The organism is Flagellimonas beolgyonensis, from assembly GCF_003992615.1.
GTDB lineage: Bacteria > Bacteroidota > Bacteroidia > Flavobacteriales > Flavobacteriaceae > Flagellimonas > Flagellimonas beolgyonensis.
The window spans coordinates 171048-225918 of record NZ_RZMY01000018.1; the positions used below are offsets into that span (position 1 = coordinate 171048).

Consider the following 54871-nt stretch of genomic DNA (forward strand, 5'->3'; position numbering starts at 1 on the left):
TCGACTACGCTCAGTATGAACTCTGTCGAAGTGTGGGCGTTCCCTCGAATACTCGAGGGTCGGGCTATCGGCTGTACAGGGTACTTGCCTCTATCCCTAACGCGGTCGGCAAAGGTAACCATATCGATCAAAAGATAAAAAGTTTGTTTACCCTTTGCAAACCTCTTATTTTGGTCAACAATTATACCAAAACCATTTATGAAATTCGGAATCATACGCGAACGCAAGAATCCCCCCGATCGCAGGGTAGTGCTGTCTCCACAAGCCTGTCAAAATGTCCTTTCAAAATTTCCTAAAGCTGAAATTTACGTGGAGTCTTCCCCGATAAGGGTCTTTACCGATACCGAATACCACAATGTAGGACTGCCGGTGGTCGATTCCATGGAGGATTGTGAAGTGCTTCTAGGTGTTAAGGAGGTACCTATCGAAGCTTTGATTCCCAACAAAAAGTATTTCTTTTTTTCCCATACCATTAAAAAACAGCCCTACAATCGGGAGCTGCTCCGTGCCATTTTGGAAAAGAACATCGAACTGTACGATCATGAGGTGATCACCAACCAAAAAGGACAACGTTTGGTCGCTTTTGGCCGTTACGCGGGTATAGTTGGCGCTTACAATGGGTTTAGGGCGTACGGCTTAAAGTTTGACCTGTACCAAATGCCGAAGGCGGAAACCTTGAAGGACCAACAAGCACTGATTGCCGAACTCCGAAAATTGCAATTGCCCAACATTAAAATTTTATTGACGGGTAGGGGACGGGTCGGTATGGGCGCCAAAGAAATGCTCGATGGCATGGGCATGAAACGGGTAGGGGTCGACGATTATTTGAAGAAGACCTTTAACGAGCCTGTCTATTGCCAAATCGATGCCTCCGAATACAACAAACGAAAAGATGGGGTGCGAGGCAGCAAAGAAGATTTTTTCAAGAATCCCCAAGAGTACCGGTCCAATTTTTTCCGTTTTGCGCGGGTGACCGATCTCTATATTGCGGGCCATTTTTATGGGGATGGTGCACCCTATCTATACACCAGGGAAGATGCCAAACAACCCGATTTCAAGATCAAGGTGGTTGCCGATGTGAGCTGCGATATCGATGGTCCGGTGGCTTCGACCATTAGACCTTCCACCATTGCCGATCCCATTTATGGGTATGATCCCCAAACCGAATCTGAAACCGATTTTAAAGAGTCGAACGCTATCGCTGTAATGGCGGTGGACAATTTGCCCTGCGAATTGCCACGGGATGCCAGCAACGGTTTCGGCGAGGCGTTTTCCAAGTATGTAATCCCTGCTTTTTTCAATAACGATGAGGATGGAATTTTGGAACGCGCCCGAATGACCCAAAATGGTCTGTTGACAACACGTTATGCCTATCTACAGGATTACGTTGATGGGAAGGATTGAAACATTCAACGATTGAAAGATAAAATAGGTTGGACGAAGATCGTTTTTTAGTATATTGTTCGTCCTAGTTCAATAAAGTGCATTTTAATTGGTTGATTTCCGGGGATGAAAATCCATCTACAAAAAGAGCCTGTATCGATATGGAATACAGCCTCAGGCCAAAAATCACGAAGTTTTTGCTCAAAAAAATTGATGGCGACAGCCTAGGGGATTTTTCCAGCTTTCATTTTGATGTGGACCTTCAGAAAAAATGGGTCTGGATTTCCGAAAAAACGCCCATGGACATTATCCAAAAAATCTTGCCCGATTTCGATATTGAAATCAATGGATCAAGCTTTAATCCCGTAGGCTAGATCAATCCTCTACGGTAATATCCCAACTGATTTCCGGTTGTACCTTCGGTGCCGTGTAAGCGCCCAACGCTTTTAACTTCAATAGGATGGAGGTTTTCTTTTCCAATGTTTTAATGTTCAATGTTTTGCTTCCTCCCGCAGGAATTGTAAAAACGGGTGAACTGGAATAGAATGTGTACGGCATACGGTTTTCAAAGATAAAGTCACTGCTGGTTATGTTCTTTAAAGTAACTTTCAAAATGGAGGTGCTACCGATGTATTTTGCATTTTCCACCACTACGGAGGCTTTGAGCAAGGGAATCAAGTTTTCTTCCTTGCCCACCAAAAGGGAATTGAAAACGGCTACCGTCCGTCCGGCCAACAGGGCCTCTCGGAGTGCCTCCGGAGTTCTTTCCTTGGCAAATACCAACGTTATTGGTCTTGTATGGCCTTTTTCCACATAGTCCCAATCGATAAGTCCATGAATGTCACTGGTACCCATTATGGTCAGGTTGTGCTCCAAGGCTAGGGCCAACGATTCCTCGGCATAGTCCCCAGTATTGATGACCTCAATGCCATGCAATTCCCCATTTTTTATACGTTCTTTTTGAAAATCACTCAAGATTGGGTTGCCTTGTGGCGATTGGGCATACCAAGCTGGGTGGTTCCAAAACACAAAGGCCCCCTGGATTTTGGCTTCGGCAAACGCATCTGCTGCTTTATCGTGCAAAAGTTTATTGGCATCCGTAATAAAAATGGCATTGTTGTGCCCCATCGGGGCTTCTCGGGTAATTTCGGAGCCATGCACGATCATCAGGTCGTGGTCCTTGGCTTCCTGTAGGGCGAGTTCGTAGGACCTATTGCGGTCAGGATGTGGGATATCCGCCTTGTGGGGTTGGTACTCAATATGTTCGGTAAGCGAAATCACATCCAAATTGTCCCGAAGGGCTTCCATAACGCGAATGGTGGGCCAAACATTCCCATCGGAAAAAACGGTGTGTTGGTGCAAATCGGTCTTCAAGGTTACGAATCCCGGTACATCGGGAAATTCTAGAGCTCTGGAACTTTGGTGTGAATGTTCTTGTGCCAAACAAAGCACGGTAGAAAACAAAGCGATAAAATGGAATTGGATTTTCATATGGGCGGTTTTTCCAAAGCTAGGAAACAATTGGGTGTATTTCAACGCCGCCCCATCCATTTTACAATCAATTAACCTTGTGATGATTTGCTTAACCCAAAGGTTGCAGAATGGATGGGACAAATCACAATTAATAAATATTTAAGGAACAGAATGGTGTTTGTGCATAAATTACTTACTAGGTTTGGCAGCTTAAAAAAATTGCATTTTGCACGAAGATTTTATCATAGCGATTCTTTGGAGCTTATCCCCGTTTGGGGAGGCCAAAGTGGGCATTCCCTATGGCATGTACCAAGGATTGAATGAGTATTGGGTCTTTGTTGCGTGCTTTTTGGCCAATGTTCTGGTCTTTCCTATTATGATGCTCTTCTTGGAGCATATCAATCGGTATTTGCTCAAATGGCGTTTCTACAAAAAGTCAGCTGTATTTGTGGGTCAAAGGGCCAAAAAGGGTTCGGGCGATAAAATCCAGCGTTTTGGTTTTTTGGGAATCGTTCTTTTTGTAATGATTCCGTTACCGGGAACAGGGGTTTATGCAGGAAGTATTGCAGCCTATCTGTTCAAAATGAAAAAACGCAGGGCATTTGCGGCCAATACCGTTGGAATTTTCTTTTCCTCGGTGATCATATGGGTCGCCACACTACTATCATTACAAGGCGTATAGGTAGGAAGAGGTCTGCTTTATTTGGATTCGCTATGCAATTTAAAGAGTAATGCGTTATTTTGCCATCGACCATTTACTGAACACGAATCGTAAAACTATAGTATGTCTTCTGGATTTTTTGCGGTATTGGATGATATTTCCGCACTCATGGATGATGTAGCTTCCATGAGCAAAATCGCTACCAAAAAAACGGCGGGTATATTGGGTGATGACCTGGCCGTGAATGCCGAAAAGGCCACAGGGTTTTTATCCAGTAGGGAAATTCCGGTACTCTGGGCCATTACCAAGGGCTCTTTTTTGAACAAATTGATCATTCTGCCCATTGCCTTTTTGTTGAGTGCCTACTTGCCGGTTGCCATTACCGTAATACTCATTTTAGGGGGTGTTTATTTGGCATACGAAGGAGCGGAAAAGGTGTACGAGTTTTTTTTCCATCGAAAGGAGGAGGGGAGTCCCAAAGATCCCATCGATATTCCTGAGGAGGATTTGCCAGAATTGGAAAAAAAGAAAATCAAACAGGCCATAGTCACTGATTTTATACTCTCCATTGAGATTGTAATCATCGCATTGAGCACGGTGGTCAACGAAACCCTGACCATTCAGATTGTGACCGTTTCCGTGGTGGCACTTTTGGCAACCGTAGGGGTATATGGCATTGTGGCCTTGATCGTTCGAATGGACGATTACGGGTATCGACTGATTAACCTCAATGGGGAGGACGATAGTTTTTCCGATAAGGTGGGTAAGGCGTTGGTACAGGCGCTCCCCATTATTATCAAAACACTTTCCGTGGTGGGTACCCTGGCACTCTTATTGGTCTCGGGGGGCATATTTAACCACAATATCGAATTCTTTCATCATTTATTTCCTGGGCTCCCCACTTTGCTCAAAGACTTTATTTTAGGATTGGTTGTGGGTGTTGTTGCCCTGATTTTGATGAAATTGGTGAAAATGATGTTTAAACGTAGATAAAATTGAACTGCTCTGGAAACTCCAGAGCAGTTCAATTTTTATCAATTGTCCAGTTGGCCTGACCAATCAATTTTTCTTGAGGTAAACATTATGGTGGCCAAGATTGTAAAAAGCCCAATGCTACCTACTAAAAGTGCATAATCTTCTAACTGTATAATTACAAAAATAAAAGAGTATAGTCCCAACATGGAGCCCAAGATCAATAGTGTAAATTTTGTGTTTTTCAGAATTGACCGGGAATAAACTGTTATCAAAGAAACAATTGCAATTCCGGAAACAACGTAAGCAAAAAGATAGTTTTTGTGTTCGGAAATAGAAATCAAAAGTGTATAAAACAAGACCAATGCCAGACCAATCATCAAGTATTGAAAAGGATGAATGGGAATTTTACTACTGATCTGAATCAACAGAAAAACCAACAACGTTAGTCCAATTATCATAAATCCGTACTTACTTGTACGTGAGGTCTTTTGGTAATCATCCACAGGCACCAAAAATTCGGTCCCAAAGGCAAAATCGGTTAAATCCGGAAGATTGTCAAAAAAGGATTGTCCAAACCTTCTGTTGGTTTCCAAAACCTTCCATTCGGCTTCAAATCCGTTTTTTGAAATCTTCTTTCCTTTTGTGTTAGGTAAAAAATTTCCATTAAAGCTAGGGGAGTGCCAATTGGATTGCATTGCCACAATAGTTTCCTTGCCAACAGGGATGTATTGTAAACGATTACTGCCGTTTATGGTAATGTTTGATTCGAAATCCAAACTGTTGTTTTGAATTTCTTCCAAGTTGATTATAAAATTGGATTCAAGCGTATTCATATATGCGTTGTCAAACTTTGGTTTCAAGTTATAGCTGTGATTGTTAAAGTTGATGGCAACGGTATTACGTATGCCTTTTAAATTGCTCACCTTATACAAAATCGTCGCCTTGTCCCAAAGTATATCCTCTGCATCAATCTCCTTTTCCGAAAAGTTGAGATCGGAGAAAGTTCCTTTTAGGTTGGAATTTGAAGTATAAACAACGGATTTGTAAATACCACGTTCCAAAGGTTGTGTTGTAACATTGGAATTGATCTTGAGTTCATTTGGAAAGAAAAAGGCCTCGTGCCTAACTGCATTTTTGGTTTTAAGATAGGTTTTGGTCTTTTCATCATATATCTTTTCTTCTACGTACTGATGGTAGGGTACCTTTAGGATAGGGCCATTTATAATTACCTCTTCTCCCCATTTGGTATTGATTTCGGAAATAACTTCCCGCTGTCTTTGTCCTCGTTCCCGTATTAGGTCATCAACAAAACCTAGTGGAATCAATAAGATAAGGATCAGAAATCCTACGGTTATCATTTTTGCTGAGATGGAGTTTTTTAGCCAATTGCCAATTCGTTTTTGTGGTGTCATATTTATAAAATTAAAGTACTTTGAAATACAAAGTGAATTGATAAAAAAATTATTCTTGGTTTCTGATAAGATGCTCCAAGGCATCAATATGTTTTTTAAAAGCTTCTTTGCCCAATCGGGTAATCATGTATTTTGTATTTGGTTTTTTTCCTATGAATGATTTTTCAATTTTTATGTAATCAGCTTTTTCCAAAGTTTTTGTGTGGCTGGCCAAATTTCCATCGGTTACATCCAAAAGCTCCTTGAGCCTATTGAAGTCCACATCATCGTTCACCATAAGTATGGACATGATGCCCAGACGAATGCGATGGTCAAAAAGCTTGTTTATGTTGTCAATTAGTCCCACGTTATGCCTTTTCCTCCCTAAAATGCATGATGCTTCCGTAAACGATGTGCAAAATTCCGAAACCTACGACCCAAAACCAAAAACCATATCCAGGCATGGCAGCACAAATCAAACCAAGCACAATTTGGGTATAGCCAAGATATTGTACCGTGCCAATGGTATATTTAGATGCGTTCACCAAGGCCAGACCATAAAAAATAAGCATTAACGAGGCGGTTAGACCATAATGTTGGCTGTTTAGCTTGATGAGGATATAAATGCCCCCAGTAACCAGAGGGACAAAAAAATTGAGGAGCAATCTTTTGGTAGTATCGTCCCAAATTTTTTCGTTGTTCTTTTTCGCCTTTCGCGTGGTCAATAAATAGGCTGAAACGAAGCTTAATACCGCCACGGTGATCAGTATGCCGACAATCAATTTGAAATTCCAGCCATGAATTACGACATAACTATCATCTTGTGGCAATAAAAAGAAGTAGGCCACCAAAGCGCCCGTAATGGCGTACACACCGGCAAGTATTCCGGATAGGCCGCTTAAAGAGATAAATCGGGAGGATCGATTCATCAAATCTTTGATTTGGGAGATGTCGTCCAAATATTTCTTCGAATCCATTTTAAAGTACTTTGAAATTCAAAGTTAAAATAAATTTTCAAATGGAATAATTAATTTTCAAAATATTGGAACATTGATTTAATTTAAGTCATGAACCCTGCCGAAGCCTACATCCTAGATCAAGCGGAACCCTTCAAAAGCATATTGTTGGAGCTGCAAGTTTTGGTCGAGACGACCGTTCCCGATATCGATTTGAAATATAAATACAGATTGCCGTTTTATTATTTGAACGGAAAACCCTTTTGTTATTTCAATGTTTCCCGTAAAAAAGGGTATGTGGATGTTGGGTTTTGGAGCTCCGCCCATTTAACGGTACATCAAGATAAAATGGTAACCGAAGGCCGAAAGGTGATGAAATCCTTGCGGTATTTTACATTGGACGACCTCGATGCCGATATATGTATTGAAGTACTCCAAGAGGCCGCTGCTGTGAACCACAAGGGGTTTTGGAAATGATCAACCTTTGGTTGGGACCAGTTCGGACCGTTTAATTCTCAGTTTGTAGTAAGCAATCCAGAGTGACACACTACCCAAAAGCAACCAAAGCAAATCCACCAAAAGGAGGTGTTGATACCCCTTTTGAAAGGCCACCCACATCCAATTGCCCGATGTCATTCCATTCGCGATCGGAACCATCAATCCCAAAATACCACCAGAAATCAATGTCCATTTATTGGTAAAAGCGATATCCTTTTTCCAGATGAAGAACGCTGCGGCCAACAACCAAATCGGGAAATACGTTTGGTAGAGGAAACCCCTATTCACTTCTGGAGCGAACTGTACCAGGATAAATTCCAGAGCGGTAACGGGTAGTAGGGTAAGGCAGATGGCCATGTACCAATTGGCCACTTGTTGGTTGAACCTACGCCGTTTTTCGGGAATATTCTTTTTGTCGCGGGCCACCAGCCAAATCATAATTCCAGATAAAATCACAAAGCAAGAAACCAATCCGAGGATAAATGAAATCACTTTGAGTCCATAACCTGCATAATCGCCAAAGTGAAGGTGGAACATCATATTTTTTACACCATCCAAATACGAAGTTGGGCCAATAGGTGTTTTTTCCTGCGCGATGGTACCGTCGGCAACTTTGTAAACGCGGTACCCCAAACCGTTCAACTTGGTTTCGTAACCGAGGTATCCACTAATGGCAGCATGCATATTTTGGTCCCCATAGTTGAAAATATGGGTCTCGGTAACCCGAAAATCGCCCCAGTCCGCTTTTATCTGCTGGACAAATGCATCCAAATGGATGGCCTTGTCCAATTTTTGGTTCTGGAATTCGTAAACAGGATGGTTGTACTCCAAATCTTCAAACAATTGGTTTTGGTCGCCATCATACAGACCCATCACCATCGGAAAAACCAAAATGCCTTTCAATAAAAAGAAGGCCCCCGTAACGGCATATACGAACTGGAACGGGAATCCTATCACCCCGAGAGCGGTATGGGCGTCTGTCCATAGGGTTTTGATTTTGGCCCAAGGACGAAAAGTATAAAAGTTGGAAATGATCTTGTTCCAATGCACCAAAATTCCGGTGATGATGGCAAAAAGGAAAAAGAAGGCCACCAATCCGGCCAAGGTACGGCCGTAAGGGTAGGGGATTTGATCTAAAAAGTGTAGGCGGTACAGAAATTCCCCCAAATGATAATGGCTTGCATAATCCTTGGTTTTGGTCTGGGTTTTGGGGTCGAGATAGAAGAATACGGGTACTTTGTCCACTTCCGATGCCAATGCATCTTTGGATGCCCCTAAGTTGACAGAAATACTTCTTTCGTTATAATAATGTCGTAACTCCACGTCCCTACCATACAAATTGTAATCTTGGGAAAGGTTGGTCAGATGTTCGTCCACACTTCCCGGCAATGCATCTTCCTGGCTTACGGCATGTCCACGTTGCCAATTGGCAATTTCATCCCTGAAAAAGGAGAAGGAACCGGTAAAAAATATAACGTAGAGTGCTACGCTGATCACAATGCCACTTACGGTATGGGTATGGAACAAAATATTGTAAATGCGGTTTCCCATGGGTTTAAACAATTGGGTTGGTTTGATTTCCGAAATAGAATAGGATAAAGAATGCCAGACTGGCCAAAAGGTACATGCCCCACACTTTCCAACCATTTTTGCCCAAAAAGGCAACCACCATTAAAATGGCCCAAAGGATGAAGGCAGAAAAGGTACTGGTAATGATCACCGTAACAGGATTGAACCAACTGGCCAAGGCCATATGGAAAAGGATGGACACCATAAGTCCGCCCAAAATGGCAGCTGTTATTTTGGCAAATCGTTGCGAGGGCGACGGGGTCAAATATTTATTATTTGCCGGCATAGTTAGAACAAGAAGGTTTCAAAAAATAGGGCAACTGAAAAAAGGAGTCCCAAAAAACGACGGTTCAGCAATCGCAAGGGTGCCAATAGTAGGGTTAAACTGGCCACTGTCATCAAAAGAATGAAAAAGGTAAACGTACCCGAACCTAGCCCCCAATAGTGGCAGCTCAGCCCCAATGATAAGATCATCAGGACCAAACTGACCCATTGAGAAACTTTTTGATTTTCAGCTGACCATTTTTCCAAGCCCAAATCACCTACTGCGGCCATTTTTTTTGATGTGCCGTACAACAGGTAAAAGGCCATAAAAGTGAGTGCTACAATCAGCGTGACCATGACTTATCTGATAACACATTGTGTGGCACAGTGCCAAATAAACTTGTAGTCTACACCATTATCAGAACCAGGAATTTCTTCCTTGGTCGTGGTCTCCACAATGTATTTGGAAATCCAGAGCAGGACAATGAACAATAAGGTTGCATTTAGTTGTTTCATTTCGTTGTTCTTAGAAATTATAAGTAAGATTGGCTGACAGACTTCTCAAGTTTTGTGGGCTGATGGTGGACCAGCCTTTGTAATAATCTTGGTTCGCAATGTTGTCCAACTTTAGGGTGATTCTAAAGTTCCCGGCATCGTAAAAGGCAGATGCATTCAAAATCGTATACGCGTCAATGGTGAACGTACCGTTGGTCCTGTTGAAGATTTTGTTCTCGCTGGCATGGTTTCCTCCAAATCCAAGTCCAAAGTTTTCCAGGGCACCTTCGGTAAATAGATAGCTTGCCCATACATTGGCCAAATTCATGGGGCCGGCACTCTCGGGTCTAAAACCGGTAAAGCTGGCATCTCCTGCCACCAATTGACTGTCGTTATAGCTGTATCCCGCAACAATGTTCAACCCGTCAACCGGGGATACAATAATGCTCGCTTCAAAACCTTTGCTGGTCTGTTTGCCATCTTGGGTGAAGAAATAGTTGTTGGCATCGGTATCGATGCGCTGTGCCATGTCGCTTACGGTAATGTCGTAGTAGCTCAACGTGGCAGAAAGTCTATCGTTGAACAAGTTCAATTTGGTTCCGACCTCAAACTGGTTGGCTTGTTCCGGGTTCAATGCCCGTACCGAAGGGTTTCCGTTGGTCAGTTCTGTTACCGGAGCCACGTTGCTGAATCCGTTCATATAATTGGCGAACAAGGCTACTTTGTTCAAAATGGGTTGGTACACCAATCCGAATTTGGGAGAAAAAGCCGTCTGGTTGTATCCGTCATTGGAGAAACGATCCACGCGCAAACTCGCCATGGCAGACAGTTCTGGCAATAGATTGAGGACATTGGAAGCGTAGGCGCTGAAAATTTCCTGCTCCGCTTCGCTGAATTGGGCACCTGGGTTGGCCAATGTGGCGATTCCTGCATCGGCACCAGCCTGTGTCAATACCCCAGAGTCGTAAGGGCCTGTTCCCATGGGCGTTCCGAAATATTCGTGCAGGGCAGGGGCCACCGCTTGGAACTCATCCGGATTGGATCCCACATAAATAAAGCCTTGGTTCCCATAGCCCGTGCTGTTATTGATCGTTCGGGTTTTCAGATAATCCAAACCGACGACCAGACGGTTCCGCATGTTTCCGATCATAAAATCCCCGATAAAGTTTTGTTGTATGTCGGTTCCCAAGGTTTCGGAATTTTGGTTGCTGGTGTAGCGCCCCAAAATAATGCCATCGTTAATGGCGCCACCTGAAAGGGATTCCACCGTTGAGGTGACTTCGTACAAATAGGAATAGTAACCATCGGACTTGGCATTAGATCTGGAAAAAACGGTCTGGGAGGTCCAAGAATCGCTCAAGATGTAGTTCATCTGACCTTGAAAACTGTAGGTTGGGGTATCGATGTATAGATCGTTGCTGGTGTACGAGCGTTTAAAGTCGTAGCCCAATTCATCCAAATTGGTCACGCGTAGGGGTGAACCACGGTCCACGAACAACATGGTTTGATTGGTGCTCCTACCGTTATAGATTTCTGTGTTGATGTTGAACGAAAGTCTGTCATTCGCCTGAAACGCCAAGGAGGGTGCAAAGAAGAACGATTTTCTGAATCCTGCATCTTGGTAGCTGTTCTGTGTGTGGTATGAAGTGTTCACACGAAGGGCAATATTGTTTTGCGTGCCCAAAGTGGTGTTCACATCGGCACTTACCCGGTTCAAGCCGTAACTACCGGAAGTGTAGGAGATGTTCCCACCAAAACCGAAGAATGGTTTTTTGGTGTTGATGTTGATCAATCCCCCATAAGAAATCAAGCTGCTACCATACAAGGTGCCAGATGGGCCTTTGATGACTTCAATGGATTCGATATTGGCAGGATCTGGACTCCCGTTGGTCAATCCGGGCAAGCCGTTGATCATGGTCGGTTGCACGGGAAAACCACGCAGTGAAAAGTAACCGGCACCATCATTGCCCCTACCTGTGGATTCCCAAAGCTTATCAATGCCCGGAGCGTTTTTTAGTGCATCGTCAAAATTTGTTACCACTTGATCTTGGAGCAGCTCGGAGGTGATGGAATTGTAGACCTGTGGGTTTTCAATATCCTTTAGCGGCATTTTGGAAACGTAGACACTGGCTGGGCGGGTATATTTGTTCACCATTTCACCTTGAACCACCACTTCGTTAAGCTGTTCCTGTGCTTCTGATAGTATAATGGTAGCAATGCTTGTGGATTCTCCACCCTTAACATAAACGGATACCTGTTGGGTAGCAAAGCCTACCATTGAAAAGGTTAGGGTATAGGTGCCCGGAGCCAAATTGCTGATGACATAATCACCAGTTTCATTCGTGGTCGTACCCAGACTGGTATGCGAAATGGCTATGTTGACATTGGAAAGGGGTTTGTTGTTGAAATCGGTAACCTTTCCGTTAAGACTACCGTATTGCGCATGTATGGCCGTGCATATCATGAGACTGCATAGGAATAATATTGGTTTCATTTTATTATTTTAAATTAGTCTAAATAAATAACAAGGCAAATGTATGTGCCAATATCATTTTATCCAAAATATATTTAGACTAATTATAAATAATAAATCAATAAAATTTTAAACCATTAAAAATCAAAAGGTTAATTTTTTGAATAGGAGGGAAATTCGAATTTATAGGGAGTTGATGGTCTTTCGAATAGCGGTCAAATCGGTCAATAATTTTTCCAATAAACTTAGATCCAACATGTTGGCACCATCGCTTTTGGCATTGGCGGGATCAAAATGGGTTTCCATGAACAGTCCGTCTACACCGGCAGCGATTCCTGCCCGTGCCATGGTGCCGATCAGTGCAGGTCGACCACCCGTTACTCCAGAGGATTGATTGGGTTGCTGTAAGGAGTGCGTTACATCCAACACCACAGGTGCATATTGTTTCATGGTGGGCACACCCCTAAAATCAACAATCATATCGTGGTAGCCGAACATGGTTCCGCGGTCCGTGATCCAAACTTGTTCGTTGCCTGTGTCCGTTACTTTGGTCACGGCATGTTTCATGCTCTCCGGACTCATAAACTGTCCTTTTTTCAAGTTGACGACTTTACCGGTTTCGGCCGCGGCCACGACCAAATCCGTTTGTCGGACCAAAAAGGCAGGTATTTGCAAAACATCCACATATTCGGCGGCCATGGCAGCATCCGATATTTCATGAATGTCCGTGATGGTAGGCACCTTAAAGGTGTCCGAAACTTTTTTCAAAATCTTCAAGGCCTTCTCGTCCCCAATACCCGTAAAGGAATCGATACGACTACGGTTGGCCTTTTTGAAACTGCCTTTAAAAACATAGGGAATCTGCAACTTATCCGTAATGGAAACCACCTTTTCGGCAATGCGCATGGCCATATCCTCACCTTCAATGGCGCACGGACCGGCCAACAAAAAGAAGTTATCACTGGTTGCGTGGTGTATCTGCGGTATTTTGGTGATGTCCATTTCTTAAAGTTTGCACAAATATACTACATAAGCTTGGTAACCTTTTTAGATTTATCACAATCAAAACCATCAAATATGACCCAAAAACTACTCCTTGTTCCCTTCATGGTTTTAAGCTGTTTTTCCGTTTTTTCACAATTCCATGAAAAGGGGAGGACCTTTGATCTAATTAATTTGGAACGACATCAGTTTAAGTTTGATTTGCTTAGTCCGGGATTTACCTATGAACTTGGACTCTTCCGCAATCAAAGTGTATCCACAAGTTTGGGATTGGCCACTGCCACCTATGAAGAAGGATATGCTTTTGGTCTGACCCTCAATACGAGGTATCGTTATTACCACAATTTTCAACGACGTATCGATAAGGGAAGGAATGTCTCCGGTAATTCGGGAGACTATATTGCAGCCGCCCAAGCCATATTCTTCTCCCAATTGCGCATTTCCACCAATATCGAAGGGCCAAAGGATTTCAATTTGGGATTTTATGGAATGGTCTATGGTGTGCAACGAACTTTTGATAATGGTTTCAATTTCAATGCTGAACTTGGCGCAGGGTATTACCGGGGCGATGGAGTGCTCAATGGGTATGGCCCTTTGGTAACCTTTACTTTCGGATGGGTGGCCACCAAACGAAAATCCAAAGACCCAAAATTTGATTTTTAACGTTCAGATTGTGGGGTCCATGCATACTTTTTTAAAAAAGTAGCAGTTATAACAATACCAAATTAACCTACAATGCGTTGCTTTCACCTTGTACTGTTCTTGTGCATGGGTTTGTTTTTACAGGCCCAGTATGGCAAAAACTGTGAAATCCGTCAGATAAAGATCAACTTCTTCAATCCGGGTTTGGAGTATGAAATGGGACTGGGCGTCAACAGCACCTTGGATTTAAGGGTGGCTTGGCAATTGGCTCTGGAGCCCGCCAGTGCAAATCCCACCGAAAATTTGGAATTCTTTCCGGCCATTACAGCACAGTATCGGTTCTACCACAATTTTAACGGTCGTTACCATCGTCGCAGGTCCATTTATGGCAATTCCGGGAATTATGTGGCACCAACTGCTGCCGTTTTCTCACCGGGCAATCGAGTGGTGGAAGGGCAATTGGTGGAAGGTGTCCACGGTTACGGTGGATTGGTCTACGGCATTCAGCGTAGTTACAATTCGGGCCTCAGTTTTTCGATAGATGTAGGTGCAGGGTACTATGCAGGACCCTTTAAAGGTCAGATTCTGCCTGTGGTGAACTTCAGCTTGGGATGGATCATCAGTGAAAAACGATGGTGTGTGGGTCTGTAGGTTTGGAACTTTCACAAAATCAATAAGATAAAAATAACATTTGGGTGTGTTGCCAAGTGGAAAATAGCAGTATCTTTGCGGGCTTAAAAATTAGGTTATGTCCAAAATCAAGAATATTGCCATCATTGCCCACGTAGACCACGGTAAGACTACCTTGGTGGATAAAATCATGTACCATTGCCAGCTCTTTCGTGAGAATGAGAACAAGGGCGATTTGATCTTGGACAACAACGATCTGGAACGGGAACGTGGTATCACCATCGTTTCCAAGAACGTTTCCGTAATCTATAAAGGCACCAAAATCAACATTATCGACACCCCCGGGCACGCCGATTTTGGAGGTGAAGTGGAGCGGGTACTCAACATGGCCGATGGGGTTTTGTTGTTGGTGGATGCCTTTGAAGGCCCCATGCCACAAACCCGATTCGTATTGCAGAAAGCCATCGACCTTGGCTTGAAACCCTGTGTGGTGATCAATAAGGTGGATAAGGAAAACTGTACACCCGAAGAAGTGCACGAAAAAGTATTCGACCTCATGTTCGAATTGGGTGCCGAAGAATGGCAGTTGGATTTCCCAACCGTGTATGGCTCCGCCAAGAACAACTGGATGGGCGAGGATTGGCAAAAACCTACCGATAATATTGAACCACTTTTGGATATGGTCATTGAGCATATTCCCGAGTTCAAACCGGAACAAGGTTCTACCCAAATGTTGATTACTTCTTTGGATTATTCTTCCTTTACAGGCCGAATCGCCATCGGAAGATTGCAAAGGGGCACTTTGAAAGAGGGACAGCCCATTTCATTGGTAAAACGTGATGGCAAAGTCATCAAGACCAAGGTGAAGGAACTCTTTACATTTGAAGGTTTGGGACGTCAGAAAGTGCAGGAAGTTGTTGCCGGCGATATCTGTGCCATTGTAGGTATGGAAGGTTTTGAGATCGGGGACACCGTTGCCGATTTTGAAAATCCTGAAAAATTGCGCACCATCGCCATAGATGAACCAACCATGAGCATGTTGTTTACCATCAATGATAGCCCCTTCTTTGGGAAGGATGGTAAGTTTGTTACTTCCCGACACATCAAGGAAAGACTTGAAAAAGAATTGGAAAAGAATTTGGCCCTTCGTGTTCAGGAAACCGACAGTGCCGATAAATTTATGGTATTTGGCCGTGGGGTATTGCACCTCTCCGTTTTGATCGAGACCATGCGTCGTGAAGGTTATGAATTGCAAATTGGCCAACCTCAGGTGATCATTAAGGAAATTGATGGGGTAAAATGCGAACCTGTGGAACATTTGACCATCGATTTGCCCGAAGATGTATCCGGTAGGGCAGTGGAAATGGTATCTGTTCGTAAGGGAGAAATGATCAGTATGGAGTCCAAGGGGTCCCGAATGATCTGTGAGTTCATGATTCCATCACGCGGTATCATCGGGTTGAGAAACCAATTGTTGACCGCTACTGCAGGTGAAGCCATTATGGCACACCGATTTAAGGAATATCAGCCGTTGAAAGGGGAGATTGCCCAGCGTTTGAACGGTTCATTGGTGTCTATGGAAAATGGGACCGCCATACCATACTCTATTGACAAATTACAAGAAAGAGGTAAGTTTTTCATCGACCCGGGAGAGGATATCTATGAAGGTCAGGTAATTGGTGAAAACTCCAGAGGGGACGATATGGTGGTGAACGTGACCAAGACCAAAAAGCTGTCCAACGTACGCTCGTCAGGTGCCGATGAAAAGGCCAAAATTGTTCCGGCCATCAAATTTTCGTTGGAAGAAGCCTTGGAATACATCCAAAAGGATGAATATGTTGAGGTGACCCCCAACCATATCCGATTGCGTAAGATTTTCTTGAAAGAGGTAGATCGTAAACGCAATAAGGCAGTTTAGCCTTTTGCGTTCAAGTGTCCGTGGTGTTGTTCCCGTAAACAGGCCACGGCCGCTCCTATAATTCCGGCGTGGTTCATCAGTTCGGCTTTCACCACTTTGGTCTCTATGGTGATCAAGTGACTGAATTCCTCCCATTTTTTGGACGTACCGCCACCTACAATGATCAAGTCGGGACTAACGATCAATTCCACATAATGCAGGAACTTATTGAACCGTTTGCCCCATTTTTCTAGAGTTAGATTTTCACGGTCTTTGGCCGAAGCTGCAGCCCATTTTTCAATCTTGTTGTATTTCTTGTATGGAATCTGACCCAGTTCAAAGTTGGGGATGAGCACCCCATTAAAAAAGGCACCACTGCCCAAACCGGTTCCAATGGTGATCATGATCACCAATCCTGTCTGTCCCTTGCCAACACCATAGTTCATGGAGGCATATCCTGCTGCATCGGCATCATTCAGCACAGTGAACTCCTGACCGGTATGCTCCGTGAACAATTCGTCGATATTGACACCTACCCAACTGCGATGTAAATTACCGGCAGAAAGACAAACTCCGTTTTTTACAATGGAAGGAAATCCACAGCCAACCGGGCCTTTGTAGTTGAAGTGTTCCACAATTTGTGCAACAACTTTGGCCATGTCTTCCGGCTTTCTCGATTTTGGGGTTGCTACTCTAAAGCGTTCGGTTAGCATTTCACCGGTTTCGGCGTTAACCAAGGCGCCTTTTATGCCAGAGCCGCCAATATCGATACCAAGAATTTCCATATTTGGAGTTGTAGATTAGTTAGACAAAGAAACAAAAACTTTTGTTGCTTTAATAATGCGGGTTCTCAAGGTTCGGAGATCGTCCAATTTCTAGACTGCTTTCTGGATGACCTCAAAAACTTTGCTGCCATCACATTTTAAGGTTTTGTGCGGATATTTCAAAATCAGGGCATAATCGTGCGTGGCCATGATGATGGTACGCCCATTTTGATTGATGTCCTGCAGCACTTTCATAACCTCCACACTGGTCTGGGGATCTAGGTTTCCCGTGGGCTCGTCCGCCAAGATCAATTCGGGATCATTCAGCAGGGCCCGGGCTATGGCAATACGCTGCTGTTCACCTCCGGATAGTTCGTGGGGAAATTTAAAGCCTTTGGTTTTCATGCCCACTTTATTCAGGACCTCATCAATTTTATCATCCATTTTTTTTGAATCGGTCCACCCGGTGGCCTTCAATACAAAACGGAGGTTGTTGTTCACGTTCCGGTCCGGCAATAGTTTAAAATCCTGAAAAACAATGCCCAGTTTTCTGCGCAGGAAGGGAATGTCCTTTTCTTTTAGGGTTTTCAGGTTAAAATTGACCACTTGTCCCGTACCTTGTTTGAGCGGTAAATCGGCATACAGGGTTTTCATAAAACTACTTTTACCACTGCCCGTTTTGCCGATTACATAGACGAATTCCCCTTTTTTCACTTCAAGGTCGATATGGTTCAATACCAAGTTCTCGTTTTGAAATACGGCTACATCTTCTAATTTTACTACGGTCTCGGGCATAATTTCGCTTTATATGTGAAAGGTACTAAGTTCTAAAAATATTCTCGATGGTGAATCCATCATTTTTTTACAACTTTATCATCAAATATACTTTGGCCTAAATTTTGACGTTATGGTTAAAGTCAATCGAGAACAGCGTAGAACACTATGAATCGAAAAAACCTCCTTTGTATTCCCATTTTCCTGGGATCTTTTTTTATACTTTCTGCACAGGAAACTGAAATTTACACCCACAGCAACAAGGATTACCAAGATGCTCTGGCATTGTATAACAGTGAACAGTACCAGGCTGCCCAGGCCATTTTTGAGAAAGTAAAATCCGAAACCAACGATTACGAGACCGAGGCCAACAGTGCCTATTATGCCGCCAACGCCGCCATCCGTTTGAACCAACGTGGGGCCGATAAAATGATGGAGGATTTTGTGGAACGATACCCAACCTCCACCAAGCGCAATTCGGCATTTTTGGATGTGGCCGATTACTATTTTGAAACGGGGAAATACCCGTATGCCCTAAAATGGTACAAAAAAGTGGATGAATCATCGATGGCCTACGGCGACAGGGACCGATTTAATTTTAACAATGGGTATGCCCTGTATGCTTCCAAAAAACCAAAAGAGGCCGAACGCTACCTGAGCAAGGTGACCACTTCCCAAAAATATGGCTCACAAGCCAAATATTATTTGGGCTACATCGCGTATGAGCAGGACGATTATACGGAAGCCAGTGCGCGTTTCGATCAAATCACCGATCCGGAATTGCTCAACGAAAAACTGTCCTATTACCAGGCCGATCTCAACTTCAAGCTGGGCAAATTTGATGAGGCCATCGATATGGCCAAAAAGCAATTGCCGAAATCCAATCGGGAAGAAGTCTCCGAACTCAACAAGATCATTGGGGAGAGCTTTTTCAACCTAAAACAATACGGCGAAGCCATTCCCTACTTGGAAAAGTATAGGGGTAAACGTGGCAAATGGAGCAATACCGATTACTATTTGTTGGGGTACAGCCATTATCAATTGGGGGATTACCCAAGTGCGATCCAACAATTCAACAAAATTATTGGAGGAGACAACGCCGTGGCACAAAATGCCTATTACCATTTGGCAGAGTGTTATTTGAAGTTGGACAAAAAGTCCGAGGCGCTCAATGCCTTTCGGAATGCCTCACAAATGGAATACAGTGCGGATATCCAAAAAGATGCATGGCTCAATTACGCCCGTTTGAGCTATGAAGTCGGCAATGCATACGAGCCTGTACCACAAGTGCTCGCCGCCTATTTGGAAAAATATCCAAAGGATGAACACCAACTGGAGATCCAAGAGCTTTTGGTGGATTCCTACATCACCTCCCGCAATTTTGAAGGCGCTATGAAACTGTTGGAGGAAAACAAAAACTATGCAAGTAAGGAAACCTATCAAAAAGTCGCCTATTACCGGGGGGTTGAACTTTTTATCGATGGTGATTATGAAGGTGCATTGGAACGCTTTTCCAAATCCCTGAAAAGTGCCGACAATGCCAATTTTGAGGCTCGAGCCTTGTATTGGAAGGCAGAATCGGCCTATCGTCTAAACCGTTTTGAGGAAGCATTGGTAGATTTGGTAAAGTTCCAAGGCATGCCTGCAGCTAGATCACTTGAAGAATATGATCAGCTGGATTACAATTTGGGGTATTGCTATTTCAAATTAAAGGATTATAACAATGCAGTGTCCTATTTCAAAAATGTGGTCAATTCCAGCAAGTTGGATGAGGCGCGCAAAACCGATGGGTATCTGCGTTTGGGCGATAGTTATTTTGTGACCAGCTCCTATCAATTGGCCATGAAGGCCTATGACAATGCCTCCAAGGTAAACGGACCCGAACGGGACTACGCCGCGTTCCAAAAAACGTTGTGCAGTGGATTTTTGGGCAACAATTCGTCCAAAATTGAGGGGCTGAACGATTTCTTGACCTATTTCCCCAAATCCTCATTGCGGGACGATGCCCTGTTCGAACTGGGGAATACCTATATCGCCAATAATCAGGAAAGTTCAGGATTGGAGGCCTATGATCGATTGGTGGATGAATTTTCAAAGAGCAAGTTTGCCCCGAGGGGATTGCTCCGGGCTGGACTGGTCCATTACAATGCCAGTAGAAACCAGCAGGCTTTGGACAAATTGAAGGAAGTGGTTCAGAAATACCCGAATACCCAAGAAGCAAAGCAAGCGGTTGCCACTGCCAAATTGGTCTATGTGGATGAAGGTAGGGTAAGTGAATATGCCGCTTGGGCCAGAAACCTGGATTTTGTGGAAGTCACCGATGCCGAACTGGACAATGCCAGTTTTGAGGCTGCCGAAAGAAAACAGTTGGAGGGAAAAACCGATGCCGCCATTCGGGGCTATGAGGATTATCTCAAGGAATTCCCCAACGGATTGCATGCGATTAACGTGAATTTCGCTTTGGCACAGCTCTATTTTGCCAATGGTCAAAAAGACCAGGCTTTGCCACGATACAAAGCGGTTGCCGACAGTGGCAATGGGGAGTATACGGAACAGGCGTTGACCCGTGTTTGCGAGATCTATGTGGAAAAACAAAACTACAATGCCGCGATTCCGTATTTGAAACAATTGGAAAGCTCGGCTGAAATTATCGAGAACAAAACTTTTGCGCAGTCCAATTTAATGAAAGGCTATTACGGTCAAAAAGATTACGGGCAAACCATTGCCTATGCGGAAAAAGTGCTGGGCGCACCAAAATTGGATGATCGCATCAAGAGTGATGCACAGATCATGATTGCAAGGTCCGCCATTGCCACCAATAATGAAAGCTTGGCCAAAACAGCCTATCTGGTCGTAAAGAAAATTGCAACCGGGGAGTTGGCCGCAGAAGCGTGGTATTACGACGCTTATTTTAAAAATAAGGAAGGCAATTTTGAGGCTTCCAACGAGGCGGTCCAAAAGTTGGCCAAGGATTATGCCGGCTACAAGGAATGGGCGGGCAAAGGCCTGGTGATCATGGCCAAAAACTTCTACAATTTGGGGGACGCCTTCCAAGCCACCTACATTTTGGAAAGTGTGATTACCAATTTTGCCGAGTTTGATGAGATTGTGGTGGATGCTAAAGCTGAATTGGCCCAGATCAAGGCCAAGGAAGCCGAAAGCAACTCATCCGTGGACCCCAACGAAAACTAAACGAGACACAGCATGCAAAAGAGAACCTATATATTTTCATTACTTTTTTTGAGCCTTTGTGGAGTGGTTATCGCCCAGGAAAAGGATAACATTGGTACGGAAACGGTAACGGTTGTAAAACCGTATTCCCCTACCGTTTCGGATGCCTTCAAGATCAAATCCGCTCCAAGCCTCAACGATTCCATTGTGCTGCAAAAAAAGAAAATTGATTACAGCATATTTTCAGTACCCGTCGCATCAACCTTTACTCCCGCAAAGGGCAAGGCATCCACGGTAAAGAAAACCCCGCCGCCCACGTTGTACAATTCCTATGCCTCCGTGGGGCTCGGTAATTTCAACAATGCCTTGGTGGATTTCTATACCAGCAGGGAATTTAATCGGGGCGAAGACCTGTTGGATTTTGGCCTTACCCATAATTCATCTCGGGGCGATTTGGATTCCACACCCTTGGATACGGATTTCTACAATACCAAATTTGATGCTTCGTATGCCAAAAAGGACCGCTATATGGATTGGGGGGCAAGTATTGGTTTGCAACACCAACTCTATAATTGGTATGGCATTGAAAATGGGGCATTCAGTGACGATTTGGTAGCGGCCATGGATGAGACCCAAAACTATTTCAATGCAGAGGCCAAAGCACATATGCAAATGGAGGATTCCTATTTCAAAAAAGGGAATATTTTGTTGAGACGCTTTTGGGATGCCACGGAATCTGCAGAGAACCGTGTGGTGATCAACCCAACTTTGGAGTTGCCCATTACCGAGGAACTGATCACCATTTCTGCCAAATTGGATTATGTGGGCGGTACTTTTAAAAATGCCTCCTTGAACAGCACCACCAACACAGGCGAGATAAATTACAGTCATTTTCAAGCGGGGGTGTCGCCCAGTTTATTGATTTTGCGTGATGATTTGACCTTAAATCTGGGGGCCAATTTTGTATATGGCATGGATACCGAGAACAGCGATAGCGACTTCTATATTTATCCGGCCGTTACCGCTTCCTACCGTGTCATGGAAGATAATGTGATCGCCTACGGAGGGATAGAAGGGCAGTTGAAGCAAAACTCCTATCACGATTTTGTGGATGAAAACCCTTATGTATCTCCAACCTTGGCCATTTTACCAACCGATCAACAATACGAAGGATATGTTGGGCTAAAAGGGCAGTTGACTTCCAATATTGGGTACAACCTGAAAGGGTCCTATATGGCCGAAAACCGAAAGCCGCTATTTTATTTAAATCCACTCAATACGTTCAGGGATGATGAGAAAAGCTATTTCTATGGCAATTCCTTCCAAGTGTTTTATGATGATGTGAAAACCTTGGGACTGTTTGGTGAAATCAATGTGGATGTGAACAGAAACTTCACGCTGGGCATCAATGCCGAATTCTATGATTACGATACCGAAACCGATAACCCTGCCTGGAATTTACCCTCCATTAAAGGATCTTTGTTCATGGATTACCAAATTGGGGAGCAATGGTTCATGGGGGCCAACCTGTTCTATGTTGGGGAGCGTGATGATTTGATGGCCGAAGCGGTGCTCAACGGTCAACCTTCCGATTTTCCAGCCATGGTGGTGACCTTGGATGGTTATTTCGATGCCAATGCGCATTTGGGGTATCGCTTTAACGAACAGCTTTCCATTTTTGTAAAGGCATCCAACATAGCCAATAACAATTACCAACGATGGGCCAATTTTAGGGTACAAGGTTTCCAGGCGCTGGCCGGAGTATCGTATAAGTTTGACTTCTAACTTGTAGGATTTTACGCAATAATTTGTTGAAATTGGCGTTTTAACAGTTCCGTCAATACACTGGCAATGATGAATTTGGCAGTGGAATATATCGGAAACCATGCCGTTTCGACTGCAAAACATATGGCCCCAAATCGTACTCGTTTTGACCTTTTCTTTTTCCTACTCGCAAAATTTGGTCAAAAACGGGGGCTTCGAGGAATTTGTATCCTGCCCCGTAAAAATGAGTAACCTGAACCGCGATGCGGAATACTGGAGTGCTCCCACTTTGGGCACTACCGATTATTTCAACGAGTGCAGTAGGACCAAATTGGGCATCCCCCTAAATTTTAAAGGAAAACAAGAGGCTTACGAAGGCAGTGCCTATGCCGGACTGTATTTGTATGCACCCAAGGATTATCGGGAATATATTCAAGTACCCCTCACGGAAACCCTGGAAAAAGGCAGTCGCTACCGATTGACCTTGTTCTTGAGCCTTTCTGAAAAATCGGATGGTGCGGTAAAGGATATGGGGGCTGTCTTTGCCGAAAAACCCATGTCCATCCATACCAAACGGCATTTGGCGCAGGGCATGCTTTCCGTGGAAGTTGTAGAGACCACCCCGATCAAATTGTTTCCGGCCAATGACTTTTATGACGATAAGCAAAAATGGATGGAACTCACTTTTGATTTTGTGGGCAAAGGGTTCGAAAAACATCTGATCTTAGGCAATTTCAAGAGCAATGCCGCCACAGCATTTGATGGTCCCAATACAACCGAAGGCTATTCGTACTATTATGTGGATGATATTTCGTTGGTTTATTTGGGTCCGGAGTACAAGCCCAATGAGGTGTATGTACTGGATCATGTCAATTTCAATTTTGATAAGTTTGATCTGCAACCGAAGGCCAAGCAAAGCTTGCGGGATGTGTATGACTATCTGAAGAAAAATCCAAACCTTAAGGTTTCTATTTCTGGTCATACCGATGACATGGGTTCGGATGAATACAACAACGTGCTTTCCAGGGAACGGGCCAAAACGGTCGCCAATTACTTAATGGCCCTGGGATTGGAAAAAAAACGCATTTCTTCCAAGGGATATGGATACAAAAATCCTTTGGACACCACTCAGACCGAGGAGGCCCGTCGACTCAACCGCAGGGTGGAATTTGTGATGACAGAGTTTGAGGATGAAAACCCCTGAACATTGCAATGCATTTTCTATTTTTGGGAAAACCATCTCCTAAAATGAAAAAGCTACTCTTAGTATTAATTGCCCCTCTTTTTATAGCTTGTACTCCCAAAGAAGAGGTAGACCTTATTGTTTTTAATGCCGATATCTACACGGTGGATGCCAATTTTTCCAAGGCCTCGGCCGTTGCCATTAAAGATGGGAAGTTTGTCGCCGTGGGCAGTTCAGAGGAAATTGCTGAAAAATACAATGCAGCCGAACAATTCGATGCCCAGGGCAAGACCATGGTGCCAGGTTTGATTGATGCCCATTGCCATTTTTATGGTTTGGGATTGAACCAACAAGTTGTAGATCTGGTGGGCACAACCAGTTTTGATGAAATTGTGGATAGAGTGGTCGCCTTTCAAAAAGAACGCCCTTCCAATTTTATTCGCGGTAGGGGATGGGATCAAAACGATTGGGAGGCAAAGGAATTCCCCACCAAGGATAAACTCGATGAACTTTTTCCCGATATCCCTGTTGCTTTGGAGCGTGTCGATGGACATGCGTATTTGGTGAACCAAAAAGCTTTGGATTTGGCAGGCATTACGGATGAAACCCAAGTAGATGGTGGTGCGATTGTGAAGAAGGATGGAAAAATTACGGGTGTTTTGGTGGATAATCCGATGAGCTTGGTCGATGCAGTAATGCCACAGCCCACAAAGGAGCAACAAATACAGGCATTGAAAGATGCAGAACGCATCAGTTTGGATTACGGATTGACAACCGTGAACGACGCTGGCCTGGCCAGGGAAACCATCGAATTGATCGATAGTTTGCAACAAGCAGGGGAACTGTCCATCCGTGTCTATGCGATGGTGGCCAACTATCCTGAAAACCTCGATTACTTTTTAAACAAGGGCATCATTAAGACCGATGGATTGAATGTGCGTTCGGTAAAGGTGTACGGTGATGGTGCTTTGGGTTCCCGTGGTGCGGCACTAAAAGAACCGTATTCCGATCAGCCGGGCCATTTTGGGGCCATGGTAACTCCCGTGGATCAGATTGGGGCATTGGCCGAGCGTATTGCAGCCTCAGAGTATCAAATGAACACCCACGCCATTGGTGATTCTGCCAATGTGGTGGTGTTGAGGGCCTACGAAAAGGCTTTGGCAGGGAAGGAAGACAGAAGATGGAAGGTGGAACATGCCCAAGTGATTGCACCCCAAGATTTCGATTATTTCAAAAATGGCATTATCCCCTCGGTGCAGCCTACCCATGCCACCAGTGATATGTACTGGGCAGGGGACCGATTGGGTCCGGATAGGGTAAAAGGGGCCTACGCCTTCAAAGATTTGCTGAACCAAGCGGGAATGGTGGCCTTGGGCACTGATTTTCCTGTGGAGCAGGTGAGTCCGTTTCTAACGTTTTATGCCGCCGTGGCCCGTCAGGATCTGGACCGTTATCCCGAAGGAGGTTACCAAATGGAAAATGCCCTCACCCGGGAAGAGACGTTGAAGGGAATGACAATCTGGGCAGCCTATTCCAATTTTGAGGAAGAGGAGAAGGGCAGTATTGAACCCGGGAAGTTGGCCGATTTTGTGTTGCTAAGTGAGGATATTATGACCATGCCCATAGAAGAGGTGCCCAACCTAAAAGCAGAAAAAGTATATGTTGGCGGGAAAGAAATGAAATAAGATATTTATGTCATTCTGAACGAAGTGAAGAAATAAATAAAATCTTTTAGTAGAGGATTCTTTTACCGAATGAACCAATCATAAAAAAAGCCCCTAAAAGGGGCTTTCATATTTCGTGCTATTTGGATTAGAAGCTCATGGGTACAGAAACTCGGGTGGTTCCCCAGCCCAACACCATGGCGCCATCATCATCAAAGGCGATAGAAAAGGCCTCCAATTCGTCACCATCAGAAGAAGCTTTTGCCGTTACGCGGGCCACATCGGCATCGCTATCGTAGGAATAAGCCCCCCATTGATGAAGATTTTTGTTCAAAATAATGGTCCACTCACCTTCACCGGGTATGGAGAACAAAGAGTAAGTGCCGGCCTTAATGGTTTTTCCACCAACATTGGCATCCTTGTAAAAGGTAATTTCAGTGGCTTCATTGGCACCGGTTCGCCATACTTTGCCCATAGGGGCTAGCTCATCCAAACTTCTGCCTTTCAATTGTGGTCTGCTGTAAAGCACACGCACAGCTTTATCCGTTTCCCGTGAACTGGCAGGGTAGTAAGCAATGTCGGCCGGGCTTTTGTCCAAGCCACTGAATTTTTGTGCATTCGCCTCTTGGGTGAATACGGTAGCTAGGGTCATAAGTACTAGTAAGGTCAATTTTTTCATGATTGCGATTTTAGTTGTTTTCAAATCTATAATGAATTTAACAAGTGATTGTTTAAAAAGACGTTAAAATAGGATAACCTTACAGACCGTTCAAATTTTATCGTTTTTCGGTATATATAATTTTAAAATGACAGTAAAATGGATTTATAAGTTTTTAATTAATATGAAAATGACAAATAAACTTTTATATTAAAACATGTTAGGTCATTTTTGTATCAAAATAGTAATAAAATAAGTTAAAGATGTGTGGAATAGTTTGTGCGTTTGATGTAAAGGAAAGCACTGAGGTTTTAAGGCCCCAACTGTTGGAGATGTCCAAGAAAGTAAGGCACAGGGGTCCGGATTGGAGTGGCATTTATGCAGATGATAAAGCCATTTTGGCCCACGAGCGTTTGGCCATTGTAGATCCAGCTTCTGGTAAGCAGCCCTTGCTCAGTGCCGATGGTAAATTGGTGTTGGCAGCCAATGGTGAAATCTACAACCATCAAGAATTGAGGAAACAGTTTGAAGGGAAGTATGAGTTCAGGACACAATCCGATTGTGAAGTGATCTTGGCGTTATATCAGGAAAAAGGAGTTGATTTTGTGGATGAAATGAACGGCATCTTTGGTTTTGCCATTTATGATAGCGAAAAGGATGAGTATTTCATTGCCCGCGACCACATGGGAATTATTCCTTTGTATATCGGATGGGACAAGAACGGAACCTTTTATGTGGCGTCCGAATTAAAAGCCTTGGAAGGTACCTGCTCCAAGATTCAATTGTTTCCTCCTGGGCATTACCTGCACAGCTCTGATGGGGAGTTTAAAAGATGGTACCAAAGGGATTGGATGGAGTACGATGCCGTAAAGGAAAACGAAACCAGCATCCAGGCCATTAAGGATGCCTTGGAAGCAGCCGTACACCGTCAATTGATGTCCGATGTGCCCTATGGCGTATTATTGTCCGGAGGGTTGGATTCCTCCGTCACTTCTGCCATTGCAAAGAAATATTCCCAAAAACGAATCGAATCCGGTGACACGGTGGATGCCTGGTGGCCACAATTGCACTCGTTCTCTGTAGGATTGGAAGGATCGCCCGATTTGGCAGCTGCACAGAAAGTGGCGAAACATATCGGAACGGTACACCACGAGATCAAATTTACCATTCAAGAAGGGTTGGATGCCATCAAAGATGTTATCTACAACTTGGAAACGTACGATATTACGACCATTAGAGCCTCCACGCCTATGTATCTCATGGCAAGGGTGATCAAGTCCATGGGTATAAAAATGGTATTGTCGGGAGAGGGTGCCGATGAACTGTTCGGTGGATACTTATATTTCCATAAGGCGCCAAGTCCAAAGGATTTTCATGAAGAAACCGTTCGCAAACTGGATAAACTGCACATGTATGACTGTTTAAGGGCCAACAAATCCTTGGCAGCATGGGGCATTGAAGGACGTGTTCCTTTCTTGGACAAGGAATTTATGGACGTCGCCATGCGCATCAACCCCAAAGACAAAATGATCAATGGGGAACGCATGGAAAAATGGGTGGTGCGTAAAGCCTTTGAATCCTATCTGCCAGAAAGCGTGGCTTGGAGACAAAAAGAACAGTTCTCCGATGGTGTGGGTTATAGCTGGATTGACACCTTGAAAGAAATGGTAAATCAAGAAGTAAGTGATGAGCAGTTGAAAAACGCCCATTTTAAGTTTCCGATCCAAACACCGACCACCAAAGAGGAGTATTATTACCGTTCCATATTTGAAAGTCATTTCCCGTCGGATGCAGCGGCGTTGAGCGTACCGCAGGAACCATCCGTGGCCTGTAGTACCAAAATTGCGCTGGAGTGGGATGAGGCTTTCAAGAACATGAACGATCCATCCGGTCGTGCCGTGGCAAAGGTACATACCGATGCCTATGTAAAATAGCCTGAATAAACCAACCAACAATATGGAGCAGGATGAAGTTTTGTTTCATTTTTCAATTAGTCGGAAAAGCCCCTTCACCAAGGGGCTTTTTGTTATAATGTGCCCGGTTGGACCCTATTAGTAAAAACCGTCATTTTTCCACAGAATTTGTTGATAACTTAGACCTATCAAAGGGCTTCAAAACCCCAATTGGATAGGGTAATCCTTATATTTGTAAGATTTGAAAATTTCAAGGCAAATACTGAAAATATATGAGCGAAGAAGCGAATAAGAAACAATACTCGGCGGATAGTATCCAGGCCCTTGAGGGCATGGAGCACGTACGTATGAGACCTTCCATGTATATTGGGGATGTAGGGGTCAGGGGATTGCACCATTTGGTCTACGAAGTGGTCGACAACTCCATCGATGAGGCAATGGCCGGCTATTGTGATGCCATTAGCGTAATAATTAACGAAGACAACTCCATTACAGTAAAGGACAACGGTAGAGGAATCCCGGTGGGCCTGCATAAAAAGGAAGGTGTTTCGGCCCTACAGGTTGTAATGACCAAGATTGGCGCCGGAGGTAAGTTTGATAAAGATTCGTATAAAGTTTCCGGAGGTCTGCATGGTGTGGGTGTTTCCTGTGTGAATGCCCTATCCAACCATTTAAAGGCAACCGTTTACCGAGAAGGTAAAATTTGGGAGCAGGAATATGAAAAGGGTAAGGCTCTTTACCCCGTTAAAAGCATTGGTGATAGCGATGATACCGGAACTGTGGTCACTTTTATTCCGGATGATACCATTTTCACCCAAACTACCGAATATAGTTATGAGACCTTGGCAAACAGGATGCGTGAACTGTCGTATCTGAACAAGGGCATCACCATTACGTTGACCGATAAAAGGAACAAGGACGAAAAAGGGGAATTTGTCGCTGAAACTTTCCATTCCGAAGAAGGTCTGAAGGAATTCATCAAGTTCTTGGACGGTAACCGGGAACCATTGATCCAGAGTGTAATTTCCATGGAAGGTGAGAAGAACGGAATTCCTGTGGAAGTGGCCATGGTGTACAACACCGGCTATACCGAAAACTTGCACTCCTATGTGAACAACATCAACACGCACGAGGGGGGAACCCACCTTTCCGGTTTTAGGAGGGGGTTGACCACCACCTTGAAAAAATATGCCGACAATTCCGGCATGTTGGACAAGTTGAAGTTCGAAATATCCGGGGACGATTTCCGTGAAGGTTTAACGGCCATTGTTTCCGTAAAAGTGGCAGAACCGCAGTTTGAAGGGCAAACCAAGACCAAATTGGGCAACAGGGAAGTGACCAGTGCCGTGAGCCAGGCCGTTTCCGAAATGTTGACCGATTATTTGGAGGAACACCCCGAAGATGCCAAGCAGATCGTTGAAAAAGTAAAATTGGCTGCACAGGCAAGGCACGCCGCCGCCAAGGCGCGTGAAATGGTACAGCGTAAAAACCCGATGAGTGTTGGGGGATTGCCAGGTAAACTATCCGACTGCTCCGAACAGGACCCGACCAAATGCGAAGTGTTCTTGGTAGAGGGTGATTCCGCAGGTGGAACGGCCAAACAAGGAAGGGATAGAAATTTTCAGGCCATTTTGCCCTTGCGGGGTAAGATTTTGAATGTGGAAAAGGCCATGCAGCACAAAGTGTTCGAGAACGAAGAGATCAAGAACATTTATACCGCACTGGGAGTAACCATCGGAACCGAAGAGGACAGTAAAGCCCTGAACTTGGACAAGCTTCGCTACCATAAAGTCGTGATCATGTGTGATGCGGATGTGGATGGTAGTCACATTGAAACCTTGATTCTGACTTTCTTTTTCCGCTACATGCGCGAATTGATAGAGGGCGGCCACGTCTATATCGCCACCCCACCTTTGTATTTGGTGAAAAAAGGAGCAAAACGGAGATACGCTTGGAACGATAAGGAACGTGATGAAATCATAGCTTCCATGAATGGTGGAGCCAGTATTCAACGTTATAAAGGTCTTGGTGAAATGAATGCCGAACAGCTTTGGGACACTACAATGAACCCAGAATTTCGGACGTTACGCCAAGTTACCATTGACAATGCCACTGAATCGGATCGTATCTTCTCCATGTTGATGGGCGATGAGGTGCCGCCAAGACGGGAATTTATTGAGAAAAATGCCGTCTATGCCAACATAGATGTATAGATACAAGCATTTCACAACAAAAACTCGCCCCAACAAGGCGAGTTTTTTAGTTTTAGGAAAAATTTTACAAAATGAAGAGAATTGTTTTGTTGATGGCCTTGGCCTCAATAACCCTGGGAAGGGCACAGGACCTGAACGATATTTTTGTTTCGGGTGTAGCTGATGCAGAACGTTTTGCCAATGCCTATTTGGCACCCGTATCCGAAGCATCGATTTTTAGTATCTCCAACGGATGGTACAACTCCGCCGATGCGAAACCATTGGGCGGCTTTGAAATTTCCATTGTGGGAAACTTGACCGGATTTAAGAACAAGGACGATAAAAAGGCATTCTTGCTGGATCCGGCCGATTATGAAAACCTCGACTTTGTGAATAATCCAGGCCAACCACGGCAGGTGGCAACAGCATTGGGTGATATTCAAGGGGTCCGTGTATTTGTGGAGGACCAGAGCGGTCTGTTCCGGGAAGAATTTGAATTGCCAACTGGTTTGGCTTCCGAGAACCTCAATTTTATACCTTCAGGTTATTTGCAGGGAAGTGTGGGATTGGTAAAGGGACTGGAAGTAAAGGCGCGTTTCCTGCCTAAAATCAAATTTGATGATGATGCCAAAATCGGGCTTTTTGGAGCAGGTATCCAGTATGATTTCACCAAAATGCTTCCGGCAGATAAAGTGCTTCCAGTGGCAATTTCCGCAGTTATTGGCTATACCAATTTGAGCGGTGAATACGATTTTACCGATTCCAGTACCATCAGTGGTACCGACCAACGATTGGATGCTTCTTTCAAAACGTGGAATTTTAGTGCGGTGGTTTCCACCAAGAACATCCCGGTAATCAATTTTTATGGAGGTTTGGGGTACATCACGGGCAAATCTGATATCGACCTGTTGGGAACCTACGAGGCCAATGGACCCTTTTTCACACAGACCGTTACCGACCCCTTTTCTGTTTCCAAAGATGCAAGCGGCGTAACTGCCAATGTGGGAACCAAAATTAAACTGGGCTTTTTCAGGCTTAATGCAGAATACAATATTTCCGAGTTCAGCACCTTCACCTTTGGTGTAAACTTCGGATTTAGATAAGGACCACGAACAACCAATCAATAAAGAAGGCCCCAATTTGCATTGGGGCCTACTATTTTCATATATGTTGGTCTTCGGGTCTATTCCCTGGTGGCGAAGACCGAGCCGTTCCCCAGGGTCAAAATTTCAGGTGTTTTGGCCTTTTCCATGCTCACGGTAACATCCGTAACCTGTGGATCGCCATATATTATGGTATAAGTGCCGTTGTCCACGGACCATTTAAAATCGGTGTAAAATACGAGTTTGGAATTGGAATAACTTTGGTACCTGCCCAGATATACGTCGTTGAAGATCCATTCTTCTCGAACGGTTTCCGTACCCTTGCCTTCAATCGTTGCGATTTCGGTCTTTGCCCAGATACCCAAAATTGGGTCGTTGTTCTCTGGAATTTGACTACAGTTGCTCAAGGCAATAATGCCTATGATGGACAACAATGAAAAGAGCTTTTTCATAGGTCAAGTAGGTTAAATTGATTTTGGGACTATTAGAACGTTTATTTGTAGGAAAGTATTGCACCCCAACGGACCAATAATGTTGTGAAATTGCATTTCTTCGATGAATAACCCATTTCTTTAACATTTCAGGCACTTTTGTTTATTTTCAATTTTTGCTAAAATCTGGTGGCTAAATCTGGTGAAAGTCAGCTTTTTTCTGCTCTAAATGCCTTATTTTTGGGGTCTAAAATTTAAATCAATACAAATGAAAGTTACCGTAGTTGGAGCAGGCGCAGTGGGAGCAAGCTGCGCAGAATACATAGCAATGAAAAATTTTGCATCTGAAGTGGTTTTGTTGGATATCAAGGAAGGTTATGCCGAAGGCAAGGCCATGGATCTGATGCAAACGGCTTCCCTGAACGGATTTGATACCAAAATCACCGGAAGCACCAACGATTATAGTAAAACGGCTAACAGCGATATCGCAGTGATCACATCCGGTATTCCAAGAAAGCCAGGAATGACACGTGAAGAATTGATCGGCATCAATGCCGGAATAGTGAAAACCGTAGCTACCAGTTTATTGGAGCATTCCCCCAATGTGATTATCATTGTGGTGAGCAACCCAATGGATACCATGACCTATTTGGTGCACAAAGCCACAGGTTTGCCTAAAAATAGAATCATCGGTATGGGTGGTGCTTTGGACAGTGCCCGTTTCAAGTACAGATTGGCCGAAGCTTTGGGTGCACCAATATCGGATGTTGACGGTATGGTGATCGGGGGACACAGTGACACCGGAATGGTGCCGTTGATCGGACATGCAACCCGTAACAGTGTGAAAGTGTCCGAATTCCTTTCCGAAGAAAAAATGAACTGGGTAGTCGAAGAAACCAAGGTGGGCGGTGCCACTTTGACCAAATTGTTGGGTACCAGTGCTTGGTATGCCCCTGGAGCTGCTGTTTCTGGATTGGTACAGGCCATTGCCTGCGATCAAAAGAAAATGTACCCTTGTTCCACCATGTTGAACGGGGAGTATGGATTGGATGATATCTGTATCGGTGTTCCCGTGATATTGGGCAAGAACGGTATCGAGCAAATCGTTGAAATTAAATTGTCTGACGCGGAAAAAGCCAAGATGCAAGAAAGTGCCGAAGGTGTTAAAAAAACCAACGGACTGCTTCAGGTCTAATCCCGATTGAAACCATATAGAATTGCCATTTTGTTCAATTTAGGGCCAAAATCCTTGGGGTTAAATCACCAGGATTACCCAATTTGTTCGGAATGGCAATTTTAATTTAACACAGCATTGGTTCAACCCAATTGCAATTACATCAATTTCTATTGGCAAATCTTATCGGAAATGATATATTTGCACGCTGTTTAAGAAAACTTCTAAAAATTTAATAATCAATGCAAAATAAAGGACTTATAAGGCTTTTCGCTATCCTTTTTGGCTTGGTGAGTATCTATCAGCTTTCTTACACTTTCATTACGAACAAGTTGGAGAAAGATGCTGAGAACTATGCGGTTAGCCAAATTTCGGAAGCTGAGGATGACTATGTGGCCAAGCGTGAAGCTTTAGAGGCGTCGTATTTGGATTCCATTAGCGACAACACGGTTTTGGGATTCACAAGCTACGAGGATGCCAAGAAGAAAGAGTTGAACAAAGGTCTTGACCTTAAGGGAGGTATCAACGTGACCCTTCAGATTTCCGTTAAGGATATCTTGAAAGGATTGGCCAACAACACCAAGAACCCGGTTTTCAACAAAGCGTTGGCCGATGCCGACAATGCTTCCAAAAATAGTGACCAAACCTATTTGGACCTCTTTTTTGAAGCGTTCGACAATATCAAAGGGGATACCAAATTGGCCTCGCCCGATATTTTTGCGAATAAAGGACTAAGCGACGACATCAATTTTCAAATGACCGATGATGAGGTAAAACCCATCATCAGAAGAAAGATTGACGAATCCATTGTTTCTGCATTTGAGGTACTGCGTGAGCGTATCGATGGTTTTGGGGTGACCCAACCTAACATCCAAAGAGAAGGAAATTCTGGACGTATTTTGGTGGAGTTGCCTGGTGCCAGGGACATTGCCCGTGCCCAGGAACTGTTGTCAAGTACGGCCCAATTGGAGTTTTGGGAGACCTATTCCCAGAGCAACCAAAGTCTCGGTACTTTCCTCTTCAATGCGAATGAGCGTTTGAAGGAAATCCTAAAACCTGAACAAACTGCACAAGAGCCGGAAACCAAGCCAGAATCTGAAATCGATTCTTTGCTTTCGGATGTGGCCCAGGATTCTTTGGATATGTCCGTGGATGCCAACCCATTGTTGGGCAAGTTGATTCCAGCCAACCCAGGAAGCCATGCCATTGCAAGGGCATTGGTCGCCGATACGGCTGTAATTGGTGGGTATTTGAGAATGCCGGAAATCAAGAGATTGTTGCCTAACGACGTGCAGTTCACCAAGTTCTTATGGGAAAGACCAGCTCAGGATTCTGAGGTAGTTGAACTTTTTGCCCTTAAATCGAACAGGGACGGTGAGCCACGGATCAGTGGGGATGTGGTTTCCGATGCACAAGATACCTTCGACCAGTTCAACAAGCCTGCCGTGAGCATGACCATGAACACACGTGGGGCCAAGGAATGGGAAAAACTGACAGGGGATGCCTATACCAACCAGACCGGTATCGCCATTGTGCTAGATAATAAAGTATATACTGCACCAGGGGTTTCATCTGGACCTATATCCGGTGGACGTTCCGAAATTACCGGTACGTTTACCGTAAATGAGACCAAGGATATCGCAAACGTATTGCGTGCTGGTAAACTGCCAGCTTCCGCTGAAATCATCGATTCCTTTGTGGTAGGTCCATCTTTGGGTCAGGAAGCCATCAGTAGTGGTTTGATGTCTTTTGTGATCGCCATGCTTTTTGTATTGGTTTGGATGATTTTTTACTATGGCAAAGCCGGTCTATTTGCAGACATCGCCTTGGTGTTCAACATTTTGTTGATTTTCGGAGTGCTGACCAGCTTGGGTGCTGTGTTGACATTGCCAGGTATTGCGGGTATCGTATTGACCATTGGTATGTCGGTGGATGCGAACGTACTGATTTTTGAACGGGTCAAGGAAGAATTGGCCAAGGGCAAGGGCAAGGCACAAGCCATCGCCGATGGTTTTGGAAATGCATTGTCTTCCATCTTGGATGCCAACATAACAACAGGTCTTACAGCGATTATCCTTTTCATCTTTGGTTCCGGGCCTATTAAAGGTTTCGCCACTACCTTGATGATCGGTATTGTAACTTCCTTGTTCACTGCCATTTTTGTAACTCGTTTGATGATTGACTCCTATACGGCCAAGAAAGGTAGAAGGTTGGATTTCAGTACAGCGATTACCAAGAACTTGTTCAAGAATGTGAATATTGATTTCTTGGCAAAACGTAAGATCGCTTATGTGATCTCCGGTATTTTGGTTGCTGTTAGTGCCTTTTCACTTTTCACAACAGGATTGCAACAAGGTGTGGATTTTGTGGGAGGTCGTTCTTATCAGATTCGATTTGAACATGCCGTGAACCCAACCGAGATTGCCGCCGATTTGAATACGGTATTCGGAAGTGGTACCAATGCCAAGACCTTTGGTGCAGCAAACCAGATCATGATCACTACCAATTACAGGTTTGAAGAAAATGGTACAGAGGTGGATGATCAGATTTTGGATGAATTGTATACCCATCTATTAAAATATTTCCCTGACGGAACTACATTCGATGAGTTTAAGCCAGGTGGCGACAACGATGACATCGGTGTTTTGAAATATCGTAAAGTAGGTCCGACCATCGCTGATGATATTAAAAAGAGTGCCGTATTGGCCGTTATCGGTTCTTTGGCGGTAGTATTCTTGTACATCTTGTTGCGATTCAGAAGATGGCAATTCTCCTTGGGAGCTGTTGTGGCCGTATTCCATGATGTGATGATCGTATTGGGTATTTTCTCCCTGACCGGGAAGATCATGCCTTTCAATATGGAGATCGATCAAGCCTTTATCGCGGCGATTTTGACGGTGATCGGTTATTCGTTGAACGATACCGTGGTCGTATTTGACCGTATCCGTGAAATAACGAACATTAAAGGATTGAAAGGTGGGGAAAACATCAATGAGGCCTTGAACAGTACCTTGAGCCGAACCTTGAACACCTCCTTAACAACCTTAATTGTGTTGTTGGCCATCTTTGTGTTTGGCGGTGAGAGTTTGAGAGGCTTTATGTTCGCTATGATCGTTGGTGTGGTTGTAGGTACCTATTCATCGGTATTTATTGCAACTCCGATAATGTTCGATTCGTTGAAGAAAAAGATTGCTGCTGCTACAGGAGCATAGTTTAAGTTTTTAGATTACACCATAAAGGGCCATTTATTTATAAATGGCCCTTTATTTTTACGCTTTATTGGCTGCCAATACCTCCAACCAGGCAATTAATTGGCTGAACAAGGTGAAGTTTTGGATCACCCGTAGTTGTCCATTGAACCCCCATCGGTCGCGTTGTTTGGGATGGTTCAACATATACTCCATGGTTTTGGCCAGCTTGTCTATGTCCGTTGGGTCTTCATTGATCTGTCCTGTTTTGTTGTGCACCACTTGAAATTTGAGACCGGCAGCTCCCGAGACCAAGACCGGTTTTCTTTTCCACATGGCCTCCGTGGCCGTTAGTCCAAAACCTTCTTGAATGGAATTTTGTACGATGATGCTCGAAGTCCGCTGCAGGGCATTTACGATCAAGGCATTCTCCTTCGGATTGTCCAATGGTAAAAGCAGTATGGCGATATCGTTCTGCATGCTTTTATCCACCTTTTTATAAGCTTCAGTCAATTCTTGGAGCACTTCTTGGCCTTCGGGATCGTCGGAAACAAAGGCAGGATCTGGCCCGCCCATGACCAACAGTGTCATTTCAATCCGTTTGTAGTCCAAACTTTCGGGATCACCATTTTTTCGATTGTCCAGTTTCATTTTGATGAAGGCGTCCATCAATTCTTTAAAGCCCTTCAAACGGTCCCAGCGCGAGATTTCGGTAATGATAGGCCTATATATCAAATCAAGGTTGACATCGGCATCCAAGACATCGAAACTGCCATCCGGCATTACTTTGCGCACCAAATGGTTGTATCTATGGTACAGAATCGCCTTATGGTCGTCCAATACCCCCGATTGGTATAGAATACCAATACATTTGTGCAATTGGAGTTCTCGATTTTTATGGCTCAACGGGTCAATGGCCGGAGGAATGATCGAAGTTTTCTTCTTTAAAGGTTTGGGAACATAGGAAGGCAAACTGAACACAAAATGATCGTAATCGTTGGTGTAGGGTTTTAGAAATTCCCACACGGCATCGGTTATGTCCGTGTCTTCTTCCAATCCAATGTGGCAGCGCCAAATAATGGAAACCTTTTTTTCTTTTTTGATCATGGCCGCCAAAGGCATTGGCTGTGGGTCATGGACCACCACGATGTCGCCATCTTGAATCAGTTCCAATGCTTTGGACAGGTTGTTTCGGTTTACCCTTTCATAAATTTCACGGTCTTCTTTGGAAAAAATCCCATTACCGCTGCCGTGAATGGCATTATGGATGCGCTTGGTGATGTCAAAAAATGCATTTTCCTTGGCCTCGATCACCAACCACTCAATGGATATGCCAAGTTCCCGTAATATGCGCATTTGACTGGGCAACATTTCGGCGACTCCACCACCTATTGCTGTGGAGTTGATCATCCAAATGGTGCGGCCCTGTAGATTTTTAATGGGTTCTTGGGCTTGGTCCAAAAAGTCGAGTACAGAGGAATATAACGATCCGTACGCCTTATAATCTTCTATTTTGGCGCCGGGTTTCACATTGATTTTTTGCATGAATGGGAGGGTATTGGGTTGAATCCCATTTAAGATAGCAAAAAAATCGTGAAGCGGAGGTTTCGATGATCAGGACAGGCTAGGGGATTTCCTTTTTTCCTTTGGAGCCATTGGGCGCTGGAACCAGACGATAAATGTATTGGGGGTCCAAATGGGGTTCCTTGCGATGCGATACAGACACGATGGCCGTATCACTTTCTTTGGCTATTTTGTTCACCAAGGCAACGAAAAAGGCGGCGCTGGCATCGTCCAAGCCTGCAGTGGGTTCGTCCAAAATCAATAAAGGCGGATGCTTGACCATGGCGCGGGCCAACATGACCAGCCTTTTTTCTCCGGTACTCAAATCCCGGAAATAAGAAGTTTTGTGTTGCTGAAGACCGAGCAATTGGAGCCATTGTCCTGCCAGATTGAGCTCCGCATCCGTAGGTTGTACATACAGTCCGATGGAATCGTGCAAGCCTGAAATCACCATATGTTCCAAGGTGTGGTAGCCCCGAAAACGGTCCGTAATGGCTGGGGCATAGTAGCCGATGTTCTCTTTGAGGTCCCATACGCTTTCACCACTTCCTTTTTTATGCCCAAATAGGGTGAGGTCTTGCCCGTATCCTTTATGGCTATCACCGGTGATCATCTGCAACAGGGTGGATTTTCCGCTGCCGTTCGGCCCGATCAATTGCCAAAATTCCCCAGGTTTGATGGTCCAGTTGATATTTTCCAATACTTGTCTGCCATCAAAACTTACCGAGACATTTTTAAAGGTAACCAGTTCCGGGCTTTCCATTTCAATAGGTTCCAAGGGAGGGGGAATACTCCCTTCAAAGGAATAGGCACTTGAATTGTGGGCTTGCCAAAAGGCCTCTGGGGAATCGAACTTGGTTAGGGTGTCTCCTTTCAGTTCAAAAAAGTGTGAAGTGGTTGGGAGAATATCCTCAGTTCGACCCACTAGTTGCACTAGGGTTTTATGGGAGGCAATTGTATGCAGGCGGTGTTTTAAATCGGATTGGCTGTCCACATCCAAATTATCGTACGGATTTACCAAAACAATGAAATCCGGGTCCAATTGCAATAAATGGTTCAGCAATGCCTTTTTCTGCTCCCCACTGCTCATGGTTTTCAAAGGTTGTTTGTTCCCTTTGGTCAGTATTTTGATGTCGTGCCGCTCCTCTTCATCCATAAACCGGTCTATTTCCGATCTAGAGAATAATGCTCCGTTCAGCTGTTGCAGGTCGGGCAGCTGCTCCACAAGCACATGGTCCAATAAATTGCGGATCAAATTTTGGGTATTCGAATCGTTATGGGTTAGAACTGCGTAGATTTTGGGCTGGTGCATAGGATTTTATCGGTCTCCTAAATTTACGATTATCCTTGTTTTACACGAAAAATATGTACTGGATTATCCTTGTACGTAGTGGTTTTGTCTAAATACATCCCATTTTTGAGGGCCACATTTTGGGAGGGTACATTGTCAACATGGATGATGGAGATCAAGGAAGTGGCAAATTGGTTTTCGAAAGCGAAGTGCTTGCACTTTTCGGCGGCCTCAAAAGCGTAACCCTGTTGCCAAAAGGAAGGTAAAACGGAATACCCGATTTCCAGTTCTGTGCAACCGTCCACTAGTTAGACCAATAGTCCACAAATGCCTATTAGCGCCCCTGTTTCCTTATTGATCAAGGCATTCATACCGCCCAAATCCTGTTCATAACGCTCAAAAATGCGGTCAAATTGAACTTGACACGCTTCTGTTGGGTCGGAGGATAGGCCTTCCCAGTATTGCGTGGACCTTGGGTCGTGATAGAAGGGGAGCCAGTCATCAAAGTCCTTGGGCTGCAATTTTCTAAAATACAACCGTTCGGTTTCTTCGTGTTCCAGTAAATAATTGGCCATTTATTGCCGGGTGAAGGTGATACTGTCGCCTACTTGCAATCCCAAATTGTCCGAAAGTCCTCCATTGATTTCCAGAACATATTTGGCGGCACCTTCGGAAGGAAGGCTACTTTCATTATAGGGCTGGGCGTTCTTTTGGAAACTGACAATTTTTTGATCTTCGCCAATGTAAATGATGTCCAATGGGAACTCCGTGTTCTTCATATAAAACGACCGTTGACCTGCCTTTGGAAAAATGAATAACATGCCTTGGGATGGCTCCATGGATGGTCGGTACATGAGTCCAGTTTGGGTCTCGTACTCGGTTTCGGCAATTTCAATGGCAAAGTCTACCGATGTCGAATCCGTAGCCAACTTGATGATTTTCAAATCTCCTTCCTTGGTGAAGGAAATGGCTTCTGTTTTGATTTCCGTTTTGGCCTCATTTTTACAAGAGGCCATGGCCAAGATTAGCGCGAATAGAAGGATTGTATTTTTGTACATCTCAATATTTTTCTTCCAGCGTCGGTTTGAACATAAAAAACAGTCCGACCATGATCATCGGAATGCTCAACCATTGACCAGTTGTAAGTACATCGCCAAGGGCATCTTCAAACCCGCCTTGACTCTTTTTGTAAAACTCCACCACAAAACGTACCACGAACAAAAGGGCCAGAAACAAGCCAAACAGATATCCAGGTTTTTCCTTTTTACTGGTTTTCCAATACAACTGATATAGAATAATGAAAACGATAATATACCCAAAGGCTTCGTACAGTTGGGCAGGGTGACGGTACGGAATGGCTTCCAGAATGTTGGAAAATTCTGGGTTGTGCTGAATGGCCTTGTAAGCTGCATTTTCTGTAGGTTCCTTGGTCAATGCCATGGCCTTGTAGGCAGGCATGTCGTCCGAATCCCTAATGAAACGGGTCGCCAAAAAATAGGATTCCTGCACTTTTCTTCCATTGATCTCCGAGTTGAAAAAATTCCCAAAACGCACGAATGCGGCCCCAAGTGCGGAGGGAACTACCAAGCGGTCCAACAACCATAGTATTTTTATATCCTTCCATTTTCGTGTGTAAAGCCATACCCCAATAATGGCGGCGATAGTGGCGCCATGACTGGCCAATCCCGTAAAACCGGTAAATTCATATCCGTTGATTAGGCCAAAAAGGGAGCTGTTGGCATTTTCGCGAATGGGCAACAATATTTCGGCAACATGATTTTTATAGTAGGCCCAATCGTAAAAGAAGACATGGCCCAGTCGGGCACCCAACATGATGGATACCACGGTGTAAATGAAAAGGGAATCCAGTTTTTCCATGGACTTCTTTTCATTTTCAAAGATTTTTTTCATGATGAACCAGCCCACCACAAAGGCGGCGATCCATAACAAATTGTAGTATTTAATTTGTATAAACCCCAATTTGAAAAGGGTTCCTTCGGGGTTCCAGTCAAATCCTAAGAAGTACATGTAATGGTATTTTGGGACTAATATAACTACTTTGCTCGGTTGCTAAGGTGAAAATTGATAGCTATTTTCTTACGGTACAGGATCATACCCGCTTCCGCCCCAAGGATTGCAACTCACAATGCGCTTTAGGCTCAGCCATCCTCCCTTGAACAGCCCGTGCTTTTTTAGGGCTTCCAAGGTATATTGGGAGCAGGTTGGCGAATAGCGGCAAGTGGAAGGTAACATTGGCGAGATAAAAAGTTGGTAAAACCGCACCAAAAGAACAAAAGGCGCTATCAAGATCTTCTTCATGGGGAATCGGGTAATTGCCTACAAGGTATAAAAAAGCCCCGACAAAGTCGGGGCGAAATCAATGCTTAGTCAGCAGCATATTCAACGGGTGCCAAATGTTCCCGTTCTTCTTCCGAATACAAACGTGATTTAATGACAAAGCGGAGTCCCAATGGTATTTCCAAACTGAAACTGGAACCCCTTCCCGTGGTAATGTCCACAGTAAGTTGGGTGTGTTTCCAGTATTCAAACTGGTCCTTGCTCATATAAAATTCACAACCATGGACCGTGCCCAATTTCACATCGTTTCCGTTGAGCATTAGTTCCCCTTTTGGAAAGCACATGGGCGATGAACCATCGCAGCAGCCACCACTTTGATGGAACATGAGTTCCCCATGTTTTTCCCGAAGTTGGTCAATGATCTTCATCGCATTGTCAGATATCAGTACTCGCTTTGTCATATTCCTAAATTTTAGAAAAAGCCCAATTTGTTCTTATCGTACGAAATGAGCATATTCTTGGTCTGTCGGTAATGGTTGAGCATCATTTTGTGGGTTTCCCTGCCGATACCGGACTTTTTGTAACCGCCAAACGGTGCGTGGGCAGGGTAGGCGTGGTAGCAGTTTACCCAAACCCTACCGGCCTGTACCTGTCTTGAAATCTTGTAGGCCTGGTGCATATCGCGGGTCCAAACCCCGGCACCCAATCCGTACAAGGTATCGTTGGCAATTTCCAAAGCTTCGGCTTCATCCTTAAAGGTGGTCACACAAACCACGGGTCCAAAAATCTCTTCTTGGAACACGCGCATTTTGTTGTTGCCTTCCAAAATGGTCGGTTGAATGTAATAACCCCCTTCCAAACCTTCGTTGTAGGCGGCCTCACCCCCGGTAAGCACTTTACAGCCCTCTTCTTTTCCGATTTGGATGTAGTTCAGGATTTTCTCGTACTGATCATTGGAAGCCTGTGCACCCATCATGGTTTCTGGATCTAGTGGGTGACCCAATTTTACCGCTTTGGTGCGCTCGACAACACGCTCGATGAATTTATCATAGATGCTTTCCTGTACCAAAATTCGTGATGGACAGGTACAGACCTCACCTTGGTTCAAGGCGAACATTACGGCGCCTTCCAAGCACTTGTCGAAGAATTCATCATCGGCATCCATAACACTTTCAAAGAAGATGTTCGGGGATTTTCCGCCCAATTCCAAGGTAACCGGGATAATGTTTTTGGAGGCATATTGCATGATCAATTGGCCTGTGGTGGTCTCACCGGTAAAGGCGATTTTGTTGATTCGTGGACTGGAGGCCAATGGTTTTCCGGCTTCCAGACCAAATCCGTTCACAATGTTCAATACACCGGCAGGAAGAATTTCCTCGATCAATTCCATAAAGACCAAAATGCCCACGGGGGTTTGCTCGGCGGGTTTCAATACCACACAGTTACCGGCAGCCAATGCAGGGGCAATTTTCCAAGCGGCCATCAATAATGGGAAGTTCCATGGAATGATCTGGCCCACAACGCCAAGCGGTTCCAATACATTCATGGAAACGGTGTTGGAATCCAATTCGCTAACCGACCCTTCCTCTGCACGGATCACTCCAGCAAAATATCGGAAATGATCAATGGCCAAGGGCAAATCGGCAGCACGGGTCTCTCTAAGCGGTTTTCCGTTGTCCCAAGTTTCGGCACGGGCCAATACTTCCAAGTTTTGCTCCATGACATCCGCAATCTTCAACAACAGATTACTTCTGTAGGTGACGGAGGAATTGTTCCACTGAGGGGCAGCTTCCCATGCAGCATCGATAGCTTTGTCGATATCCTCAGCGGTGGACCTTGCTATTTTGGTGAAAGCATTTCCATCCACTGGTGAAATGTTATCGAAATACTCTCCTTTGGTCGGAGGGGTCCATTTGCCCCCTATGTAATTTTCATACTGATCTTTGAACTTAGGTTTTTCCAAAACACTGCGTTCTGTCGTTTGTACATTACTCATAATACGTACTTTTAGTTGTTAGGATTAATTTTTATGATGCGGACTGTGCGGTTGTCCAACTGACTGATTTTAAAAGTATTGATTTTGATTCCCGTACATCTGACGTATACTATTAATGATATGACCAATCCTCTTTGTTTTTGTATTTTTAACAAAATAACCCACTTGAATTTTTATATTTATCAAGTAATTGTATAATATATTAAGGAGTAATTAGTTTTTATGCAGCTTCCTAATCGATTTTATAAAGAGCGAAAATTGGAGCACCTGGTGGAAAACCAGACCTCCTACACCTTGAACAATGCGGCCATGCATGTTTTTGAGACGCATCTTCAAGCGGAGAAGGTAATGCTGCAGTTTGACCAACCCGTACTAGCTTCGATGCTTATCGGTAAGAAAGTGATGCGCCTCAGGGATAAAAAGGCATTCAATTTTTTACCTGGAGAGTCTTTGATCCTGCCTTCCAATGAAATCATGCAGATTGATTTTCCAGAGGCCAACCAAGATAATCCCACGCGATGTTTGGCCATGGCCATTTCGGAGGAAAAGATCAATAAAGTGATTCGGTTGATGAACGAGGGCATGCCCAAGCACGATGGTTCGGAATGGGCCTTGATGGATTACAATTACCATTTTACCAACGATGCCAGTATTTATGGCATCATTCAGCGATTATTATACTTATTCACGGAAAACCATCCCTCCAAGGATTTTTTCGTAGACAATATGCTCCAAGAATTGATCATTCGCATCCTACAGGGGAATTCCCGGGAATCCTATATGGAAAATGCTTCTAAACTGAGTTCCAGTAATCGATTGGCCTATGTTTTGGACTATATTTCAACACACCTGCACGAACCCTTATCGGTGAGCGATTTGAGCAAGAAGGCCTGTATGAGTGAATCCCATTTCCATAAGACCTTTAAGGAGGAATTGGGCGTTACCCCAATTGACTACATCAATAGTCAACGCATAAAGTTGGCCATCCGATTATTGGAAGACCCTTCGCGAAAAATCAAGGAAATTTATTTGGAATGTGGCTTCGAGAACCGTTCCTACTTCAACCGATTGTTCAAGCGAAAATTACAGGTGTCGCCAGGGGAATACCAATCCAAATTTATGGACAATGGCAGCAATTAATATCAATTGATACTAAAGGAAGTACCATCCTTACCATCCTTCAACTGAATGCCAAGGGCTCCAAGCTCGTCACGAATCTTGTCTGAAGTGGCAAAATCCTTGTTGGCTCGTGCCTCGTTCCTGATTTGGATCAAAAGGTCCATCACCCCGCTCAGTGCGTTCGAATCGTCTTTGGCCAAGGTTTGGTTTTCCACCCCCAGTACATCATAAACAAAGGCTTTCATGGCCTGCTCCAAAGATGACCTATCCGTTTCTGTAATGGTTTCTTGGTCTTCCTTGATCAAGTTGATGTGTTTCACCGCATCAAACAAATGGGCGATCAAAATGGGCGTATTGAAATCATCGTTCATGGCATCGTAGCACTTTTGTTGCCAAGCTGCCACATTAAAGTCGGATGATTTTCCTGTTTTCAGGTTTTCCAAATTGGTCAGTGCCTCCATCAATCGATTGTATCCTTTTTCCGATGCTTGTAGGGCATCATCACTTAAATCCAGAATACTGGTATAATGGGCCTGCATCATAAAAAAGCGGACCACTGCCGGGGTATAGGGCTTGCTCAAAATGGAATTGTCTCCACTGAAGATTTCTGACGGATAAATGTTGTTGCCCGTTGATTTGGACATTTTTTTGCCATTCAAAGTCAACATATTGGCATGCAGCCAATATTTAACCGGGGATTTTCCCGTACTGGCCTCAGCTTGAGCAATTTCGCACTCATGATGCGGAAATTTCAAATCCATTCCACCACCGTGGATGTCAAATGTTTCACCCAAATACTTGGTACTCATTGCGGTACACTCCAAATGCCATCCAGGAAAACCATCACCCCAAGGGGAGGGCCATCGCATAATGTGCTGTGGTTCGGCTTTTTTCCAGAGTGCAAAATCCTGCGGGTTTCTTTTTTCATCCTGCGCGGTAAGCTCGCGGGTATTGGCAATCATATCCTCCAATTTCCGACCACTCAATTTGCCATAATCATGGTCTTCATTGAATTTGACCACATCAAAGTAGACAGAACCGTTCACCTCGTAGGCAAACCCTTTATCAATGATTTCCTTGATGATTTCAATCTGTTCAATAATATGCCCAGTAGCAGTAGGTTCAATACTCGGGGGAAGTAAATTGAGTTTCTGAATGGTATTATGAAAATCCACGGTATAGCGTTGAACTACTTCCATGGGTTCAATCTGTTCCAATTTGGCCTTTTTAGCAATCTTGTCCTCACCTTCGTCCGCATCGTTTTCCAAGTGACCTGCATCGGTAATGTTCCTTACGTAGCGAACCTTGTAACCCAAATGTTTCAAGTACCTAAAGATCATGTCAAAGGACATGAAGGTACGGCAGTTGCCCAAATGGACATTGCTATACACCGTAGGGCCACATACATACATGCCCACATAGCCTTCGTTAATGGGTTCGAACAGTTCTTTTTTACCTGAAAGTGAGTTGTGAATGCGTAAAGGTTGGTTTTCGTACAGTTGCATTTAAACTTGTCTGTTTAAAATTCGGTATCTAGGTTGATGTAATCCAAAAATTCCCTGCGCACGGCTTCATCTTTGAACTTGCCACCATATTCTGCCGTAACGGTACTACTTTCTATGTCGCGAATTCCCCTGGAATTTACACAAAGGTGTTTTGCGTCGATTACACAGGCTACATCTTCGGTGCCTAAAACGCGCTGCATTTCCTTCACGATTTGGATGTTCAAACGTTCTTGAACCTGGGGTCGTTTGGCATAGTAATCCACAATACGGTTCATTTTGGAAAGTCCGACCACGGTGCCATTGGAAATATAGGCGATATGGGCCCTGCCCACAATAGGCAACAAGTGGTGCTCACAGGTAGAGTAGAGTACAATGTTCTTCTCCACCAACATTTCCCCATACTTATACTTGTTCTCGAAGGTGGAGGAGGTTGGTCTTCTATCGGGATGCAGCCCGCCAAAAATCTCCTTAACGAACATTTTGGCCACTCTTTTTGGGGTGCCTTTAAGGCTATCATCCTCCAAATCAAGTCCAAGGGTCAACATAATTTCCCTCACACTTTTTTGAATGCGTTCTATTTTTTCTTCATCGCTCAATACAAATGCATCCTCACGCATGGGTGTATCTGTGGACGATCCCACATGATCGTTGCCCCTTTCCTCATATTGTTCTTCCAAAGCCTGCTCTAGTTTCATAGCTGTTTCTTCAAGACAGCAAAGATAACATTAATGAGCGATTTAACATCTGCAACTCGGTGTTTGACAACATAAATTATTGTTAAGGCATCTGCCGTAATACTTTTATAATGCCCAAACCTACAGTCTTTTATGCTAAGATTAGTCCAAAACGCCCTGATTATCCTTGCGTTCTGCCAATTTGCAAGTGCCCAAGTCAGTCAGGATTGTGCCTATGCAATACCGATCTGTAACAACACGCCCATTAATGGTGGGACGAATGGGTTTGGTGTGGACGATTTTAACGGGGCTGCTTCCACAGGATGTTTGGAACCAACCATTTCAGGTACGATAGAATCCAATTCGGCTTGGTATCGTTTTCGTACGGGGGCATCTGGCCAACTGGGCTTCAATATTGGCCACGATAACACGGAGGATTGGGATTTTGCACTCTACAAGGCCACGGATTGTTCCAATTTGGGCGACCCCATACGATGTAATTTTTTTGACAACAGTGAAAATGTCAGTTTTGTCGGGGTAGGGGAAGACCCTACGGGCAATACGGATTCCGTGCATTACGAAGATTGGCTTCAGGTAAATGCTGGAGAGGACTACTATTTGTTGATCAACAACTTTAGCAATGCCAATACTGGCTTTTCCATTCAATTTACGGGTGATATTTGGTTGACCAACCCCTATGATGCGCTGGATTGTTCCATTGTGGACAACCTATTGGGTCCTCCCATAGCAGCCTGTGAAAATGATACGGTTATGTTGGACGCCACCACCACCGATGCCATAAATTATGCATGGTATTTGGACCAGGGGTCAGGCTTTCAGCTTATTTCCGGTGCTTCATCGGCTACCTATCAAGCGGTGGATTCCGGATTGTATCGTGTTCAAGTGGTCACCTCAACAGGTACCATAATCAGCGATGTGCAGGTGGGTTTTAACCCAAGCCCCATAACCTATCCCGTTACCGACACCTCCTACTGCTATACGAACGGTACTATTATTGACCTTGCGGAAAAGGATGCAGAGGCGTTGGGTCCTCAATCGCCCGATTCGGTGCTGGTCAGTTACCATACCTCCCAATTGGAGGCGAATACAGGGGCAAATCCCTTACCAAAACAGTACGCACAGGGTGTAGGACAAGAAACCATTTATGTTCGGACCTCTTCATTGGCAAATCCCCATTGTTTTGATGCCTCGCAGAACTTCATGTTGAATGCGGTACAAACGCCCGAATCCACATTTGAAACAACTGTGGTCATCTGTGAAAATGTAGGCAGTGTGGAAATTGGGGAAACCAATCCGCAAGCAAGTTATGGTTATTTATGGGACACTGGTGAGCAAACCCCAAGTATAGTGGTTTCACAAGAAGGGGAATATGGGGTTACAGTTGCCAATGATTCTGGAGGGGCTGTTTGCGAAAACTATATCACGGTTACCGTCACTTTTTCAGAATCGCCTGCCATTGCCAAAGTCCATGTTGAGGATATGCAATTGAACAACACTGTCACTATAGAAACAGCGACCCAAGGGGATTACGAGTTTCGATTGGATAACGGAGATTTTCAGGCTGATGCGACTTTTGAAGGAGTATCTCCTGGGGTGCATACGGTTACCATGCGCGATGTTTTGGGATGTGGGGAAGTTTCCGAGGAAATCGTGGTGGTCGGCTATTTGTCCACTTTTACCCCGAACGGCGATGTATTGAACGAAACATGGCAGGTGGAGGGACTTTCTGCCTTGAACAACCCAATTGTGACCATTTATGATCGATATGGTAAACTCATTAAGCAAATGAACGAGTATGATCCGGGATGGGATGGCAGCTTCAATGGAAAACCATTGCCATCTACGGATTATTGGTTCAAACTATCCTATTTGGATGATGATGGAAACCGGGTCTATGCCAAATATTTACAGAGCCATTTCTCATTGCGAAGGTAATTTTCAGGCATTTCATCGATTAACGGTCAATTATTCGGACCAACGTATACTAAAAAGGGTTTTAAGGAAGTTATACAGGTTATGTTGCATAACCTTTAGCCCCAAACGTTTATGAGAGCCCTGATCAGTGCTATCTGTTTAATCTTCTTGACATACTTTTCAGCAAGTGCACAAAATTCACCGGATTGTAGAACGGCGATTCCCGTGTGTGCCGATGCACCCATTATGGGGGTGACCGACGGTAGTGGCGATATCGATGATTTTGACCCTGAAGTGATCACCCAAACGGGTTGCTTGGAAAAGGGAAGTGTAAGTTCTGCCAATATCGAAAACAATACGGGCTGGTTTGTATTTCGTGCGGGAACCGATGGACAGATAGGATTTGATATTGAGGCCTTGCCCGTAAATCCTGGGGGTCCCATTACTGCTGAATGGGATTTTGCCCTGTATGGGCCGTTTGATGAAACTACGGGACAAAACTATTGTACAATTATTGGGGACGGCTCTGCCCAGCCCATTCGTTGCAACTATGAATACAATGATACCGGATTTACCGGCATTGGCGTAAACCCAGTAGATGGGAGGGAAGGGGCACCTTTCGTAAAGAGCAGCCAGAATACGTATGATGAATGGTTGAACGTGACCGCAGGGGAAATTTATTACCTGTACATCAATAATTACAATACCAATTTTGATGACGAGCCGGAATCGTTCATTTTAACGTTTACAGGGAGTTCTGTGGATGAAAATCAAGATACTGCGTTGGACTGTACCCTTCGGGATGAGTTCTTGGGCTTGGATATTGTCGCCTGTGAAGGGGATCCCGATATTGTTTTGAGTGCCCTGAATTCTCCGGTTGGTCCCAATATAGCCAATATTACATGGGAATATGATGCCGATGATGATGGCACTTATGAAACTGTGCTTGCCACTGGCGCCGGACAAACCGAATTGACCGTGTCCAGTCCAAATTCAGGACGTTATCGCGTCACCATAGAATCTACCTTTGGAAATACCATTACCGATGATATTCTCATCACCTTTTACGGCGTACCCGAATTGGATGAGGTCCGCATCATTGATGATTTGGTGAACAGCACGCAGACCGATCCATACAACATAGAGATCGTTCCGGTGGGCGATGGCGACTATGAATATGCCATCAATGGCGGTGAATTTCAGGACGACCCCTTTTTCTATGATGTACCGCCCGGACTCAATACGGTGGTAATCAATGATAAAAATGGATGTGGAACCACAGAGCCCATTGAGTTTTTAGTGGTGGGCTTCCCCAAATTTTTTACGCCCAATGGCGATTTTGTGCATGACACGTGGCAAGTTTTGGGCATTGAGGAATTGGACAGTCCGGTGGTTTACATTTTTGATCGCTTCGGAAAACTGTTGAAGCAATTGGAACCCAACAATGGTTGGGACGGTACCTTCAACGGAAGGGATATGCCATCGTCGGACTACTGGTTCCGATTGGATTACAATCGGGATGATGAAGGGGTGTTGGTGGCTACTTCGGTGCGTCGACACTTTTCATTGGTGCGATAAAAAAAAGGCCAGGACAAGCCCAGCCTTCATTTACTGTATTTTCTTTTCCATTAAAATTTTATCACATACCCTAAGGATATGTTGGTATTGATTTGGTTCACCAAGGCCGCACTATCGATGCCGCCATCAAAGAAATAGGAATTCACGTCCTGCTCGGTTCTGCTGAAGGCCAAGTCCAATCGGCTACCACCAAAGTTATAGCCGATACCAGCTGAAAAACCGTTAAGATCGCCAATCCAATCGCCATTTTCGTAAGGGCTCTCCTCAAAGCGGTAGCCTGCTCGTAAGCTAACTTCATCAATACGGTACTCGCCACCCAAGCGGTACGAGTTCACGGCACCCAAAGTGCTGGCAATAAAATTGTTCTCCGCAGCAAAAGAAGGGTCCCCATTGGGTCGCAATTCGGCTTTGGACATATCTTGATAGCTGTAATCCAAACTTATGAGTCCGTCCTGTCCGAAGACCAAGGCAAAGCTTCCTGTATATTTTTCCGGGGTTTTGATGCGATATTCCTCGTAAAGGTTGATAATTCCGAAGTTAATGAAATCGATATCCGAGACGGCCAGATTGGAATTGATACGCTGTGCGGTATCGTCGGTTAACCTGTACCAGGTTGGGGATTGATAGCTACCACCCACACGGATGCTCTCATTCAATTTGGCAATGGCCCCCAATGCAAAGGAAAAACCATAGCCTTCCGTATGAAGGAAGTTGTCGAAGGAGGCAAACTGAACAGGGGAATCCTGTGCATAGCCACTTTCATCCAAATAGGTGAACCGTTCATACAGTACGTTGTGAAAGTTCAAAGCGGCACCTAGGTAAAGGTTTTCTTGGTATTGACCGGCAAAGTTTAGGGTGAACTTGCTGTTATACCCATTGGTAACTTGTGAGAATTGTTGGTTTACCCCGCTGTAATCCGCATTGGAAAAATAAGAGGTGTTGTTGTCATCATCCTCAGTAGGCTCGATCAAACCTGCCTGAAAGCCCAAAAATGCCTGTTGGGCAGCATAGCCCAAACTAGATCCAATGTCCAAATAGGCATCCTCGATGAATTCTCCGGGTTGTGTGCGAAGGGGTCCAAGAGCCTGACCTTGCGCAAAGTTTAAAAAATAGTTGTCAATGCCCAATGAGGTATTTCCGGATGCGAAATATTCGTTATCGAAATTTTGGACCAAATCATAATTGAAAGCCAATGCAATTTTTTTCCAAGGACTATTGCTCGAGTTGAAAACAAACACACCGCCGACCTGGTTCAATTCCAGTGAGTTGTTGGTGCTGTTCGTAAGGCTGTTTCCAAAAAGCGCATCGTTGTTCCGATTGTAATTGGTGCCGGTAATGCTCATTTCACTAAAATTGAACACGGCCGATCCCGCGGGGTTGATGCCTATGGCCGACAAATCGCCGCCCAAGGCTCCAAAAGCACCGCCCATGGCCTGAAATCGTGCTGTTCCTTGCATGTTTTCGGTGCTGTAGCGCAACACGTCATCAATGGTCTGGGCACTAGCAAAAGTGCATGCCAATACCATTATGAAAGTTAAGATTCGTTTCATTTCGTTTGATTTAGATTATGAATGATGAAGTTTGGATTAGTTATGGTCTGCCGCCTCTTCCACCGGATCTGGATGACCCGCCTGACGATCTGCCTGCACTACCTGAACTTCTGGATGAACCGCCTGAGCTTCTGTAACTACCAGAACTTCTGGAACTGCCTCCGCTGCTTCTGTAGCTTCCAGAGCTTCGAGAACTGCTACCACTACTTCTATAGCTTCCTGAACTTCTGGAGGTTCCGGAAGATCGGGAATAATTGCTTGATCTTGGTACGGATCTACCAGAAGATTGATAACTTCTAGTACTTCTACCGGTGCTATAGCCTGGGGAATATCTGCCGTTCGATGAACTGCTCCTGTTGTAAGCGCCATTGCTTCGTGTGCTAGGCGTTGTACCATAGGAACGATATGATCTAGCGGTTCCACTGTAAGGAGTGGCCCGGGTACTTCTACTGGTGCGGTAATTCCTGTTTCTTGCGATGGCATCGGCACTTACGCGTCTACTGGCCGTGTTGCCATTATAGGTGCGTGAGCTTCTGTTGGCCAAAGAACTTCTGTTTACCGTTGCGTTGGAACGCCCACTGTTGTTTCTGAACCTATTGGTGTATGTATTGCGGGAGGTCAGATTTGAGCTCCTAGTGTAGTTATTGGCATAACCTCTTCTACCGGTCATGTAGGTATAATTTCTACCATACCTACTATTGTATAGGTAGGGTCTATTCCATCCGTAATAACCGCCCCAACCATAGTAACCGGCATAGCCCCATCCGTTGTAAGGATAACCCCATCCGTAGTAGCCACCCCAGCCCCAACGGTTATATCTCCAGGGATTGTACCATCCCCAGCCCCATCCGACGTAAGGACTGTTCCATCCCCAGCCCAAGGACCAATAAGGATCGTTCCAACCCCAACCCCAGTAGGCATTGTTCCAACCCCAACCCCAATTGTTGTCATAAACATTGATGGTTACGTTGGAAGGATTGTCGCCCCAACCTGGATTGCCATTATAGGTGTTGAATTCATCGTCATAGGCAAAATAATCGTCCATATTGCCCAATGGAATACTATCATTGGCCGATTCGCTGGAGTAACTGTCGACATCGGTGAAAATCTCGCTGTCCAAGATTTCACCATACATATCTGCTTTCTGACCAAAGTATTCGCCATATAAGTTGGTTTCACGACGATCGTTCGCAACGGCCTCGGCATTTCTTTTCTCAACACGGACCACTTGGTTGCCGCTTGTGTAGATACCATCATCGTAATAAGAAGCTTGTTGGTACGAACCACAGGAAGCCGCCAAAAGGGCAGCTACGATTAAAGTGGTATACAATCCAATTTTCTTGTGGGGTAAAGACGTTAACATGGCGCAATTTTTATTGTTGAACATATTAAAAATAACTAGTTTTACCGAATTATTTTATTAAATAAATCACAAGTTTTGTGCCAAACTACAATAGATGGGTAAAAATTTAACTAGTCGCGCCGAAGATTATTCCAAATGGTATAATGAGCTGGTCGTGAAATCCGACTTGGCCGAGAATTCAGGGGTTAGGGGCTGTATGGTGATCAAACCATACGGATATGCCATATGGGAGAAGATGCAGGCCCAACTGGATAAAATGTTCAAGGAAACCGGCCATGAGAATGCGTATTTTCCTTTATTTATCCCAAAATCCTATTTAAGCAAAGAGGCCAGCCATGTGGAGGGCTTTGCCAAGGAGTGTGCGGTGGTGACTCATTACCGATTGAAAAATGCAGAGGATGGTAGCGGTATTGTAGTGGATGAGGATGCCAAGTTGGAAGAGGAACTCATCGTACGTCCGACTTCCGAAACCATTATTTGGGATACCTACAGGAGATGGATACAGTCTTACCGAGACCTACCTTTAAAGATCAACCAATGGGCGAATGTGGTGCGTTGGGAGATGCGGACGCGTCTCTTTTTGCGAACGGCTGAATTTTTATGGCAAGAAGGCCATACGGCGCATGCCACAAGGGAGGAAGCTGTGGAAGAAGCCGAATTGATGATGCATGTTTACGCCGAGTTTGCGGAAAACTATATGGGGGTTCCCGTAATCAAAGGAACCAAAACGGAAAGCGAACGTTTTGCAGGAGCCGAAGAAACCTATTGTATTGAAGCTTTGATGCAGGACGGCAAAGCGCTCCAAGCAGGCACATCACACTTTTTGGGACAGAATTTTGCCAAAGCTTTTGATGTGAAATTTGCCACCAAAGAGGGGAGTCAAGAATATGTTTGGGCGACCTCTTGGGGGGTGTCCACCCGATTGATGGGCGCATTGGTAATGACGCACAGTGATGATAATGGATTGGTGCTGCCGCCAAAGCTGGCTCCCATTCAGGTAGTGATCGTACCTATTTATAAGGGGATGGAACAATTGGAAGCCATTTCCGAAAAAGTGGACCCACTGGTAAAAGCATTGCGGGCTAGGGGAATAACCGTAAAGTATGATGACAGGGATACCCACAAACCTGGGTTCAAGTTCAACGAATACGAATTGAAAGGGGTTCCCGTTCGCTTGGCGATTGGCCAACGCGATTTGGAAAATGGTACCTATGAAGTAGCCCGTCGCGATACTTTAAGCAAAGAATCTGTGAAGGCCGAGGATATTGTGGATAGAGTAGCAACTCTTTTGGAGGAAATTCAGGAAAACATCTATAAAAAGGCGTTGGATTACCGAGCCGACCATATTTCCGAAGTGGATACCTATGAGGAATTTAAACAGGTTATTGAGGAAAAGGGTGGATTTGTATCAGCGCATTGGGATGGAACACCAGAAACCGAGGATAAGATCAAGGAAGAAACAAAAGCCACGATCCGTTGTATACCATTGAACGTGGAAAAGGAGGCCGGTAAATGTATGGTGACCGGAAAACCGTCGCAATATCGAGTCTTGTTTGCAAAGGCCTATTAATTAGGGTGCAAAAAATAATAGTAACTGTTGCAAGACTTAAAAATAGTTGTATTTTTGCATCCGCAATTGTGCAACCATATGGCCCGTTCGTCTAGGGGTTAGGACGCCAGGTTTTCATCCTGGTAACAGGGGTTCGATTCC

At 44.5% G+C, this 54871-nt stretch carries 46 protein-coding genes and 1 pseudogene; 21 read left to right on the forward strand and 26 right to left on the reverse strand.

Going from position 1 to position 54871, the window contains the following annotated elements:
- Window positions 1–198: 198 nt before the first annotated feature.
- Both EO131_RS15235 and EO131_RS17220 read left to right on the forward strand, forming a co-directional pair.
- Complete coding sequence (locus EO131_RS15235) at window positions 199–1404, forward strand: NAD(P)-dependent oxidoreductase (RefSeq protein WP_127024156.1); 1206 nt, start codon at window positions 199–201, stop codon at window positions 1402–1404.
- A gap of 140 nt (window positions 1405–1544) precedes the next feature.
- A complete protein-coding gene (locus EO131_RS17220; protein WP_164731715.1) occupies window positions 1545–1757 on the forward strand; it encodes a hypothetical protein in 213 nt (70 codons plus the stop codon).
- Between the two features lies 1 nt (window position 1758).
- Here EO131_RS17220 and EO131_RS15240 read toward each other — a convergent pair whose 3' ends face one another.
- Window positions 1759–2874 carry an Sb-PDE family phosphodiesterase gene (locus tag EO131_RS15240; protein ID WP_127024158.1) on the reverse strand — a complete coding sequence of 372 codons (1116 nt, stop codon included), beginning with the start codon at window positions 2872–2874 and terminating at the stop codon, window positions 1759–1761.
- Window positions 2875–3082: 208 nt separating this feature from the next.
- Between EO131_RS15240 and EO131_RS15245 the strand changes: the two genes are divergently transcribed.
- Window positions 3083–3538, forward strand: coding sequence for a COG2426 family protein (locus tag EO131_RS15245; RefSeq protein ID WP_127024161.1), 456 nt, complete (start codon window positions 3083–3085; stop codon window positions 3536–3538).
- A 102-nt stretch (window positions 3539–3640) separates the two neighbouring features.
- Window positions 3641–4510 carry a DUF808 domain-containing protein gene (locus EO131_RS15250; RefSeq protein WP_127024164.1) on the forward strand — a complete coding sequence of 290 codons (870 nt, stop codon included), beginning with the start codon at window positions 3641–3643 and terminating at the stop codon, window positions 4508–4510.
- Between the two features lie 41 nt (window positions 4511–4551).
- Here EO131_RS15250 and creD read toward each other — a convergent pair whose 3' ends face one another.
- Genes creD through EO131_RS15265 form a run of 3 tightly spaced genes read right to left on the reverse strand, consistent with a single transcriptional unit; the run spans window position 4552 to window position 6860 of the window.
- Window positions 4552–5904 (reverse strand): cell envelope integrity protein CreD, encoded by a 1353-nt coding sequence (creD, locus tag EO131_RS15255; RefSeq protein ID WP_127024167.1) that lies wholly within the window; start codon window positions 5902–5904, stop codon window positions 4552–4554.
- Window positions 5905–5953: 49 nt separating this feature from the next.
- Window positions 5954–6250, reverse strand: coding sequence for a winged helix-turn-helix domain-containing protein (locus EO131_RS15260; RefSeq protein WP_127024170.1), 297 nt, complete (start codon window positions 6248–6250; stop codon window positions 5954–5956).
- Between the two features lies 1 nt (window position 6251).
- A complete protein-coding gene (locus tag EO131_RS15265; protein ID WP_127024173.1) occupies window positions 6252–6860 on the reverse strand; it encodes a hypothetical protein in 609 nt (202 codons plus the stop codon).
- Window positions 6861–6950: 90 nt separating this feature from the next.
- On the opposite strand from EO131_RS15265, the gene EO131_RS15270 reads away from it, so the two are divergent.
- Window positions 6951–7316, forward strand: coding sequence for a DUF1801 domain-containing protein (locus tag EO131_RS15270; protein ID WP_127024176.1), 366 nt, complete (start codon window positions 6951–6953; stop codon window positions 7314–7316).
- On the opposite strand, the gene EO131_RS15275 is transcribed toward EO131_RS15270, so the two are convergent.
- The 6 genes from EO131_RS15275 to kdsA all read right to left on the reverse strand — a co-directional run bounded on the left by EO131_RS15275 (window position 7317) and on the right by kdsA (window position 13140).
- Window positions 7317–8888 carry a PepSY-associated TM helix domain-containing protein gene (locus tag EO131_RS15275; protein WP_127024179.1) on the reverse strand — a complete coding sequence of 524 codons (1572 nt, stop codon included), beginning with the start codon at window positions 8886–8888 and terminating at the stop codon, window positions 7317–7319.
- 4 nt (window positions 8889–8892) lie between these two features.
- Window positions 8893–9192 (reverse strand): hypothetical protein, encoded by a 300-nt coding sequence (locus tag EO131_RS15280; protein ID WP_127024182.1) that lies wholly within the window; start codon window positions 9190–9192, stop codon window positions 8893–8895.
- 2 nt (window positions 9193–9194) lie between these two features.
- The gene (locus EO131_RS15285) at window positions 9195–9527 is read right to left on the reverse strand and encodes a hypothetical protein (RefSeq protein ID WP_127024185.1); all 333 of its coding nucleotides are present in this window, start codon (window positions 9525–9527) and stop codon (window positions 9195–9197) included.
- A 3-nt stretch (window positions 9528–9530) separates the two neighbouring features.
- Window positions 9531–9686 (reverse strand): hypothetical protein, encoded by a 156-nt coding sequence (locus tag EO131_RS15290; protein ID WP_206512905.1) that lies wholly within the window; start codon window positions 9684–9686, stop codon window positions 9531–9533.
- Window positions 9687–9696: 10 nt separating this feature from the next.
- Window positions 9697–12159: a TonB-dependent receptor gene (locus EO131_RS15295; RefSeq protein ID WP_127024187.1), complete on the reverse strand. Its 2463-nt coding sequence runs from the start codon at window positions 12157–12159 to the stop codon at window positions 9697–9699.
- Between the two features lie 162 nt (window positions 12160–12321).
- Entirely contained in the window at window positions 12322–13140 is an 819-nt protein-coding gene (gene kdsA / locus EO131_RS15300) for a 3-deoxy-8-phosphooctulonate synthase (protein WP_127024190.1), read from the reverse strand.
- A 75-nt stretch (window positions 13141–13215) separates the two neighbouring features.
- On the opposite strand from kdsA, the gene EO131_RS15305 reads away from it, so the two are divergent.
- The 3 genes from EO131_RS15305 (at window position 13216) to typA (ending at window position 16330) form a co-directional block, all read left to right on the forward strand.
- On the forward strand, window positions 13216–13803 hold the full coding sequence (locus EO131_RS15305) for a hypothetical protein (RefSeq protein ID WP_127024193.1): 588 nt from the start codon (window positions 13216–13218) through the stop codon (window positions 13801–13803).
- A 72-nt stretch (window positions 13804–13875) separates the two neighbouring features.
- Complete coding sequence (locus EO131_RS15310) at window positions 13876–14433, forward strand: hypothetical protein (RefSeq protein ID WP_127024196.1); 558 nt, start codon at window positions 13876–13878, stop codon at window positions 14431–14433.
- A gap of 97 nt (window positions 14434–14530) precedes the next feature.
- On the forward strand, window positions 14531–16330 hold the full coding sequence (typA, locus tag EO131_RS15315; protein ID WP_127024199.1) for a translational GTPase TypA: 1800 nt from the start codon (window positions 14531–14533) through the stop codon (window positions 16328–16330).
- Here the strand turns inward: typA and ppgK are convergent.
- A complete protein-coding gene (gene ppgK / locus EO131_RS15320) occupies window positions 16327–17094 on the reverse strand; it encodes a polyphosphate--glucose phosphotransferase (protein ID WP_127024201.1) in 768 nt (255 codons plus the stop codon). The genes typA and ppgK overlap by 4 nt on opposite strands.
- 90 nt (window positions 17095–17184) lie before the next feature.
- A complete protein-coding gene (locus tag EO131_RS15325) occupies window positions 17185–17868 on the reverse strand; it encodes a cell division ATP-binding protein FtsE (RefSeq protein ID WP_127024205.1) in 684 nt (227 codons plus the stop codon).
- Between the two features lie 147 nt (window positions 17869–18015).
- Between EO131_RS15325 and EO131_RS15330 the strand changes: the two genes are divergently transcribed.
- The 4 genes from EO131_RS15330 to EO131_RS15345 all read left to right on the forward strand — a co-directional run bounded on the left by EO131_RS15330 (window position 18016) and on the right by EO131_RS15345 (window position 25650).
- Window positions 18016–21039: a tetratricopeptide repeat protein gene (locus EO131_RS15330; RefSeq protein ID WP_127024208.1), complete on the forward strand. Its 3024-nt coding sequence runs from the start codon at window positions 18016–18018 to the stop codon at window positions 21037–21039.
- A 12-nt stretch (window positions 21040–21051) separates the two neighbouring features.
- Complete coding sequence (locus tag EO131_RS15335) at window positions 21052–22803, forward strand: TonB-dependent receptor (RefSeq protein WP_127024211.1); 1752 nt, start codon at window positions 21052–21054, stop codon at window positions 22801–22803.
- 145 nt (window positions 22804–22948) lie between these two features.
- Complete coding sequence (locus tag EO131_RS15340) at window positions 22949–23986, forward strand: OmpA family protein (RefSeq protein ID WP_206512906.1); 1038 nt, start codon at window positions 22949–22951, stop codon at window positions 23984–23986.
- A gap of 44 nt (window positions 23987–24030) precedes the next feature.
- Window positions 24031–25650 (forward strand): amidohydrolase, encoded by a 1620-nt coding sequence (locus tag EO131_RS15345; RefSeq protein ID WP_127024217.1) that lies wholly within the window; start codon window positions 24031–24033, stop codon window positions 25648–25650.
- 127 nt (window positions 25651–25777) lie between these two features.
- On the opposite strand, the gene EO131_RS15350 is transcribed toward EO131_RS15345, so the two are convergent.
- Window positions 25778–26308: a DUF2911 domain-containing protein gene (locus tag EO131_RS15350; protein WP_127024220.1), complete on the reverse strand. Its 531-nt coding sequence runs from the start codon at window positions 26306–26308 to the stop codon at window positions 25778–25780.
- Window positions 26309–26550: 242 nt separating this feature from the next.
- Here EO131_RS15350 and asnB point away from each other — a divergent pair, with 242 nt between their 5' ends.
- The 3 genes from asnB to EO131_RS15365 all read left to right on the forward strand — a co-directional run bounded on the left by asnB (window position 26551) and on the right by EO131_RS15365 (window position 31495).
- Entirely contained in the window at window positions 26551–28221 is a 1671-nt protein-coding gene (gene asnB, locus EO131_RS15355; protein WP_127024222.1) for an asparagine synthase B, read from the forward strand.
- 251 nt (window positions 28222–28472) lie between these two features.
- Window positions 28473–30413, forward strand: coding sequence for a DNA topoisomerase (ATP-hydrolyzing) subunit B (gene gyrB, locus EO131_RS15360; RefSeq protein ID WP_127024224.1), 1941 nt, complete (start codon window positions 28473–28475; stop codon window positions 30411–30413).
- Window positions 30414–30484: 71 nt separating this feature from the next.
- Window positions 30485–31495 carry a DUF6588 family protein gene (locus EO131_RS15365; RefSeq protein ID WP_127024226.1) on the forward strand — a complete coding sequence of 337 codons (1011 nt, stop codon included), beginning with the start codon at window positions 30485–30487 and terminating at the stop codon, window positions 31493–31495.
- 80 nt (window positions 31496–31575) lie between these two features.
- On the opposite strand, the gene EO131_RS15370 is transcribed toward EO131_RS15365, so the two are convergent.
- Window positions 31576–31947, reverse strand: coding sequence for a hypothetical protein (locus EO131_RS15370; RefSeq protein WP_241243874.1), 372 nt, complete (start codon window positions 31945–31947; stop codon window positions 31576–31578).
- A gap of 247 nt (window positions 31948–32194) precedes the next feature.
- Between EO131_RS15370 and mdh the strand changes: the two genes are divergently transcribed.
- Together mdh and secDF are read left to right on the forward strand one after the other, a co-directional pair.
- Entirely contained in the window at window positions 32195–33121 is a 927-nt protein-coding gene (gene mdh / locus EO131_RS15375; RefSeq protein WP_127024228.1) for a malate dehydrogenase, read from the forward strand.
- 221 nt (window positions 33122–33342) lie between these two features.
- A complete protein-coding gene (gene secDF / locus EO131_RS15380) occupies window positions 33343–36312 on the forward strand; it encodes a protein translocase subunit SecDF (protein WP_127024229.1) in 2970 nt (989 codons plus the stop codon).
- A 57-nt stretch (window positions 36313–36369) separates the two neighbouring features.
- On the opposite strand, the gene EO131_RS15385 is transcribed toward secDF, so the two are convergent.
- The 8 genes and pseudogenes from EO131_RS15385 to exaC form a co-directional block, all read right to left on the reverse strand.
- A complete protein-coding gene (locus EO131_RS15385) occupies window positions 36370–37833 on the reverse strand; it encodes a glycosyltransferase (RefSeq protein WP_127024232.1) in 1464 nt (487 codons plus the stop codon).
- Window positions 37834–37912: 79 nt separating this feature from the next.
- Window positions 37913–39163 carry an ATP-binding cassette domain-containing protein gene (locus EO131_RS15390; protein WP_127024235.1) on the reverse strand — a complete coding sequence of 417 codons (1251 nt, stop codon included), beginning with the start codon at window positions 39161–39163 and terminating at the stop codon, window positions 37913–37915.
- A gap of 29 nt (window positions 39164–39192) precedes the next feature.
- Window positions 39193–39717, reverse strand: a pseudogene (locus EO131_RS15395) (GNAT family N-acetyltransferase).
- On the reverse strand, window positions 39718–40200 hold the full coding sequence (locus EO131_RS15400) for a DUF192 domain-containing protein (RefSeq protein ID WP_127024238.1): 483 nt from the start codon (window positions 40198–40200) through the stop codon (window positions 39718–39720).
- A 1-nt stretch (window position 40201) separates the two neighbouring features.
- Entirely contained in the window at window positions 40202–41170 is a 969-nt protein-coding gene (lgt, locus tag EO131_RS15405) for a prolipoprotein diacylglyceryl transferase (RefSeq protein ID WP_127024240.1), read from the reverse strand.
- A gap of 69 nt (window positions 41171–41239) precedes the next feature.
- On the reverse strand, window positions 41240–41461 hold the full coding sequence (yidD, locus tag EO131_RS15410) for a membrane protein insertion efficiency factor YidD (RefSeq protein ID WP_127024243.1): 222 nt from the start codon (window positions 41459–41461) through the stop codon (window positions 41240–41242).
- A 65-nt stretch (window positions 41462–41526) separates the two neighbouring features.
- On the reverse strand, window positions 41527–41901 hold the full coding sequence (locus tag EO131_RS15415) for a DUF779 domain-containing protein (RefSeq protein ID WP_127024246.1): 375 nt from the start codon (window positions 41899–41901) through the stop codon (window positions 41527–41529).
- An 11-nt stretch (window positions 41902–41912) separates the two neighbouring features.
- Entirely contained in the window at window positions 41913–43436 is a 1524-nt protein-coding gene (gene exaC, locus EO131_RS15420; RefSeq protein ID WP_127024249.1) for an acetaldehyde dehydrogenase ExaC, read from the reverse strand.
- 222 nt (window positions 43437–43658) lie between these two features.
- On the opposite strand from exaC, the gene EO131_RS15425 reads away from it, so the two are divergent.
- Window positions 43659–44576, forward strand: coding sequence for an AraC family transcriptional regulator (locus tag EO131_RS15425; RefSeq protein WP_127024252.1), 918 nt, complete (start codon window positions 43659–43661; stop codon window positions 44574–44576).
- Between the two features lie 2 nt (window positions 44577–44578).
- Here the strand turns inward: EO131_RS15425 and cysS are convergent, their stop codons facing one another.
- Together cysS and folE are read right to left on the reverse strand one after the other, a co-directional pair.
- Entirely contained in the window at window positions 44579–46060 is a 1482-nt protein-coding gene (gene cysS / locus EO131_RS15430; protein WP_127024255.1) for a cysteine--tRNA ligase, read from the reverse strand.
- 14 nt (window positions 46061–46074) lie between these two features.
- A complete protein-coding gene (gene folE / locus EO131_RS15435; RefSeq protein ID WP_127024258.1) occupies window positions 46075–46755 on the reverse strand; it encodes a GTP cyclohydrolase I FolE in 681 nt (226 codons plus the stop codon).
- A 132-nt stretch (window positions 46756–46887) separates the two neighbouring features.
- On the opposite strand from folE, the gene EO131_RS15440 reads away from it, so the two are divergent.
- Together EO131_RS15440 and EO131_RS15445 are read left to right on the forward strand one after the other, a co-directional pair.
- The gene (locus EO131_RS15440; RefSeq protein WP_127024261.1) at window positions 46888–48690 is read left to right on the forward strand and encodes a T9SS type B sorting domain-containing protein; all 1803 of its coding nucleotides are present in this window, start codon (window positions 46888–46890) and stop codon (window positions 48688–48690) included.
- Between the two features lie 111 nt (window positions 48691–48801).
- Complete coding sequence (locus EO131_RS15445) at window positions 48802–50247, forward strand: T9SS type B sorting domain-containing protein (protein WP_127024264.1); 1446 nt, start codon at window positions 48802–48804, stop codon at window positions 50245–50247.
- A gap of 50 nt (window positions 50248–50297) precedes the next feature.
- On the opposite strand, the gene EO131_RS15450 is transcribed toward EO131_RS15445, so the two are convergent.
- Together EO131_RS15450 and EO131_RS15455 are read right to left on the reverse strand one after the other, a co-directional pair.
- Window positions 50298–51797 (reverse strand): OmpP1/FadL family transporter, encoded by a 1500-nt coding sequence (locus EO131_RS15450; protein ID WP_127024267.1) that lies wholly within the window; start codon window positions 51795–51797, stop codon window positions 50298–50300.
- A gap of 40 nt (window positions 51798–51837) precedes the next feature.
- Window positions 51838–53160, reverse strand: coding sequence for a hypothetical protein (locus EO131_RS15455; protein ID WP_127024270.1), 1323 nt, complete (start codon window positions 53158–53160; stop codon window positions 51838–51840).
- Window positions 53161–53254: 94 nt separating this feature from the next.
- Between EO131_RS15455 and proS the strand changes: the two genes are divergently transcribed.
- On the forward strand, window positions 53255–54730 hold the full coding sequence (gene proS / locus EO131_RS15460; protein WP_127024273.1) for a proline--tRNA ligase: 1476 nt from the start codon (window positions 53255–53257) through the stop codon (window positions 54728–54730).
- Window positions 54731–54871 lie beyond the last annotated feature (141 nt).

Bases quoted from the DNA above. Each gene is read 5' to 3' on its own strand.
- EO131_RS15250 (WP_127024164.1), top strand. From the start codon at position 3,641: ATGTCTTCTGGATTTTTTGCGGTATTGGATGATATTTCCGCACTCATG.
- ppgK (WP_127024201.1), bottom strand. From the start codon at position 17,094: ATGGAAATTCTTGGTATCGATATTGGCGGCTCTGGCATAAAAGGCGCC.
- EO131_RS15295 (WP_127024187.1), bottom strand. From the start codon at position 12,159: ATGAAACCAATATTATTCCTATGCAGTCTCATGATATGCACGGCCATA.
- creD (WP_127024167.1), bottom strand. From the start codon at position 5,904: ATGACACCACAAAAACGAATTGGCAATTGGCTAAAAAACTCCATCTCA.
- asnB (WP_127024222.1), top strand. From the start codon at position 26,551: ATGTGTGGAATAGTTTGTGCGTTTGATGTAAAGGAAAGCACTGAGGTT.
- EO131_RS15280 (WP_127024182.1), bottom strand. From the start codon at position 9,192: ATGCCGGCAAATAATAAATATTTGACCCCGTCGCCCTCGCAACGATTT.
- EO131_RS15455 (WP_127024270.1), bottom strand. From the start codon at position 53,160: ATGTTAACGTCTTTACCCCACAAGAAAATTGGATTGTATACCACTTTA.
- EO131_RS15350 (WP_127024220.1), bottom strand. From the start codon at position 26,308: ATGAAAAAATTGACCTTACTAGTACTTATGACCCTAGCTACCGTATTC.
- kdsA (WP_127024190.1), bottom strand. From the start codon at position 13,140: ATGGACATCACCAAAATACCGCAGATACACCACGCAACCAGTGATAAC.
- exaC (WP_127024249.1), bottom strand. From the start codon at position 43,436: ATGAGTAATGTACAAACGACAGAACGCAGTGTTTTGGAAAAACCTAAG.
- cysS (WP_127024255.1), bottom strand. From the start codon at position 46,060: ATGCAACTGTACGAAAACCAACCTTTACGCATTCACAACTCACTTTCA.
- EO131_RS15400 (WP_127024238.1), bottom strand. From the start codon at position 40,200: ATGTACAAAAATACAATCCTTCTATTCGCGCTAATCTTGGCCATGGCC.
- EO131_RS15415 (WP_127024246.1), bottom strand. From the start codon at position 41,901: ATGACAAAGCGAGTACTGATATCTGACAATGCGATGAAGATCATTGAC.
- EO131_RS15290 (WP_206512905.1), bottom strand. From the start codon at position 9,686: ATGAAACAACTAAATGCAACCTTATTGTTCATTGTCCTGCTCTGGATT.
- EO131_RS15440 (WP_127024261.1), top strand. From the start codon at position 46,888: ATGCTAAGATTAGTCCAAAACGCCCTGATTATCCTTGCGTTCTGCCAA.
- yidD (WP_127024243.1), bottom strand. From the start codon at position 41,461: ATGAAGAAGATCTTGATAGCGCCTTTTGTTCTTTTGGTGCGGTTTTAC.
- secDF (WP_127024229.1), top strand. From the start codon at position 33,343: ATGCAAAATAAAGGACTTATAAGGCTTTTCGCTATCCTTTTTGGCTTG.
- gyrB (WP_127024224.1), top strand. From the start codon at position 28,473: ATGAGCGAAGAAGCGAATAAGAAACAATACTCGGCGGATAGTATCCAG.
- EO131_RS15270 (WP_127024176.1), top strand. From the start codon at position 6,951: ATGAACCCTGCCGAAGCCTACATCCTAGATCAAGCGGAACCCTTCAAA.
- proS (WP_127024273.1), top strand. From the start codon at position 53,255: ATGGGTAAAAATTTAACTAGTCGCGCCGAAGATTATTCCAAATGGTAT.
- EO131_RS15305 (WP_127024193.1), top strand. From the start codon at position 13,216: ATGACCCAAAAACTACTCCTTGTTCCCTTCATGGTTTTAAGCTGTTTT.
- EO131_RS15345 (WP_127024217.1), top strand. From the start codon at position 24,031: ATGAAAAAGCTACTCTTAGTATTAATTGCCCCTCTTTTTATAGCTTGT.
- EO131_RS15445 (WP_127024264.1), top strand. From the start codon at position 48,802: ATGAGAGCCCTGATCAGTGCTATCTGTTTAATCTTCTTGACATACTTT.
- EO131_RS15365 (WP_127024226.1), top strand. From the start codon at position 30,485: ATGAAGAGAATTGTTTTGTTGATGGCCTTGGCCTCAATAACCCTGGGA.
- mdh (WP_127024228.1), top strand. From the start codon at position 32,195: ATGAAAGTTACCGTAGTTGGAGCAGGCGCAGTGGGAGCAAGCTGCGCA.
- EO131_RS15335 (WP_127024211.1), top strand. From the start codon at position 21,052: ATGCAAAAGAGAACCTATATATTTTCATTACTTTTTTTGAGCCTTTGT.
- EO131_RS15240 (WP_127024158.1), bottom strand. From the start codon at position 2,874: ATGAAAATCCAATTCCATTTTATCGCTTTGTTTTCTACCGTGCTTTGT.
- typA (WP_127024199.1), top strand. From the start codon at position 14,531: ATGTCCAAAATCAAGAATATTGCCATCATTGCCCACGTAGACCACGGT.
- EO131_RS15310 (WP_127024196.1), top strand. From the start codon at position 13,876: ATGCGTTGCTTTCACCTTGTACTGTTCTTGTGCATGGGTTTGTTTTTA.
- EO131_RS15370 (WP_241243874.1), bottom strand. From the start codon at position 31,947: ATGAAAAAGCTCTTTTCATTGTTGTCCATCATAGGCATTATTGCCTTG.
- EO131_RS17220 (WP_164731715.1), top strand. From the start codon at position 1,545: ATGGAATACAGCCTCAGGCCAAAAATCACGAAGTTTTTGCTCAAAAAA.
- EO131_RS15265 (WP_127024173.1), bottom strand. From the start codon at position 6,860: ATGGATTCGAAGAAATATTTGGACGACATCTCCCAAATCAAAGATTTG.
- EO131_RS15330 (WP_127024208.1), top strand. From the start codon at position 18,016: ATGAATCGAAAAAACCTCCTTTGTATTCCCATTTTCCTGGGATCTTTT.
- EO131_RS15325 (WP_127024205.1), bottom strand. From the start codon at position 17,868: ATGCCCGAGACCGTAGTAAAATTAGAAGATGTAGCCGTATTTCAAAAC.
- EO131_RS15390 (WP_127024235.1), bottom strand. From the start codon at position 39,163: ATGCACCAGCCCAAAATCTACGCAGTTCTAACCCATAACGATTCGAAT.
- EO131_RS15275 (WP_127024179.1), bottom strand. From the start codon at position 8,888: ATGGGAAACCGCATTTACAATATTTTGTTCCATACCCATACCGTAAGT.
- EO131_RS15425 (WP_127024252.1), top strand. From the start codon at position 43,659: ATGCAGCTTCCTAATCGATTTTATAAAGAGCGAAAATTGGAGCACCTG.
- lgt (WP_127024240.1), bottom strand. From the start codon at position 41,170: ATGTACTTCTTAGGATTTGACTGGAACCCCGAAGGAACCCTTTTCAAA.
- folE (WP_127024258.1), bottom strand. From the start codon at position 46,755: ATGAAACTAGAGCAGGCTTTGGAAGAACAATATGAGGAAAGGGGCAAC.
- EO131_RS15385 (WP_127024232.1), bottom strand. From the start codon at position 37,833: ATGCAAAAAATCAATGTGAAACCCGGCGCCAAAATAGAAGATTATAAG.
- EO131_RS15450 (WP_127024267.1), bottom strand. From the start codon at position 51,797: ATGAAACGAATCTTAACTTTCATAATGGTATTGGCATGCACTTTTGCT.
- EO131_RS15235 (WP_127024156.1), top strand. From the start codon at position 199: ATGAAATTCGGAATCATACGCGAACGCAAGAATCCCCCCGATCGCAGG.
- EO131_RS15285 (WP_127024185.1), bottom strand. From the start codon at position 9,527: ATGGTCACGCTGATTGTAGCACTCACTTTTATGGCCTTTTACCTGTTG.